This window comes from Bacillus tuaregi, from assembly GCF_900104575.1.
GTDB classification, from domain to species: Bacteria; Bacillota; Bacilli; order Bacillales; family Cytobacillaceae; genus Bacillus_BD; species Bacillus_BD tuaregi.
On the sequence record NZ_LT629731.1, the window covers coordinates 924,481 to 982,151 of the forward strand.

At 39.5% G+C, this 57,671-nt stretch carries 56 protein-coding genes, 1 pseudogene, 1 riboswitch and 1 other annotated feature (1 of these 59 running past the window's edge); of the genes and pseudogenes, 37 read left to right on the top strand and 20 right to left on the bottom strand.

The features are described 5' to 3' along the window. Positions 1-60 precede the first annotated feature (60 nt). Complete coding sequence (locus BQ5321_RS06765; protein ID WP_071393766.1) at positions 61-498, top strand: Dps family protein; 438 nt, start codon at positions 61-63, stop codon at positions 496-498. A 147-nt stretch (positions 499-645) separates the two neighbouring features. Here the strand turns inward: BQ5321_RS06765 and BQ5321_RS06770 are convergent, their stop codons facing one another. Then, positions 646-903: a DUF6154 family protein gene (locus BQ5321_RS06770; protein ID WP_071393767.1), complete on the bottom strand. Its 258-nt coding sequence runs from the start codon at positions 901-903 to the stop codon at positions 646-648. Positions 904-1,067: 164 nt separating this feature from the next. Between BQ5321_RS06770 and BQ5321_RS06775 the strand changes: the two genes are divergently transcribed. Together BQ5321_RS06775 and ytkD are read left to right on the top strand one after the other, a co-directional pair. Beyond that, a complete protein-coding gene (locus tag BQ5321_RS06775; protein ID WP_071393768.1) occupies positions 1,068-1,385 on the top strand; it encodes a hydrolase in 318 nt (105 codons plus the stop codon). Positions 1,386-1,445: 60 nt separating this feature from the next. Continuing rightward, positions 1,446-1,931 carry an RNA deprotection pyrophosphohydrolase gene (gene ytkD / locus BQ5321_RS06780; RefSeq protein ID WP_071393769.1) on the top strand — a complete coding sequence of 162 codons (486 nt, stop codon included), beginning with the start codon at positions 1,446-1,448 and terminating at the stop codon, positions 1,929-1,931. 32 nt (positions 1,932-1,963) lie between these two features. Here ytkD and BQ5321_RS06785 read toward each other — a convergent pair whose 3' ends face one another. From BQ5321_RS06785 to BQ5321_RS06805, 5 genes and pseudogenes are all read right to left on the bottom strand, one after another. Continuing rightward, a complete protein-coding gene (locus tag BQ5321_RS06785; RefSeq protein WP_071393770.1) occupies positions 1,964-2,770 on the bottom strand; it encodes an ABC transporter permease in 807 nt (268 codons plus the stop codon). Next, positions 2,754-3,527 (bottom strand): ABC transporter ATP-binding protein, encoded by a 774-nt coding sequence (locus tag BQ5321_RS06790; RefSeq protein WP_071393771.1) that lies wholly within the window; start codon positions 3,525-3,527, stop codon positions 2,754-2,756. The genes BQ5321_RS06785 and BQ5321_RS06790 overlap by 17 nt, the downstream gene beginning before the upstream one ends. Positions 3,528-3,630: 103 nt before the next feature. After that, positions 3,631-4,647, bottom strand: a complete 1,017-nt coding sequence (locus BQ5321_RS06795) for an ABC transporter substrate-binding protein (protein ID WP_071393772.1) — start codon at positions 4,645-4,647, stop codon at positions 3,631-3,633. A 182-nt stretch (positions 4,648-4,829) separates the two neighbouring features. Then, positions 4,830-5,498, bottom strand: a pseudogene (locus BQ5321_RS25085) (CAP domain-containing protein); the annotation flags it as partial. A gap of 882 nt (positions 5,499-6,380) precedes the next feature. Further along, complete coding sequence (locus BQ5321_RS06805; RefSeq protein WP_071393773.1) at positions 6,381-7,232, bottom strand: MurR/RpiR family transcriptional regulator; 852 nt, start codon at positions 7,230-7,232, stop codon at positions 6,381-6,383. Positions 7,233-7,493: 261 nt separating this feature from the next. On the opposite strand from BQ5321_RS06805, the gene map reads away from it, so the two are divergent. The 3 genes from map (at position 7,494) to BQ5321_RS06820 (ending at position 9,467) form a co-directional block, all read left to right on the top strand. Continuing rightward, positions 7,494-8,237: a type I methionyl aminopeptidase gene (map, locus tag BQ5321_RS06810; RefSeq protein WP_071393774.1), complete on the top strand. Its 744-nt coding sequence runs from the start codon at positions 7,494-7,496 to the stop codon at positions 8,235-8,237. Between the two features lie 134 nt (positions 8,238-8,371). Next, positions 8,372-9,151, top strand: coding sequence for an alpha/beta hydrolase family protein (locus tag BQ5321_RS06815; RefSeq protein WP_071393775.1), 780 nt, complete (start codon positions 8,372-8,374; stop codon positions 9,149-9,151). A gap of 73 nt (positions 9,152-9,224) precedes the next feature. After that, positions 9,225-9,467 (top strand): DUF2584 domain-containing protein, encoded by a 243-nt coding sequence (locus BQ5321_RS06820; RefSeq protein ID WP_071393776.1) that lies wholly within the window; start codon positions 9,225-9,227, stop codon positions 9,465-9,467. Positions 9,468-9,505: 38 nt separating this feature from the next. On the opposite strand, the gene pckA is transcribed toward BQ5321_RS06820, so the two are convergent. After that, positions 9,506-11,092 (bottom strand): phosphoenolpyruvate carboxykinase (ATP), encoded by a 1,587-nt coding sequence (gene pckA / locus BQ5321_RS06825; protein ID WP_071393777.1) that lies wholly within the window; start codon positions 11,090-11,092, stop codon positions 9,506-9,508. A gap of 252 nt (positions 11,093-11,344) precedes the next feature. Next, a riboswitch (SAM riboswitch) is annotated at positions 11,345-11,552 on the top strand. A gap of 217 nt (positions 11,553-11,769) precedes the next feature. Between pckA and metK the strand changes: the two genes are divergently transcribed. Continuing rightward, a complete protein-coding gene (gene metK, locus BQ5321_RS06830; RefSeq protein WP_071393778.1) occupies positions 11,770-12,975 on the top strand; it encodes a methionine adenosyltransferase in 1,206 nt (401 codons plus the stop codon). A 299-nt stretch (positions 12,976-13,274) separates the two neighbouring features. Beyond that, positions 13,275-15,176, top strand: coding sequence for an asparagine synthase (glutamine-hydrolyzing) (gene asnB, locus BQ5321_RS06835; protein WP_071393779.1), 1,902 nt, complete (start codon positions 13,275-13,277; stop codon positions 15,174-15,176). Here the strand turns inward: asnB and BQ5321_RS06840 are convergent. Together BQ5321_RS06840 and BQ5321_RS06845 are read right to left on the bottom strand one after the other, a co-directional pair. Continuing rightward, on the bottom strand, positions 15,173-16,045 hold the full coding sequence (locus BQ5321_RS06840; RefSeq protein WP_071393780.1) for a C39 family peptidase: 873 nt from the start codon (positions 16,043-16,045) through the stop codon (positions 15,173-15,175). The two genes, asnB and BQ5321_RS06840, sit on opposite strands and share 4 nt — an antisense overlap. Positions 16,046-16,144: 99 nt before the next feature. Beyond that, the gene (locus tag BQ5321_RS06845; RefSeq protein ID WP_071393781.1) at positions 16,145-16,669 is read right to left on the bottom strand and encodes a gamma carbonic anhydrase; all 525 of its coding nucleotides are present in this window, start codon (positions 16,667-16,669) and stop codon (positions 16,145-16,147) included. Between the two features lie 275 nt (positions 16,670-16,944). On the opposite strand from BQ5321_RS06845, the gene BQ5321_RS06850 reads away from it, so the two are divergent. After that, entirely contained in the window at positions 16,945-17,748 is an 804-nt protein-coding gene (locus tag BQ5321_RS06850) for an alpha/beta hydrolase (protein ID WP_071393782.1), read from the top strand. Between the two features lie 13 nt (positions 17,749-17,761). After that, the gene (locus BQ5321_RS06855) at positions 17,762-18,868 is read left to right on the top strand and encodes a tetraprenyl-beta-curcumene synthase family protein (protein WP_071393783.1); all 1,107 of its coding nucleotides are present in this window, start codon (positions 17,762-17,764) and stop codon (positions 18,866-18,868) included. A gap of 58 nt (positions 18,869-18,926) precedes the next feature. On the opposite strand, the gene BQ5321_RS06860 is transcribed toward BQ5321_RS06855, so the two are convergent. Both BQ5321_RS06860 and BQ5321_RS06865 read right to left on the bottom strand, forming a co-directional pair. Beyond that, a complete protein-coding gene (locus BQ5321_RS06860) occupies positions 18,927-19,499 on the bottom strand; it encodes a tRNA 5-(aminomethyl)-2-thiouridylate-methyltransferase MnmM (protein ID WP_071393784.1) in 573 nt (190 codons plus the stop codon). Further along, the gene (locus tag BQ5321_RS06865) at positions 19,496-20,452 is read right to left on the bottom strand and encodes a tRNA modification radical SAM protein MnmL/YtqA (protein WP_071393785.1); all 957 of its coding nucleotides are present in this window, start codon (positions 20,450-20,452) and stop codon (positions 19,496-19,498) included. The genes BQ5321_RS06860 and BQ5321_RS06865 overlap by 4 nt, the downstream gene beginning before the upstream one ends. A 233-nt stretch (positions 20,453-20,685) precedes the next feature. On the opposite strand from BQ5321_RS06865, the gene BQ5321_RS06870 reads away from it, so the two are divergent. The 7 genes from BQ5321_RS06870 (at position 20,686) to BQ5321_RS06900 (ending at position 26,903) form a co-directional block, all read left to right on the top strand. Continuing rightward, on the top strand, positions 20,686-20,949 hold the full coding sequence (locus BQ5321_RS06870) for a YtzC family protein (RefSeq protein WP_071393786.1): 264 nt from the start codon (positions 20,686-20,688) through the stop codon (positions 20,947-20,949). Positions 20,950-20,960: 11 nt separating this feature from the next. Further along, a complete protein-coding gene (locus BQ5321_RS06875) occupies positions 20,961-21,125 on the top strand; it encodes a glycogen biosynthesis protein GlgD (RefSeq protein ID WP_071393787.1) in 165 nt (54 codons plus the stop codon). Positions 21,126-21,345: 220 nt separating this feature from the next. Further along, the gene (locus BQ5321_RS06880; RefSeq protein WP_071393788.1) at positions 21,346-21,693 is read left to right on the top strand and encodes a DUF485 domain-containing protein; all 348 of its coding nucleotides are present in this window, start codon (positions 21,346-21,348) and stop codon (positions 21,691-21,693) included. Continuing rightward, positions 21,690-23,216 (top strand): solute symporter family protein, encoded by a 1,527-nt coding sequence (locus BQ5321_RS06885; protein ID WP_071393789.1) that lies wholly within the window; start codon positions 21,690-21,692, stop codon positions 23,214-23,216. Before BQ5321_RS06880 ends, BQ5321_RS06885 begins: the two co-directional genes overlap by 4 nt. A gap of 194 nt (positions 23,217-23,410) precedes the next feature. After that, positions 23,411-23,636 (top strand) — a binding site (T-box leader). Between the two features lie 122 nt (positions 23,637-23,758). Further along, positions 23,759-26,179 carry a leucine--tRNA ligase gene (gene leuS, locus BQ5321_RS06890; protein ID WP_071393790.1) on the top strand — a complete coding sequence of 807 codons (2,421 nt, stop codon included), beginning with the start codon at positions 23,759-23,761 and terminating at the stop codon, positions 26,177-26,179. 99 nt (positions 26,180-26,278) lie between these two features. Then, on the top strand, positions 26,279-26,584 hold the full coding sequence (locus BQ5321_RS06895; protein ID WP_071393791.1) for a rhodanese-like domain-containing protein: 306 nt from the start codon (positions 26,279-26,281) through the stop codon (positions 26,582-26,584). Between the two features lie 133 nt (positions 26,585-26,717). Next, positions 26,718-26,903 carry a sporulation protein Cse60 gene (locus tag BQ5321_RS06900; protein WP_071393792.1) on the top strand — a complete coding sequence of 62 codons (186 nt, stop codon included), beginning with the start codon at positions 26,718-26,720 and terminating at the stop codon, positions 26,901-26,903. Positions 26,904-26,926: 23 nt separating this feature from the next. Here the strand turns inward: BQ5321_RS06900 and BQ5321_RS06905 are convergent, their stop codons facing one another. Next, on the bottom strand, positions 26,927-28,195 hold the full coding sequence (locus BQ5321_RS06905; protein ID WP_071393793.1) for a BaiN/RdsA family NAD(P)/FAD-dependent oxidoreductase: 1,269 nt from the start codon (positions 28,193-28,195) through the stop codon (positions 26,927-26,929). Between the two features lie 183 nt (positions 28,196-28,378). Between BQ5321_RS06905 and BQ5321_RS06910 the strand changes: the two genes are divergently transcribed. After that, positions 28,379-29,995, top strand: coding sequence for a putative polysaccharide biosynthesis protein (locus BQ5321_RS06910; protein ID WP_071393794.1), 1,617 nt, complete (start codon positions 28,379-28,381; stop codon positions 29,993-29,995). Between the two features lie 58 nt (positions 29,996-30,053). On the opposite strand, the gene BQ5321_RS06915 is transcribed toward BQ5321_RS06910, so the two are convergent. Further along, positions 30,054-30,275 (bottom strand): hypothetical protein, encoded by a 222-nt coding sequence (locus BQ5321_RS06915; protein ID WP_071396805.1) that lies wholly within the window; start codon positions 30,273-30,275, stop codon positions 30,054-30,056. Between the two features lie 128 nt (positions 30,276-30,403). On the opposite strand from BQ5321_RS06915, the gene BQ5321_RS06920 reads away from it, so the two are divergent. Beyond that, on the top strand, positions 30,404-31,123 hold the full coding sequence (locus BQ5321_RS06920) for a pseudouridine synthase (protein WP_071393795.1): 720 nt from the start codon (positions 30,404-30,406) through the stop codon (positions 31,121-31,123). Positions 31,124-31,164: 41 nt separating this feature from the next. Here BQ5321_RS06920 and BQ5321_RS23660 read toward each other — a convergent pair whose 3' ends face one another. After that, positions 31,165-31,386: a DeoR family transcriptional regulator gene (locus BQ5321_RS23660; protein ID WP_084786922.1), complete on the bottom strand. Its 222-nt coding sequence runs from the start codon at positions 31,384-31,386 to the stop codon at positions 31,165-31,167. Positions 31,387-31,859: 473 nt separating this feature from the next. Here BQ5321_RS23660 and pepV point away from each other — a divergent pair, with 473 nt between their 5' ends. The 5 genes from pepV (at position 31,860) to BQ5321_RS06945 (ending at position 38,281) form a co-directional block, all read left to right on the top strand. Then, positions 31,860-33,281, top strand: a complete 1,422-nt coding sequence (pepV, locus tag BQ5321_RS06925; RefSeq protein WP_071393796.1) for a dipeptidase PepV — start codon at positions 31,860-31,862, stop codon at positions 33,279-33,281. Between the two features lie 6 nt (positions 33,282-33,287). Further along, positions 33,288-33,944, top strand: coding sequence for an RNA 2',3'-cyclic phosphodiesterase (thpR, locus tag BQ5321_RS06930; RefSeq protein WP_084786676.1), 657 nt, complete (start codon positions 33,288-33,290; stop codon positions 33,942-33,944). A gap of 153 nt (positions 33,945-34,097) precedes the next feature. Beyond that, entirely contained in the window at positions 34,098-35,063 is a 966-nt protein-coding gene (locus BQ5321_RS06935; protein ID WP_071393797.1) for a nuclease-related domain-containing protein, read from the top strand. Positions 35,064-35,131: 68 nt separating this feature from the next. Further along, positions 35,132-37,273, top strand: a complete 2,142-nt coding sequence (pulA, locus tag BQ5321_RS06940) for a type I pullulanase (RefSeq protein ID WP_071393798.1) — start codon at positions 35,132-35,134, stop codon at positions 37,271-37,273. A 228-nt stretch (positions 37,274-37,501) separates the two neighbouring features. Next, a complete protein-coding gene (locus tag BQ5321_RS06945; protein ID WP_071393799.1) occupies positions 37,502-38,281 on the top strand; it encodes a phosphotransferase family protein in 780 nt (259 codons plus the stop codon). Here BQ5321_RS06945 and BQ5321_RS06950 read toward each other — a convergent pair. Beyond that, positions 38,276-38,554, bottom strand: coding sequence for a YtzH-like family protein (locus BQ5321_RS06950; RefSeq protein ID WP_071393800.1), 279 nt, complete (start codon positions 38,552-38,554; stop codon positions 38,276-38,278). The genes BQ5321_RS06945 and BQ5321_RS06950 overlap by 6 nt on opposite strands. A 169-nt stretch (positions 38,555-38,723) precedes the next feature. On the opposite strand from BQ5321_RS06950, the gene trmB reads away from it, so the two are divergent. After that, positions 38,724-39,371, top strand: a complete 648-nt coding sequence (trmB, locus tag BQ5321_RS06955) for a tRNA (guanosine(46)-N7)-methyltransferase TrmB (protein ID WP_071393801.1) — start codon at positions 38,724-38,726, stop codon at positions 39,369-39,371. A gap of 152 nt (positions 39,372-39,523) precedes the next feature. After that, the gene (locus BQ5321_RS06960) at positions 39,524-40,363 is read left to right on the top strand and encodes a YtnP family quorum-quenching lactonase (RefSeq protein ID WP_071393802.1); all 840 of its coding nucleotides are present in this window, start codon (positions 39,524-39,526) and stop codon (positions 40,361-40,363) included. A gap of 42 nt (positions 40,364-40,405) precedes the next feature. Here BQ5321_RS06960 and BQ5321_RS06965 read toward each other — a convergent pair whose 3' ends face one another. Beyond that, positions 40,406-40,720, bottom strand: a complete 315-nt coding sequence (locus tag BQ5321_RS06965) for a PepSY domain-containing protein (RefSeq protein WP_071393803.1) — start codon at positions 40,718-40,720, stop codon at positions 40,406-40,408. 240 nt (positions 40,721-40,960) lie between these two features. Here BQ5321_RS06965 and BQ5321_RS06970 point away from each other — a divergent pair, with 240 nt between their 5' ends. The 8 genes from BQ5321_RS06970 (at position 40,961) to ytxJ (ending at position 49,570) form a co-directional block, all read left to right on the top strand. Next, positions 40,961-42,034 carry a M42 family metallopeptidase gene (locus BQ5321_RS06970; RefSeq protein ID WP_071393804.1) on the top strand — a complete coding sequence of 358 codons (1,074 nt, stop codon included), beginning with the start codon at positions 40,961-40,963 and terminating at the stop codon, positions 42,032-42,034. A 106-nt stretch (positions 42,035-42,140) separates the two neighbouring features. After that, positions 42,141-42,455: a thioredoxin family protein gene (locus BQ5321_RS06975; protein ID WP_071393805.1), complete on the top strand. Its 315-nt coding sequence runs from the start codon at positions 42,141-42,143 to the stop codon at positions 42,453-42,455. 90 nt (positions 42,456-42,545) lie between these two features. Beyond that, positions 42,546-43,352, top strand: coding sequence for a DUF1444 domain-containing protein (locus BQ5321_RS06980; protein ID WP_390622141.1), 807 nt, complete (start codon positions 42,546-42,548; stop codon positions 43,350-43,352). 218 nt (positions 43,353-43,570) lie between these two features. Further along, positions 43,571-46,414, top strand: a complete 2,844-nt coding sequence (locus tag BQ5321_RS23995) for a DNA translocase FtsK (protein WP_139187886.1) — start codon at positions 43,571-43,573, stop codon at positions 46,412-46,414. Positions 46,415-46,684: 270 nt separating this feature from the next. Next, positions 46,685-47,980 carry a UDP-N-acetylmuramate--L-alanine ligase gene (murC, locus tag BQ5321_RS06990; protein ID WP_071393807.1) on the top strand — a complete coding sequence of 432 codons (1,296 nt, stop codon included), beginning with the start codon at positions 46,685-46,687 and terminating at the stop codon, positions 47,978-47,980. A 239-nt stretch (positions 47,981-48,219) separates the two neighbouring features. Next, positions 48,220-48,696: a DUF948 domain-containing protein gene (locus tag BQ5321_RS06995; protein ID WP_071393808.1), complete on the top strand. Its 477-nt coding sequence runs from the start codon at positions 48,220-48,222 to the stop codon at positions 48,694-48,696. 24 nt (positions 48,697-48,720) lie between these two features. Next, positions 48,721-49,191: a YtxH domain-containing protein gene (locus BQ5321_RS07000; RefSeq protein WP_071393809.1), complete on the top strand. Its 471-nt coding sequence runs from the start codon at positions 48,721-48,723 to the stop codon at positions 49,189-49,191. A 58-nt stretch (positions 49,192-49,249) separates the two neighbouring features. Further along, positions 49,250-49,570, top strand: a complete 321-nt coding sequence (ytxJ, locus tag BQ5321_RS07005; RefSeq protein ID WP_071393810.1) for a bacillithiol system redox-active protein YtxJ — start codon at positions 49,250-49,252, stop codon at positions 49,568-49,570. A 52-nt stretch (positions 49,571-49,622) separates the two neighbouring features. Here ytxJ and BQ5321_RS07010 read toward each other — a convergent pair whose 3' ends face one another. Beyond that, positions 49,623-51,785: a cell division protein FtsA gene (locus tag BQ5321_RS07010; RefSeq protein WP_071393811.1), complete on the bottom strand. Its 2,163-nt coding sequence runs from the start codon at positions 51,783-51,785 to the stop codon at positions 49,623-49,625. A gap of 194 nt (positions 51,786-51,979) precedes the next feature. Here BQ5321_RS07010 and BQ5321_RS07015 point away from each other — a divergent pair, with 194 nt between their 5' ends. After that, complete coding sequence (locus BQ5321_RS07015) at positions 51,980-53,056, top strand: bifunctional 3-deoxy-7-phosphoheptulonate synthase/chorismate mutase (protein WP_071393812.1); 1,077 nt, start codon at positions 51,980-51,982, stop codon at positions 53,054-53,056. 294 nt (positions 53,057-53,350) lie between these two features. Next, positions 53,351-54,349, top strand: coding sequence for a catabolite control protein A (ccpA, locus tag BQ5321_RS07020; protein WP_071393813.1), 999 nt, complete (start codon positions 53,351-53,353; stop codon positions 54,347-54,349). A 50-nt stretch (positions 54,350-54,399) separates the two neighbouring features. On the opposite strand, the gene BQ5321_RS07025 is transcribed toward ccpA, so the two are convergent. The 3 genes from BQ5321_RS07025 to BQ5321_RS07035 are packed head-to-tail and all read right to left on the bottom strand — an operon-like array spanning position 54,400 to position 56,871. Then, positions 54,400-55,563 (bottom strand): acetoin utilization protein AcuC, encoded by a 1,164-nt coding sequence (locus BQ5321_RS07025; RefSeq protein WP_071393814.1) that lies wholly within the window; start codon positions 55,561-55,563, stop codon positions 54,400-54,402. Continuing rightward, a complete protein-coding gene (locus BQ5321_RS07030) occupies positions 55,560-56,210 on the bottom strand; it encodes an acetoin utilization AcuB family protein (protein ID WP_071393815.1) in 651 nt (216 codons plus the stop codon). Before BQ5321_RS07030 ends, BQ5321_RS07025 begins: the two co-directional genes overlap by 4 nt. A gap of 28 nt (positions 56,211-56,238) precedes the next feature. Beyond that, on the bottom strand, positions 56,239-56,871 hold the full coding sequence (locus BQ5321_RS07035; protein WP_071393816.1) for a GNAT family N-acetyltransferase: 633 nt from the start codon (positions 56,869-56,871) through the stop codon (positions 56,239-56,241). Positions 56,872-57,163: 292 nt separating this feature from the next. On the opposite strand from BQ5321_RS07035, the gene acsA reads away from it, so the two are divergent. Beyond that, positions 57,164-57,671, top strand: the start of a protein-coding gene (gene acsA / locus BQ5321_RS07040; protein WP_071393817.1) for an acetate--CoA ligase. Its footprint extends 1,211 nt past the window's final position; 508 of the gene's 1,719 nt are visible here — the first part of the coding sequence; it begins with the start codon at positions 57,164-57,166; its stop codon lies beyond the right edge, outside the window.

Here is a 57,671-nt window from a genome sequence, read left to right on the forward strand (position 1 = left end):
CTTTTTTTTGGGATGAACCTGCATTAATTGGTTATGTTAATGAAGGGAGGTAGATAAAACATGAGTCAGGAATTGATTCAAGCTGTGAATAAGCAGGTAGCCAATTGGACTGTTCTGTATGTAAAGCTGCATCATTATCATTGGTTTGTAAAGGGACATCACTTCTTTACTTTACACGAAAAATTTGAGGAATTCTATGATGAAGCAAATGAGCATATCGATGTCTTAGCTGAAAGGCTGCTTTCCATTGGGGCTACACCGGTATCAACGATGAAGGAGTGCCTCGAGTTAGCCTCCGTTAAAGAAGCAACTGGAGGAGAAAATGAAACGGAAATGGTCCGAGAAACCTGCAATGATTTTGAAAAGCTCATCCAGGAGCTTCAAGAGGCTATGAGATTAGCGGATGATGCTGGTGATGAAGGAACAGGAGACGTCCTTCTTTCCATCCATGGCAGCTTACAAAAGCATGTCTGGATGCTGAAGGCATATTTAAGCTAATGGCTGGTTAAGGCGTAATAGAATGGTTCTATGTTCTTTCAGAACAAGAATTCATTCTATTTTTTGTGGAAAGAAAAAATGCAAAAAGAAGAGACTCCCTCATGATGAAGCAGCCTTTTGAATTCTTTAGCCATTATGTATGTAGTTTTAATGAAGGTTTCGCTGGTTTAAGACAGGACTTTGCTGTTGACCATAGTCTTCTTTTGCGAATTTACCTTTTAGACTTTCGATTAAGTAGAGCCCCATTAATGTATAAAGTTCCTGTTCATCCATTTCCTGAATCAAATGCAAGATGTCTTCCCTTGACATCTCCTCAAGAAATGCAAACGCTAACATATCAATGTCCTCTTCATCGCCGGTTAATTTGTTTCGGTACATTTCATAAAGTTCATCTACAAGCTTCATCATCATCACCTCCATCTTTAGTATATAATGACTCAACGATTTTTACATTATATTTAATTTTACCCATTATTATGTGAAAAAATGCTTCCCGGGCTTGTAGGAAGTTTTTCGTATAGTTTTGATTATAACATGGGGACGATAAAGGTAAAAAGGAATGATTCATAATGGACGAAAAAAAAACCTACTATATTGAAATTGCTTCCGAATCCATCTCACAGAGCGCAACGGATTCACCATGGAATTTTAAAATTGAAGCGAATGATGAAGAAATTCGTCAACTACGAGAATACTTTAATCAAAGTGAGTCAACAGAAATCGGTAATTTCATTCGTGCCCATATCCCGTTTCGTGAGTATCACAACGACCCTGACAATGATCGATATGATGAGAACCTAAAATATATTTACCAGACCATTCATAAGCTGGGTGATGCTGAAGCAAAACAGCATATTGAAAATATGGGGTTTTTGGACCATATCTAGTGCCACATTGCTCATTTTCCATATATAATAAGACTATGGAAAACACGAGGTGCGAATTAGATGGATACTTTTATCGATTATAATGGTGGGACCGTTACGGTTTCCTTTCAAAGGGACGCTTTTTTGCAAAGAGCTAAACATGTGCTGGTGATTTGTCGTTTCTCCAATCAATGGCTATTAACGAAACATAAAATCAGGGGCTGGGAATTTCCCGGAGGAAAAAAAGAAGAAAATGAAACGTTGGAAGAAGCCGCAAGAAGAGAGGTCGAGGAGGAAACAGGCGCCCTTATACAATCCCTACAATTTATTGGAGAATATGAAGTAAATACAGGGGAGAATTCCTTCGTCAAAGCGATATACTATGCTGAGGCAGATAGCCTGGAGCCAAAGAAGGATTATCTCGAAACGAACGGACCCGTCCTCATTGGCGGAGATCTATTAAGTCTCCGTTTCCAGGACTCTTATAGCTTTATCATGAAGGACAAGGTCATGGAACTCGCATTAGAAAAAATTATGAGGTGCCAGGCACCCCAAATGAACAATTAAGCTTTTGTTTTTTTGTGGTGTCATGTACCGTTTTAACTGCTTTTGATTATTTTTTTCTCAAGCAATTCAACGAGCTGGTACATGATGGTGGCAAAAATGGCGATCACAAATAGTGACAGAAAAACGAGGGTGAAATTGAATACCTGAAAGCCGTAGATAATCATGTACCCAAGACCTTTAGAAGAAACTAAAAATTCCCCTACGATGACCCCGACCCAGGAAAGACCAACATTCACCTTTAATGTAGAAATAATGGTTGGGAAGGAAGCGGGTAAGACCGCTTCCTTAAACGATTGCGCTCTTGAGGCTCCAAATGTATATAGGACCTTTACATAGTTAGGGTCGACCTCACGAAATGATGTATAGACCACGATGGTAGTGATAATAACCGAGATTAAGGCTCCCATGGCCATAATGGAAGTAAAGTTTGGACCTAGTGCGACGATTAGTATGGGTCCTAAGGCTATTTTGGGCATGGCATTGAGAATTACTAAATAGGGATCAAGGATTTTTGACAAAATGGGTGACCACCACAATAGGGCAGCAAGCAAAGTGCCAAGCAGGGTCCCGAGCAGAAAGCCAAAGATGGTTTCGCCAAGTGTCACACTAATATGCATGAATAGTGATCCGTTCTGCACATTATCAATCAGCAAAAGACCTACTTTTGAAGGGGAGCTGAAAATGAGTGGATCAATCCAGCGGAAGGTACTTGCCAGCTCCCAGCTGCCGAAAAAGGCCAAGAAGATAATGAGCTGATAAAAACGAACCCATCGTTTTTCTTTTTTCAAAGAATTAATATAGTTTTGATGAAGTTGTTGAATCTCAGTTGAGGACTTCAAGGGATTCCAACTCCTTCCAAATTGTTTGAAACAGGATCTGAAATTTTTCATGATTTCTTGCGTGAAAGGGTGTTAGGCTTCGCAATTCCTCGGGGACGATAAATGTCTTATGGAGCTGACCAGGACGGGCGGATAATAGAAAGATCCGATCGCTCATGGCAATGGCTTCACCAATATCGTGTGTGACGAGAATCGCTGTTTTGTGAAAGGATTTAAGCGTTTCAAATATATGATCCTCTAAATGGAGCTTTGTTTGAAAATCAAGGGCTGAAAAAGGTTCATCAAGCATGAGTACCTTTGGCTCTGTTGCTAATGTTCTGACCAGCGCAGCCCGTTGTCTCATCCCCCCGGAAAGCTCCTTTGGATACTGCTTCTCTACTCCTTTTAACCCCATTTTCTCTAGCAGCTGCAGTGTATATTGTTTTCTGTCAGCTCGGAGCTGTTTATTTAGCTTTAGACCAATGAGAATGTTTTGTTCAATCGTCTTCCAAGGAAAAAGATAATCCTGCTGAAGCATATATCCAATATCATTTGATTTATTGCCAATCTTTTTTCCCTCCAACGTGACTAGTCCTTCAGACGGCTGGATTAAGCCAGCGATAATGGAAAGAAGCGTCGTTTTCCCGCACCCACTTGGACCAAGCATGGATACGAACTCCCCTTCGGCGATATCAAGAGAAATGTCAGAGAGGGCAGTCGTAGCCGATGTTTTAGTAAAATACGTATGACTTACGTTTTGAACTGATAAAAAGCCCATGTAAGGCACTTCCTAACCCAATTTGCTACAAGCTACAAGGAGGGGGATTCAAGGAAAGTGTCTATTCCACCTTCCTCGAATAATATAGAGCCTCCGCTGTGTTCTAATCCATCACTTTCTCAGCAAATTCTGTATTGACTAATGTTTCATAATCAATACGTTTTGGTAGCTCACCCGCTTCATCCATAATATTTTGCAGATTATCCCATTCCTCTTCATCTAGAATTGGATTTGTGGCAAAGGAGGTTTGGGTTTTATAACGATCAATAGAGGATTCAATAATATCCAAATCTGTATTCTCGAAATATTTTTGAATTAATTTTGCTGTTTCTGCTGAGCTGTTTTCATATACCCATTGCTGTGCTTTATAAATAGCCCGTGTAAAGGCTTCAACAAGCTCCTCATTCTCTTCTATATAGCTTTGCTTGGTCATGAAGGTTGTGTATGGAACATGCCCTGATTCCGTTCCAAATGATGCTACAATGTAGCCGCGCCCTTCCTTTTCAAACATGCTGGCCTGCGGTTCAAATAATTGAACGAACTCTCCCGTCCCTGAAATAAAGGCATTGGCAATATTGGCGAAATCAATATTCTGAATTAAATTCAAATCATTATGAGGGTCAATTCCATGATTTTTTAACACAAATTCGCCTACCATCTGAGGCATCCCGCCTTTTCTTTGGCCGAGGAAGGTACTGTCCTTCAGCATCTGCCAGTCGAAGTTTTCAATTTTATCACGGGAAACAAGAAAAGTACCGTCTGTCTGCGTCAGCTGAGCAAAGTTAATAACGGGGTCTGTCGAACCTTGGGCAGCTACATAAATCGATGTTTCTGAGCCGACAAGTGCGATATCAGCACCGCCCGATACGAGAGTAGTCATGGTTTTATCGCCGCCAAAGGTTGTGATTAATTCAACATCAAGACCTTCTTCTGCAAAAAATCCTTTTTCAATCGCAACATATTGAGGCGCATAAAAGATTGAACGAGTGACTTCTGCTATCTTGACTTTTTGGAGCTTTTCAGAATCTTCCTTAGATTTCCCAAGGTTACAAGCAACGAGACTGGTCATTAACACAAGGATAACTAGCAGTAATAAACTAGCCTTCCACCATTTTTTCATGATAGAGGACCTCCCTTAGTAAAGAATATGGATTTTTTAAGCCTAACCTATCGTATGAAAGTTGAAAAAATGTGTGAATGCCCAGGTTCTCGCCATTCAGGTGTTTAAACAAAGTAAATTAAAAAAACCTCAATATCTAAGTGGCTGTAAACCATTCCTTAGGTATTGAGGTGTTAGTATTGTTATTTACCAATAAACATTTGTGTCCAGTGATGGCCACTTGCTTCATAGCCGACGCCAATATGGGTGAATTCTCGGCTTAAAATATTTTTACGGTGTCCTTCACTATTCATCCAGGCATTAACCACCTCTTGAGGAGTTCTTTGTCCCTGGGCGATGTTCTCACCTGCAGTTTTATACGATACGCCATGGTCGCGCATCATATCAAATGGTGAGCCATAGGTTGGACTAGTGTGAGAAAAATAACCCTTTTGCTGCATGTCGGTGGATTTTTTCTGTGCGACACTGCTTAATTGAGTGTCAGCCTGTAAAGCTGGTAGACCATTTTTACGACGTTGTTCATTTGTTAAGTCAATCACCTGCTGAACAGCTTGGCTCACATTTGCCGGTGCTTGCTGGGCAGGAGCCTTTTGAGCTGGAGCTGGGGCTGGAGCCTGCTGGGCCGGTGTTTGCTGTTGTGGTGCTTGCTGAGCAGGGGCTTGATTTGCCTGCTGCTGTTTTTGCACTTCTGGTGCCTGTGCTGATTCTTTATTTTGACGAAGTCTTGCCTGTAAGCGATTATCCTGATTAGGATTAACTGGAATGAACTGATATCTCGCTTCTTGAATTAATACCGCTTTTGTGTGCGGGTATTTATTACTTGATTGTGATGTTTTTAAGCTGGAAAGATTTGGACTCTCATTTGTGTTGTCGTAATTTTTATTACGAGCTGTTACATTGTTATGATCATTATTAACTTTGTTCCTTTGGCTTGACCACTTGTTGTCATTGCGATTCGTCACATTGCGGTAATGGATATTTCGATTATTGTCATTGTTATTGCGAACAGTCCGATACGGAGACCGGTTATTGTTAGTGGTTCTATTGTTATCGTTCTCTAAATAATCCTCTGTAAGAGGACCACGGTGGTCAAAGCCATACGCTGAACGGTCATCCACTTCACGATTTCGATTGTTTACCTGATAGGCATTAGTACCGCCTCTGGTAGCTGTATTGAGCTGGTTGCCATTTTGTGTATTACGGCCATTATCTCGCATATTGTTGTTATTGTTATTGCGAACAGTCCAATAGGTAGGCCGATTATTGTTAGCGGCTCTATTGTCGTCGTTATCTAAGTAATCTTCAGTAAGCGGACCGCGATGATCAAAGCCATACGCTGAACGGTCATCTACCTCGCGATTTCGATTGTTTACCTGATATACATTGGTACCTGCTCGGTTGGCCGTATTGATCTGATTGCCATTTCGAGTATCCATCGCATCATTTGTATCATTATTACAAGCCACCAGGCTTAGAATAAGCATAGGGGTCACAAAAACACTGAATTTCCGTTTTCTCAAGTTGATTTCCTCCTTCGATTAGATGGACTACTCTCTTATTATTTTTAGTTCTAAGAAAAGTATTGATGGGAATAACCGACTAATTTGGAGGAGAGACAATAGAATTGGCAACTAAAACAAGATGAATACGATAAATAATGTGCCTGTGGAGGAGTATTGTCCCCCTTGAATAGGCAATTCAAGGGAGCTGTAAATTCTGGAATGTGAATGAAACTACATTCTTGTTTCGGAGATTGTACTTCTTATTTTTTCAAGAGAACGCTGAGCCTTTTCTTTATTTAGAACGACTAAGTTAACATAAAGGGCGTCAATAAGGCTGAGTTGTGCGATTCTCGACGATAAGGCTTCTGAACGATATTCATTGTCCTCGGAGCTTGTATAAAGTGCTACATCAGCATGCTGGGCTATTGGGGATTTTGGATAGCCGGTAATGGCAATCGTTTTCGCTCCATTTCGCTTAGCTGTCTTTAAAATATTTAAGGTATCCTTATTTGTCCCTGTATGAGAAATAATAACAGCTGTATCACTTTCTGTTAGCTGGGAGGCAGATGTAAGCTGAAAGTGGGAATCAATAAATGCAAACGCTTTAATTCCTGTGCGCACAAATTTATGGAACGCATCCATAGCAATGACTGCAGATCCACCCGTGCCATAAAACTCTACTCGGTTGGAATACAGCAAGAGATTGACTGCCTTTTGAATGGCTGTGTGATCTAGAATCTCTACTGTATTTTCAATCGTTCTAATATTTGCTTGGAAGACTTTATCGGCAATGGTCTTAGCATCATCATCATCCGAGATTTCAATATCCTCTTGGATTTGTTGGTTCGGAGTGATGATTTCAGAAGCAAGGGCAATCTTCATTGCCTGGTAGCCCTTAAAGCCGATTCGTTTGCAAAAACGAAAAACAGTTGCATCTGCTATATTTAAATCCTCAGCAACTTCATTGATGGTCCCGTGGATAATTTTATCGGGATCATCCAAAATATAATCGGCTATCTTTTTTTCTTTCTCGCTAAGCCGAGCGTAATTCGAACGAATTTTTCCTATGCAATTTTGTGACATTCCGATTTTCCTCTCTATCGTGTTTACCTTCTTAGTATACCATAACCATTTAGTAAAAAATATTCCTTAATTTATATAGTATTAGTTAAAAAAAATTTATTAGTTTCATAAATATTCTTTAATAAATATTCTACTACAGAAAGTGTGTTTGGAAAGTAACGCGTTTGAGAATTTCGTGAATCCTATGTTAAAATGGGATAATGCAATGATAAAAAATAATAAATGATATGTGGATTTGTTTTAGAGAAAGAAGGAATAAAATTGATTATTAGGTCTGAGGAAGATTTACAGGGTCTGAAGGAAATTGGAAAAATAGTTGGAACGATACGGGATGAAATGATAAAAAAAACAAAACCTGGCATTACAACAAAGGAGCTTGATGACTTTGCCGGGGAGCTGTTTGAAAAATACGGGGCCCTTTCAGCACCGAAGGGCGAATATGATTTTCCTGGCTTTACCTGCATCAGTGTCCAGGAAGAGGTTGCCCATGGAATCCCGGGAAGCCGTGTTATTCAAGATGGTGACTTAGTCAATATTGATGTATCCGGTTCGAAAAACGGCTATTATGCTGACACTGGTCTATCTTTTGTCGTCGGTAACGGGAACCCGGAGCTAGAAAAGCTTTGTGAAGTGGCAAAAAAAGCATTTGAAGCTGGTTTGACGAAATTTAAGGTTGGCGCAAGAAAGAATGCAATTGGTAAAGTGGTCTATCAAACAGCAAGACAAAATGGTTTTACAGTAATTAAAAACCTAACTGGACATGGGGTAGGTTTATCATTACACGAAGCACCCGATCATATTTTGAATTATTATGATTCATGGGATAAAGAAATTCTTCGCGATGGCATGGTGATTGCTTTTGAACCATTCGTTTCAACAGGTGCGGAAGAGGTTTATCAATTAGATGATGGATGGACGTATGTTACAGAGGAGCGAAGCTTTGTTGCTCAAATTGAACATACCGTAATTGTAACGAAGAATGGACCTGTTATTATTACAAACTAATCAAAGTTAATCAGTTACATTCCTGATGGTACAGCTGTCAGGAATTTTTTCTATGCTCCTTTTCTAAATTAGACAATAATTTACTTCTTCATGTGAATAATATAAACGACTAAAAGGAACGAAAGGAGACGAGGATGAATCCTATTATTATCAGTAAACAAAAGTTTCCGTCTCCGAATCCGGAGATTGAATTATCGATTATTACTTATCTGGTTGAAGGTTTAAAGGTGAAGGGATTATTAGCAGAGCCTAGAAATGCTGACATCTATGACGGATTTCTTTATTTAAGAGGCGGCATCAAAAATGTTGGAAAGGTGAGACCGGCCAGGATCGTTCAATTTGCCTCAGAAGGGTTCATTGTATTTGCTCCATTTTATCGCGGCAATCAAGGAGGGGAGGGAAATGAAGATTTTGCCGGAGAGGACAGGGAGGATGCTTTTTCAGGCTTTGAGCTGCTTCGTTCACATCAAAGGGTTAAAAACGTTCATATTTTTGGTTTCTCCCGCGGAGGTGTAATGGCCTTATTAACAGGAATTACATTCCCAGACGCAGCCTCTGTTGTTACTTGGGGAGGTGTTAGTGATATGTCATTAACATATGTGGAGAGAAAGGATTTAAGAAGAATGATGAAGCGAGTCATCGGCGGGACTCCAGCGAAGGTTCCTGAGCAGTATCAATACCGTACGCCCCTATATGATATAGAGAAGCTAAGACCTCCCGTGTTGATTATTCATGGTCGAAGGGATATTAATGTTTCGGTTGAACACGCCTATCGACTAGAGAAGCGCCTAAAGGACCTGAATAAAAAAGTAGAGTGCTGGTATTTTGACCAATATACACATTATTTTCCTCCGGCAATAAACAGGCAAATTGTCGCTGATTTAACGTTGTGGATGAAAAAGCAGGCTGACTAATGGTAAGATATCAGAAAGAAAGGATAGATTTTCATACATGATTAAAATCTATTAAAAAAGGAGAGGGAATAGGATGGGAATGCCTTTAGAATTAAATACGATGATTGTGACAAAGGGTAAGGAACAGAGAATTGGCGAGAATGATTTTACTTTAGTAAAGGATGATTACCGAATCTACCCAATTGAAATCCCGCTCGAAGTTAGAAAGACAAAGGACAGTGAGCCGGGAGCATATGCTGTCATAAAAAGACTAGAATGGGAAAACAGCAAGACTACCATTACATATCAGCTAATATCATTGAATACAACTAACTAACAAAAAACAGCAACTCTAGAGTTGCTGTTTTTGTTTATTTATGCCATTGGTCCGCCTTTTTCGATAATATCTGTTGAAACGTTTTGGAACTTTTTAAAATTGTCGCGGAATTTTGCAGCTAGTTCCTTTGCCTTCACCTCGTACTGCTCCTGATTCGACCAAGTACGATTAGGTTGTAGGACATCATCTGGTACTCCAGGTACATGTAAAGGAATTTCTAAGCCAAAAATTTCATCCTTTTTCGTTTCAGCATTCGCCAGTTCACCTTCAAGTGCTGCTTGAACCATTGCGCGAGTATAGCTTAGCTTCATACGTGAACCAACACCGTATTCTCCGCCAGTCCAGCCTGTATTAACAAGGTATACATTTGCATTATGCTGGCTGATTTTTTCACCAAGCATTTCTGCATAGCGAGTTGCTGGTAATGGTAGGAATGGTGAACCGAAGCATGTTGAGAATGTTGCTTCTGGTGATGTCACACCGCGTTCCGTACCTGCAAGCTTAGACGTGTATCCACTTAAGAAGTGGTACATTGCCTGCTCCTTTGAAAGCTTCGCAATAGGAGGTAAAACGCCAAATGCATCAGCAGTTAAGAAAATAATTGTATTGGGATGACCTGCAACACTTGGGTCAACAATATTTTCAATGGCCTGCAGTGGGTAAGCAGCACGAGTGTTTTCCGTCAATGTGCCGTCATCATAATCGGCAATGCGTGTATCTTGATCAAGCATAACGTTTTCTAATACAGAGCCAAAACGGATGGCATCGAAGATTTGCGGTTCTTTTTCACGAGATAGGTTGATACATTTAGCATAGCAACCGCCTTCAATATTGAATACGCCATTTCCTGACCAGCCGTGCTCATCATCACCAATTAGACGACGGTTTGGATCTGCAGAAAGGGTTGTTTTTCCTGTTCCTGATAAACCGAAGAAAAGGGCCACATCGCCTTCGTTTCCTACGTTAGAAGAGCAATGCATTGGCAGGATGCCATTCTCAGGTAATAAATAATTCATAATGGAGAAGACTGATTTTTTGATCTCTCCTGCATATTCTGTTCCACCAATCAGAACCGTACGCTGTTCAAAGGAAATAATAATAAATGTTTCTGAACAAGTACCATCAATGGCAGGGTCCGCTTTAAAATTAGGGGCTGCAATAACGGTAAAGCCAGGATCATGGGCTGCTAATTCTTCCTTTGTAGGACGAATAAATAACTGATGGGCAAATAGGTTATGCCATGCATATTCATTAATAACCTGGATAGGTAGACGGTGCTTTTCATCAGCTCCAGCGAAGCCTTTAAATACAAACACTTCGTCTTTCTCTTTTAAAAATTCCAACACTTTATTGTATAGACTTGAGAATACCTCTTTCGAGATTGGCTGGTTCACAGAACCCCAGTCAATTTTGTCCTTAACAGACTCTTCTTCCACAATGTATTTATCCTTCGGGGATCTTCCAGTGTACTTTCCAGTTGTAGCGATTACCGCGCCGGTTGAAGTTAATTGCCCTTCCTTCCGTGTTAATACTTTTTCGACAAGTTGTGGTACAGATAATTGAGTAAGAATATTAGTGCCATTAAGAAATTCATTTATTTCTTGTTTCAAACTTACAGAATTCATCCGACGAATACCTTCCTTTAATCAGTTTTATTTAAATTTACATTCGGAGTGATTTAGCTCACAATTAGTATAGCACAATTATTTGAATAGTCTATACTATTGATGAAAGTTTTTGGTCTTTTCCCAAAAATTAAAATGGTTGAATACTTTGATTAAAGACTAGCAAATTTTTATATATATAGTAATTATTTGATGTGTATTCATTGACAGCCTTTCTATCGGTACGATAAGATGTTTCATTGAACGGATACTCTCTTATCCCGAGCTGGTGGAGGGACAGACCCAATGAAACCCAGCAACCTGCTAAGCAGAGCATAATTAGATATAAAACTAGCTAACTAATTATTGTAGAAAATTTTTCGTTTACAAAATATTGAGGTAGAAATGTTTTATATGTATGCGATTCTTTTAGTAAAGGTGCTAATCTGTGGCAAGGATTCATTTCCTTGAACGATAAGAGTGAAAGGCGCGAATTTTTTATTTTCAACCTTTTCACAAGATGAGAAGGTTTTTTTATGCGTCTCCAATAAATAAGGAACTAATTTACTCTGATTTTTAATAAATAGGATAAATTCACCTTATTTTTTCCAAACTACTAGGGGATGAGTTCCGTATCATAAGAGATTGTTAATGCACTGTTTCTTCGCAATCTCTTTATATATAAGGAGGAAATCAGATTGTCAAAACGTCGCTTGTTTACTTCAGAGTCAGTTACTGAAGGCCATCCAGATAAGATTTGTGATCAAATTTCTGATGCCATTTTAGATGAAATTCTTACCCAGGATCCTAATGCACGTGTGGCTGCTGAAACATCAGTTACGACCGGCTTAGTATTAGTTTCAGGTGAAATTACTACATCAACATATGTAGATATTCCCAAAATTGTTCGGAATACCGTAAAGGAAATTGGCTATACACGAGCCAAGTATGGCTTTGACTCTGAAACATGTGCCGTATTAACGTCTATTGATGAGCAGTCTCCGGATATTGCAATGGGTGTTGACCAGGCCTTAGAAGCCCGTGAAGGAAACATGACGGATGAGCAAATTGAGGCTATAGGAGCTGGAGATCAGGGTCTTATGTTCGGATTTGCCTGCAATGAAACAAGTGAGCTGATGCCATTACCGATTTCATTAGCCCATAAGCTTTCCCGCCGTTTAGCAGAGGTACGTAAGGATAATACCTTGGCATATCTTCGTCCTGATGGAAAAACGCAGGTTACAGTAGAATACGATGAAAATGATCAGCCTGTTCGAATTGATACGATAGTCATTTCGACTCAGCATGATCCAGAGATTGGTTTGGAACAAATTCAACGAGATCTTAAGGAGTACGTCATTTCTCCAGTTGTGCCAAAAGAGTTAATTGATGATCAAACAAAGTATTTTATCAACCCAACCGGTCGTTTTGTTATCGGGGGACCACAGGGGGATGCCGGTTTAACAGGTCGAAAAATTATCGTTGATACATATGGCGGCTATGCTCGTCATGGCGGTGGTGCCTTCTCTGGTAAGGATCCGACAAAGGTTGACCGCTCTGCAGCTTATGCTGCCCGTTATGTAGCGAAAAATATTGTTGCCGCTGGATTGGCAGATAAAGTAGAGGTTCAATTTGCCTATGCGATTGGTGTAGCCCGTCCTGTATCGATTTCAATCGACACATTTGGTACAGGTAAAGTAGATGAGGATGTACTCGTAGATGTAGTGAATAAAAACTTTGATTTACGTCCTGCAGGGATTATCAAAATGCTTGACCTTCGCCGCCCAATCTATAAACAAACGGCTGCCTACGGTCATTTCGGTCGTGTGGATGTGGACCTTCCATGGGAGCGTACGGATAAAGCCGAGCTGATACGTGATCAAGCGTTAAACAGTGCTTTATAATCTTATAATTCAAATGAGAAAACAGGAGTCGCATTATCATAGTGCGGCTCCTGTTTCCGTTTAAAAGAACTGCAGCAGATTCAAGTAATCAATATGAATAGGAAAAAAATTGTACAATGTTTTAGAATAAATAGAAAAAGTATAAACTGCTTATAATAGCATGATTTTCCCATTGTTTTTTTTTTCACTTCATGACATTATAAAAAAATTAGTGGTAGTATAAGAGAGTATGTTTTTTTGAGTAATTTAAGAACCTTTATGTGAGGGGCTTTTAAATAAAGAATGGAGTGACGTACATAATGTGTGGTTTTATTGGTTGTGTACATGAAAAGGCACAGAATTTTAATGAAACTGAAAAACAATTATTCCAACAGATGAATAATCTGATAACCCACCGCGGACCTGATGATGATGGATATTATATGGATAACCATATCCAATTTGGCTTCCGTCGATTAAGTATTATTGATATTGAAAGCGGCCACCAGCCCTTAACATATGAAAACGAGCGCTATTGGATCATTTTTAATGGCGAGGTTTATAACTATGTTGAATTACGTGAAGAGCTTATCAAAGAAGGGCTTTCATTTGAAACAAGCTCTGATACAGAGGTTATCATTGCTCTCTATAGTCATGTAAAGGAAAAAGCCATTGAACGTTTACGCGGGATGTTTGCTTTTGTGATTTGGGATAAAGAGGAACAAACTCTTTATGGCGGAAGAGATCCCTTTGGAATCAAACCATTCTTTTATTATGAAGATGATGAAAGAACGTTTTTCGCCTCTGAGAAAAAGAGCATTTTGCTAGCCATGAAAAATGATGTATTAAACTATGAATCCTTACAGCATTACTTAACCTATCAATTCGTACCAGAGCCAGAGACACTGTCACAAGGCATTCACAAGCTTGAACCGGGCCACTATTTTACTAAGAAAATCGGTTCGCCAATGGAAATTAAACGCTACTGGAAAGCGAATTTCCAGCCTGTTCAAAAATCAGAAAGTGATTTTATTAAGGAAATTAAAGATGTACTATTTGATTCTGTCAAAATTCATATGAGAAGTGATGTACCGGTTGGTTCGTTCCTATCTGGCGGAATTGACTCCTCTATTATTGCTTCCATTGCGAAAGAGTTTCATCCGGCGATTAAAACCTTTTCGGTGGGATTTGATCATAACGGCTTCAGTGAAATTGATGTAGCAAAAGAAACAGCTGATAAGCTGGGGTTAGAAAATATCAGCTACGTGATTTCTCCTGAGGAATATATGAACGAAGTGCCAAAAATTATGTGGCATATGGATGATCCGCTCGCAGACCCTGCCTGTGTACCGCTTTATTTCGTTGCTCGTGAAGCGAGAAAGCATGTAACGGTTGTTTTATCAGGTGAGGGAGCTGATGAGCTGTTTGGCGGCTACAATATATACCGAGAGCCGGAATCGCTTAAAATGTTCAATAAGATGCCCCAATTTGGCAAGGTATTCCTAAGTTGGATTGCCAGACTAATGCCAGAGGGAATGAAGGGAAAAAGCTTTATTGAACGTGGTGTGACACCGATGGAGGATCGCTATATCGGGAATGCGAAAATGTTCACAGAGGCAGAAAAACAGCAGCTACTGAACGTTTTCAATTCTAATCTGCATTATACAGATATTACGAAGCCGCTATATCGTGAAAGCCGTGGCTATGACCCGGTCGATCAGATGCAATATATTGATATCCATACTTGGATGCGCGGTGATATTCTTCTTAAAGCAGATCGTGTGACAATGGCACACTCACTGGAGCTCCGCGTCCCATTTTTAGATAAAGAAGTGTTCCGTGTAGCCTCACAAATTCCAACAAGCCTAAAAACTGCGGATGGTACAACGAAATATGTTCTACGTAAGGCGGCTGAGGGCATCGTTCCAGATCATGTCCTAAATCGGAAAAAACTAGGCTTCCCCGTGCCCATCCGTCACTGGTTAAAGAATGAAATGAATGACTGGGCAAAAAAAATAATCCGTGAAAGTGACACGGATCATTTGCTAAATAAAACGTATATTTTGAATCTGCTTGAAGACCACTGTCAGGGAAAAGCCGACAATAGCCGGAAAATCTGGACGGTATTAATGTTTATGGTTTGGCATCAGATCTATGTGGAGAAGAAATATGATTTTGATCAAGAGGCCGTAAAACCAATGAGTCAGGCCGTTAGAGGCTAATAAAGATACGTAATGGCCTGTTTACCCATTTGCACCCAGGAATCCTCGAATTCCGTTATGGGTGCTTTTTTGTTTTTTTCACCTGTTAAAGGGTCATTAAAGTAGACATACTGCTTATCGTAGCCAGTAACTAGCACGGAATGCTCTTTATAGGTGATTTTGACAGGACCGCTTGGTGTCTGCCAGGTTTGAAAGCGGCTGTCTGGAAGCCTGCTGTAGGCTGTATTAATGATGACCCATACAGGACGGTTGTCAGAAAGGTGAACCTTCACCTCATGAAAGTCAGCTCCGGTAAAATCAACGATCTGCCCCGGCAAGTACTGTTCGGCTAGGTTATTTATTGGTTTATGGTAAACTCCTAGTCCAGGATTATGGTAAGAGTACATATCTCCGACAAATCCGTCATTGGGGTGACCGAAATAAATAACCCCGTTTTCCTTGCGATAGGTAGAAGGCTCCTTTTTAATCTGTTCAGCAAGTGTCATTTTATCGACTTGGACACCTGCATGCTGAAGGAGCATTGCCAGACTTGTTACTTCACAGCCGCGTGGGAGCTCTGGCATTTGTTTAATAATCGGTGCATCCACAAGGGCACTGTCTTTTACCGTTATATTGGAGTGGTCAAAGGTTTCCTGGATAAAAGTATTGGTTTTGGCAATGGGTGATTGAAACCAGGTCTTGATCTGCTCTATGGCATTAACCGAATTCCTCTGTCCTATTGAATCCAATGTAAATCCACCTACTAATACAATCAAAACCACACTAAATGTAATAAATGATGTAAACAAGGTCTTTCGCTCGATTAATTTTGCGATTAGCGTAATGAGCAAGATAAATAACACAGCAATGAAAAGATATAATATTATCATAAGTACCACCTGATGTAATTTTTGGTTGATAATACTAGTATAGTTTAATTTCGGTATCTATTTACACGGTTAATATTGGAAATGAAGTTCATACTATGATTAATCATTTCGTTTATTTTGTAATGATTTATAATAGATGCCTTTTTCAACATATTCTCTACGTATTCGTTCCATATCCTTTTTATCTTCATCATTTAATTCACGAATAACCTTTGCTGGTCTTCCAAAGGCAAGTGTATTCGGCGGAATTTTTTTTCCTTGTGGAACTAGGCTGCCAGCTCCAATAAATGCACCTTCACCAATCTCGGCTTGATCAAGGACGATGGAGCCCATACCGATTAATGCGTTTTCTCTTATAACACAGCTGTGAAGAATCACTTGATGTCCAACGGTTACACCATCTTCAAGGATGAGTGGATTGTTAGGACTTTGATGCAAAACAGAATTATCCTGGACGCTGACCCTTTTACCAATTATCGTCGGCGCTACGTCTCCACGGATAGAGGTGTTAAACCAGATGTTTGATTCGTCACCAATTTCTACATCGCCAGATATAGTAACGTAATCGGCGATGAAAGCAGAAGCAGAAATTTTGGGGCTTTTACCTTTGTAGGGATAGATCATTGTTTTATACTCTCCTTTTTCAATCAATATACAATTTGACTTAGCGATATCTACTCTTAATATGTTAGAAAATTATGCTGGTCGTAGCTTAACCAAGTCATATCTGTTCTACTAATTGTATCTAATAAGTGATGAGATTTGTCAAAGGATTTGTATTTGGTCATAATAGTATTATTAATGTCTGGATTTCGTGGACCAGATAAAAAGGACATGCAAAAGAATTAGAATGATAGTAATGAGTCGATTCACTTTTTGATTTTCAGGAGGAAGGTACAATGTGGAAATGGGAAGCGGAAGGAGAAGCAAAAGCGGTAGTGGTAATCGTTCATGGGGCGATGGAGCATCACCGCCGCTATGGCTGGTTAATTGAAATGTGGCGTCTGTCAGGCTTTCATGTTGTCATGGGTGATCTCCCTGGACAGGGCATGACAACACGAGCAGGAAGAGGTCATATCGATGCCTTTGATGAATATCTTTTCGAGGTGAAGGATTGGGTACAGGCTGCCTATCAATTCAATTTGCCGGTTTTTCTCATCGGTCATAGTTTAGGTGGGCTGATTGCAGTCCGTTTATTGCAGGAAGAGCAATTGAATTTGGCAGGTGTTATTTTATCCTCTCCGTGCCTGGGATTAGTCAAACCGCCATCAAAGCTATTGAATTTATTTTCATACGTATTAAACATTATTGCTCCACAATTAAGGTTAGAATCAGGCTTGACGGTTGAGATGGCGACTCGTAACGAAGAAGTAAGGGAAGCAGATTTGAATGATACGCTTTATATCACAAAGGTGTCAATCAGGTGGTATCGTGAATTAATTGAAGGGATTAAAGAAGCCTTTGAGGAGATTAATCAAACTCAGGATGTTCCGCTCTTCCTTATGCAGGGCGGTGATGACAAAATTGTCAATAAACACACAGTTAGAAACTGGTTTAACCTAGTGCCTTTGTCAGAAAAAAGATATAAAGAATGGCCGAATTGCTATCATGAAATTTTTAATGAACCAGAGCGTGAGGAAGTATTTGAATATGCGAAGGATTTCTTTAACAGCCAGCTAAAATCAATCGGCTATAATGTATAAGCGAGGGATTGTTATGTCAGTACCAAGTATGCCGTTTAGTTTAATGTCCCAATCCTATTGGAAGATTTTCCCTAGTGTTAATAAGGAGCTCTCTTATTGGAAGGAGCGAGCACTGAATATTCCCAATCAAGAACTGCGAAAGCAAGCATTGGCAAGCATTAAAGATAAGACCTTTCATTGCGAGGGAGGTGCCATCATGGCCCTCATGGCTAAGGAACAATATGCTGAAGTCATTCGCTTTATCGTTGCCTATCAGACGATTAGTGATTATTTAGATAATCTTTGTGATCGAAGTACGTCACTCGATCCAGCGGATTTTAGTGCATTACATGAAGCGATGCGAGATGCCCTGACATTGAAGCAAACGGAAGGCCGTTATTACCGATTCCGCACGGAACAGGATGATGGAAACTACCTATCAGACCTTGTTGCAACCTGCAGGCAGGTGCTGTCAAACTGTAACCATTATGAAAAGATAAAAGACTATTTATTAGAGCTTTGCGGTTATTATTGTGATTTACAGGTTCATAAGCATGTGATACCGGATGAAAGGGTGCCTCGATTAAAAAGGTGGTTTCTTGAAAATAAAGAGTCGATTCCGAAAATGGAGTGGTATGAGTTTTCTGCTTGTTCTGGGTCAACCTTAGGTGTCTTTTGTCTGGTAGCTTACGCTTATAGCGATGATTTCCAAGGTCAGTATGCGGATGATATTCGCAAGGGTTATTTTCCATATATTCAAGGCCTACATATCCTATTGGATTATCTAATAGACCAGGAAGAGGATAAAATAGAGGGAGATTTAAACTTTTGCTTTTATTATGAAACAGAAGAGCAGCTCTTTACGCGCTTAAAGCATTTTATAAAGGAAGCGGACCGTCATACTAATAGTCTCCCACATAGAAGGTTTCATCGTTTAATAAACCGAGGACTCTTAGGACTTTATTTATCTGATGAAAAGGTAAGAAAGCAGCGGGATGTCCGCAAACTCTCAAAAGGGATTTTAAAGACAGGCGGGGGTGTTAGCCTTTTCTTTTTTGTAAATGCGATGATTTACAGGACGATACAGAAACACAGCCGGGATTTGAAGCATGAAAAGCGAAGACTAGAGCGTTTTGTATAGGTTCATTTAGTGTAAAAAGAGAAGTGCCTCCTCGATGTGCTGCGAGAAGGCACTTCTCTTATCTTTTTTCAATCGCGATAATAAATGGAGGATGGTTTGCTTGGTTAAGATAGCGATATTGCAGGACATGTGCTTTTTTCTGATCAATCGATTGGACAAATTCCATGAGCCTGTCACGTTCAATTGCCCCCTCTGGATGTCCGTGGTAAATGACTAACACAATAATGCCTTCAGGCTTCATAATGGAGAGCAGCTGTTCAATGGCCGAAATGGTTGTATCCGGCTTTGTGACAATCGATTTATCTCCTCCTGGTAAATAACCAAGATTAAAAATGGCTGCCGTTACTTTGCCATGCTGTTCATTTGGAAGGCAATTAGAAATATGTTCATGTCCCTTGTTAAAAAAGGTAACTTGACTCAGTAAATCCTGCTCTTCCAATCGCTTTCTGCTATTGATTACAGCCTCCTCCTGAATGTCAAAGCCATAGACATGCCCGTATTCGCCAACCAGCTTGGCAAGAAACAGGGTATCATGTCCGTTACCGAGCGTTGCATCAACGGCAATATCTCCTGGGGTAATGGCAGTTTCCAACAGGGTTCTGGCAAAGGGTAAAATTTGTATTAGCTTCATACCTTCACACCGCTCCATTTCTTGCCTTGCCAGCTATCGCGGCGGACCAGTTCCTCATCAATTCTATTGAGAACCTCCCATTTATTGACACTCCACATAGGGCCAATCATTAAATCAATCGGTCCATCCCCGGTAATTCGGTGAACAATCATTTCCGGCGGTAAGATTTCTAATTGATCGCATACTAGCTTTACATAATCATCGAGTGATAAAAATTGAAGCATACCTTTTTCATACTGTTTAACCATTGGTGTTCCCTTTAATAAATGGAGCAGATGGATTTTAATTCCTTGTACATCAAGCTTTGCCACGGCACGGGCGGTTTCCATCATCATGTCTGTCGTTTCCATTGGAAGCCCGTTTATGATGTGAGAACAAACACGAATCCCGCGCTTGCGGAGCTTATCGACACCCTCAGCATAGGTTTCAAAGTCATGCGCTCGATTGATAAGCACAGCGGTCTGTTCGTGTACGGTCTGCAGTCCAAGCTCGACCCATAAATAGGTTCGTTCATTGAGCTCTGCTAGGTAGTCGACAACATCATCAGGCAGACAATCTGGTCTAGTTGCAATAGAAAGTCCGACGACACCGTCGAGATTTAATACCGCTTCATATTTTTCCTTTAACACAGATAGTGGTGCATGTGTGTTGGTAAAGGCCTGAAAATAGGCCATGTATTTGCCGTCTTTCCACTTTGTATGCATTTTTTCTTTAATATCATTGAACTGCTTGATAAGTCCGTCACTACGGCTGCCTGCATAATCTCCAGAGCCTGATGCGCTGCAAAATGTACAGCCGCCATAGGCTACGGTGCCATCGCGATTGGGACAATCAAAACCTCCATCTAAGGCGACTTTAAACACTTTATGGCCAAATGTATGTCGTAAATGGTAATTCCATGTATGATATCGTTTATGGTCGCTTGCATATGGAAATGGATTATGTGGATGCATAGCGAAAAAACCTCCCTTAAAAACTCGAATCAACTTTAAACAGTGAATTTGATTATTTTACCACGAAATTTGCTCCGTTCCAATTAGTTCTAGCCCTCTGTCTAGAAATGGCAGACGACACTTGTGTAGAAATAGAAGATTTGCACAAGATAATTGTGTAAAGCTCTAATCATCCATCATTTATGCGATTGATAGAACGAGCTTTGCTTTTCGAATTTTTAAGGAGGGGTTTTATGGCAACTCGAGAATCAATGGAAGCTTTGCTTTCAAAATGTGAAGATGCACTGAGGTTTGCCACCGATCAATACCAGGAAAGCAGCCTCCAGGAGCATTATAATGGTGAAAATTATACGCAGGCATTGCAGCAATTAGAAAGCTCTTATAATGAGCTTGCCAAAATGGCTCAATCTGCAAATGGTCAGCAACGTGAACAGCTTCATCGTATGAGGCTGCAGCTACAACAGGCACAAAATCAAATGATTTTACATGATCACTAGGGGGAACAACCGTGAAAAAGCGTTCAAAGCAACAAAACCCGGAGCAGAAAACACGCAATGGGGCAAATAGTAATGATCTTGAGCTTGGCCAGGACTATGATCTGGTCAAGCAGGCTAAAAAGAAATATGAACAAAGCGGTGGCCAGCCGGTAAAGTCGAAATTTCACCCAGAGTAAGTAGAAATGCTGAGCTGCTTTGTTAGCAATAGGCTATTGTTTGCTTCAAATAAAAGCAGAAGGTTGTCATAAAAGAGCTGATTCGCAGAAATCAGCTCTTTTTGTCGAACCTTTTTATTAGTAGATTTTACCTATTTTTACAAAAATAGATTGAAATTTACCTTGGAAATTTTTAGAATATACATATATTTCTGAATATTTTAAAAAAGGAGGAAGATGAATGGATAATTTAGCAAAAGAAGGCGTTACACAGCAGAATAAGTATGATTTTGAAAAAATTGCTAGCACCCCAGAATTTAAAGACTTAATGAAAGCAAAGAAAAAGTTCTTGGTGCCTGTCTCGATTGTCTTTTTAGCCCTTTACTTCACACTGCCAATCCTTACATCCTATTCGACGATATTAAATCGTCCGGCTATCGGGTCAATCTCTTGGACATGGGTCTACAGCTTTGGATTATTCGTCATGACCTGGGTATTATGTATGGTTTATGTGAAAAGAGCAGCCCGTTATGACAAAATGGCCCAAAATATTATTGAAAAATATAGCCAAGGAGATCAAAGCCTATGAGTGGATTTGGATTAGCATTATTTGTTCTTATCGTTGGATTGACACTCGTCATTACGTACTGGGCTGCAAAACGAACGAAGACAGCGAGTGAATTTTACACTGCCGGTGGAGGCTTAACTGGCTGGCAAAATGGACTGGCTATCGCCGGGGATTATTTATCTGCTGCATCCTTCCTCGGTATTGCTGGTGCGATTGCCCTAAATGGTTTTGATGGGTTTTTCTATTCAATCGGCTATTTAGTGGCCTATCTTGTTGTCTTGTATATTGTTGCTGAACCATTAAGAAATCTTGGGAAATATACGATTGCCGATATGATCACGGCACGCTTCGACCAAAAAAAGGTACGAGCTGTTGCAGCGTTAAGCACGCTTACCATTGTTATTTTTTATATGATTGCCCAATTAGTTGGTGCAGGCGCTCTTATTCAGCTCTTATTAGGTATTGATTATTGGATAGCGGTTCTTATCGTTGGTGTCATGATGACCACCTATGTATTATTTGGCGGAATGACGGCAACAAGCTGGGTACAAATTACTAAAGCGGTATTATTAATGATTGGAACAGTTGTTATTTCATTTTTAGTATTAGCTAAATTTAATTTCAACATTTTCACGATGTTTAGTGAAATGAAAACGTTAACACCGCTTGGGGAGAGCTATTTAAACCCAGGTGTGAAATATACCGTTCCAATTGATACACTTTCGATGATGGCAGCTCTTGTTCTTGGTACAGCTGGTCTGCCTCATATCCTCATGCGTTTCTTTACTGTTAAAGATGCGAAAACAGCCCGTAGCTCTGTTGTGACAGCTACATGGGTGGTTGGTATCTTCTATATTTTAACGATTTTCCTTGGCTTTGGAGCAGCTGCCTTTGTTGGTTCAACAGATATTGTCGCTGCGAATGCTGCTGGAAATATGGCAGCACCACTTTTAGCAAAGGCACTTGGTGGAGATATGCTCATGTCCTTTGTATCTGCTGTTGCCTTTGCGACGATTCTAGCCGTTGTAGCAGGCCTTGTTTTATCAGGTGCATCAGCATTTGCCCATGATATTTATGGTCAAATCATTAAAAAAGGTCAAATGACAGAAAAGCAACAAATGCTTGCGGCACGATATGCTTCTATCGGAGTTTCTATTTTCTCTATTATCCTTGCCTTGTTTGCTCAAACAATGAACGTTGCTTTCCTTGTATCCTTGGCCTTCTGTGTGGCTGCAAGTGCGAACCTTCCAGTCATCATTTATACGATCTACTGGAAGAAGTTCAACACAGCAGGAGCTGTTACAGGGATGCTGACAGGATTAATAACGGCGCTTGTATTAGTGGCTATCAGTCCAAACGTCTTAAATCCGGTTGCGGGTGCGGCTATCTTTGTTGGAGATCCAATCTTCCCACTAACAAATCCGGCGATAGTATCCATACCGGCAGGTTTCATTGGAGCGTTTATCGGGACAGTTGTTGCCAATAGACGTGATGAGAAGAAATATGCCGAGGTGCTTGTCAAAGCCAATACAGGTGTGAAGTAAAGAAGTACAAGCCATCACGTTAAAGGTGATGGCTTGTTTTATTGCAGTAGCTTCCACAGGCATTTGAGGTATAAGTTCTTTTTTATATGGTAACAATTGTTAATATTCTAGAATATATTGTGTAGTACCTTTTCTGTTGACTTGCATATTGACGTAAAATTATATACAATATCACTATAAATTTTTCTATAATTAGAACGACATTGACAAGGAATAGTAGTGATGCTTTAAACCCGTATTAGAGAGCTGACGGTTGGTGTAAGTCAGTCGGGATCATCATGAACTCGCCTTGGAGTTGCAGATGTGAACACTTAGTAATGTCTGCCGTATTCCGCGTTAAGGATAAATGAAGCGAGTGACTTTTTCACTAATGTGGGTGGTACCGCGGGAGTAATCATACATAATCCTCTCGTCCCAATTTTGGGATGAGGGGTTTTTTATATTCTTTTCTAAGTTATAGAGAAAATGCTTCATAACCATTTGTAATGATAATCAAAAAGGCTGATTTATTAGCTAGTTATTAAATGTAGGAGGAAATTAAGATGAGCTTCAATCATCATGAAATTGAAAAGAAATGGCAGACGTATTGGGGGGAAAATAAAACCTTTAAAACAAGTGAAGATAAAGGGAAACGAAAGTTCTATGCCCTTGATATGTTTCCATATCCATCAGGTGCCGGTCTTCACGTTGGACATCCAGAGGGCTATACAGCAACCGATATTCTTTCCAGAATGAAAAGAATGCAGGGCTACAATGTCCTTCACCCAATGGGCTGGGATGCATTTGGATTACCGGCAGAACAATATGCATTAGATACCGGAAATGACCCTGCTGAATTTACTGAGCATAATATTAATAATTTCCGCCGCCAAATTAAAGCATTAGGTTTCTCCTATGATTGGGATCGTGAAATCAATACAACCGATCCAAAATACTATAAATGGACGCAATGGATCTTTTTAAAGCTTTATGAAAAAGGTCTTGCCTATATTAGTGAAGCACCTGTGAATTGGTGTCCTGCTCTTGGAACAGTGCTCGCTAATGAAGAAGTAATCGATGGAAAGAGTGAGCGTGGCGGACACCCAGTAGAGCGCCGCCCAATGAAACAGTGGAATTTAAAAATAACGGCCTACGCTGACCGTTTATTAGAGGACCTTGAAGACTTAGATTGGCCGGAAAGTATAAAGGATATGCAACGTAACTGGATTGGGCGTTCAGAGGGTGCAGAGGTTCATTTCCAAATTGATGGATATGATGCGGCCTTTACCGTTTTCACTACACGTCCTGATACATTATTTGGTGCTACTTATGCGGTGCTTGCGCCTGAGCATGAATTGGTGCAAAAAATTACCACTGCCGAACAAAAGCAGGCAGTCGATACCTATATTGAACAAATTAAGAGTAAGAGTGATCTAGAAAGAACAGATTTAGCAAAGGATAAAACAGGTGTCTTTACCGGAGCCTATGCGATTAATCCGGCGAACAATGTGAAAATTCCAATTTGGATTGCTGATTATGTATTAGCAAGCTACGGAACAGGTGCGATTATGGCGGTACCTGGACATGATGAACGTGATTATGAATTTGCCAAGAAGTTTAATTTGGAAATCAAAGAGGTTGTGGCAGGCGGAGAGATTGAGAAGGAAGCTTATACCGGTGATGGCCTTCATGTGAACTCTGATTTTCTAAATGGATTAAATAAAGTAGAAGCGATTAGCAAAATGGTTGCTTGGCTTGAAGAAAAAGGAATTGGGTCGAAAAAAGTAACATACCGACTACGTGATTGGTTGTTCAGTCGTCAGCGTTATTGGGGCGAGCCGATTCCAATTATTCACTGGGAGGACGGGACGATGACTGCTGTTCCGGAGGAGGAGCTGCCGCTCGTACTACCGGTTACAAAAGAAATTAAACCCTCTGGTACAGGGGAATCTCCATTAGCGAATGTGGAGGATTGGGTCAATGTCGTTGATCCGGTTACTGGTAAGAAAGGACGCCGGGAGACCAATACAATGCCGCAATGGGGCGGAAGCTGCTGGTACTTCTTACGTTTTATCGACCCACATAATAATGAAGTATTAGCTGATCCTGAAAAATTGAAAGAGTGGCTTCCTGTTGACATTTATATTGGAGGAGCAGAGCATGCAGTATTACATTTGCTATATGCTCGCTTCTGGCACAAGTTTTTATATGATATCGGTGTTGTGCCAACAAAGGAACCTTTCCAAAAGCTATTTAACCAAGGAATGATTCTTGGCGAAAATAATGAAAAAATGAGTAAATCAAAAGGGAATGTTGTGAACCCTGATGAGATTGTCAATAGCCATGGTGCTGATACATTGCGTCTATATGAAATGTTCATGGGACCACTTGATGGTTCGATCGCTTGGTCTGCCAATGGTGTTGATGGTTCACGACGCTTCTTAGATAGAATTTGGCGCTTGTTTATTGATGATAACGGTAATGTAAATCCGAAGATTAAGGATAATGAAACAGAAAGTAATCTTGAAAAAGTCTATCATCAAACGGTTAAAAAAGTGACGGAGGATTATGAGGGCTTACGTTTTAATACGGCCATTTCACAGCTGATGGTCTTTATCAATGAAGCAAATAAAGCAGAGGTGCTGCCAATTCATTATATGGAGGGCTTTGTGAAATTACTGTCTCCAATTTGCCCGCATATTTCTGAGGAATTATGGGAAAAGCTTGGCCACACTGCTTCTAGTATTGCCTATGAAGCATGGCCAGCTTATGATGAAGCAAAGTTAAAGGATAATGAAATAGAAATCGTTATTCAAATTAACGGGAAGGTCAAAGCAAAGCTAGTCGTACCAGCAAACACAAACAAGGATGCGCTGGAGCAAATTGCGATGGATGACGACAAGGTAAAAGCGCAAATCGACGGCAAGACCGTCCGTAAAGTCATTGCGGTTCCTGGAAAACTCGTTAATATTGTTGCGAATTAAATAATAATGTAGTATGGATTAAGGGTCATAACGGTATTTCTTCCTTGTAAGAGGAATGCCGTTATTTTATATGAACAAAGAACATTAGGGGTGTAATACATGAGTCAAATAGCAGTCATAACAACAAATGAATTAATGGAAAAGCTCGAAGCAGGGGAGAAGCTGGAGCTTGTAGATGTAAGAGAACATGATGAAGTGGCCATGGGGATGATACCAGGGGCCAAGCATATTCCAATGGGAGATATCCCGGCAAGCTTAGGTTCTTTTGACAAAGACAAAGAATACATTATGGTTTGCCGTTCAGGCTCAAGAAGTGCCTATGTTTGCGAATTTATGCAGGCACAAGGCTATAAAGTCCGCAATATGACAGGCGGAATGCTTGATTGGAGAGGTAAAACAGAATAAGCCTAGTTCAGGACCACAGATTACATTCTTTCTGTGGTCCTTTTTATGTAGGTATTTTTCGAATAATATAAAGATTAAAAAATGAAAATAATGGGAAAAATAGGGGTGATTTCGTTGGAAGGGAGGAAGCAGAATGATTCAAGTGAAGGTATTTGATCAGGAGCACGAGAAGAATTTAGAATCAGAGATGAATGATTTCTTAAAGGATTTAGATGAGAAAAAATTGCTAGATATTAAATATAACGTAGCAGCAATGCCTGATGAGGAGGATGAGGAACAAATTTATTGCTTTTCAGCTATGATTATCTATCGAGCCTGACAGAGCAGGCTCGATCACTTTTTTTACTTCAGCATTTTGCTGTATTGGGCAGCACTTTGACCTGCAAGCCTTCCTGTTACGAAAGCAGCTGTAATATTAAAGCCACCGGTATAGCCATGGATATCAAGGATTTCTCCGCAAAAATACAAGCCTGGCATTTTTTTTGAGGCCATTGTTTTCGGTTCAATTTCTTTCGTGGATATACCTCCGCCGGTTATAAATGCTTTTTCGAGAGACAGCGTACCGTTTACTGTAAATCGGAATCTTTTACAGCTTTCAACAAAGTCTCGTAGCTTATCATTTGATAAAGTGGCAGTCTGTGCCATTGGATCGATTTGATTGTACTCTAAGAGGAAAAGCAGATAACGCTCTGGCAGTAAATTTTTTAACACATTCTTTACATTCTTTTTCGGCTCTGATTTTATCAGCTGCATAAGCTCCTGAAATAGTGCCTCCTCTTTTTTCTCAGGAAAGACGTCTAGATTAACAAGCACCTTCTGCTGAGGTGATTTTTTTAATTCTTTTACAATAAATTGGCTGCAACGAAGGACAGCTGGGCCGCTTATGCCGAAATGGGTGAAAATCATATCCATCTTATGTGAAACAACAGCCTTGCCCTTTTGATTTAACACACTTAAGGCAACTCCACGTAAGGATAGTCCCTGTAATGTTTTTTCTTTAATAAAGGGCTCGTTCGAGGTTACTGGTACTTCGGTAGGAAACAGCTCTGTAATTGTATGACCTGCTTTTTGAGCCCAGGCATAGCCATCCCCTGTCGAACCAGTGTGTGGAACTGATTTACCGCCGACAGCAATGACAACTGCTTTTGTATCATATTTCTTCCCACTTTTTAAAAGAATGGATTTCATTTCGTTTTCACCATATACAATTGTTTCGACTGGACAATTGGTTTTAATTTCAACATGCAGGCTTGAAAGCTTACGTAGTAAGGCATCTACCACAGACTGTGCTTTGTCAGTGACAGGAAACATCCGTCCATGATCCTCTTCCTTTAATTCAATTCCTAATTTCTTGAAAAAGATAATAATATCCTCGTTGTTAAAAATAGAAAATGCGCTATGTAAAAATCGTCCATTTCCAGGGATGTGTTTAATTAATTCATCAGTTGGCAGTCGGTTCGTTACATTACAACGACCTCCGCCTGAAATAGCCAGCTTTCTCCCAAGCTTGTCGCCTTTATCAAGGAGTAGTACCCTTGCTCCTGATTCACCAGCTGTAATAGCTGCCATCAATCCAGAAGGACCCCCACCAATTACAATAACATCATACATATCTTAATTCCCTTCCTATTAAGTACTAGAATTCTTTATGAAAGAAGAGTAAACTACAAATAGTGTGTTTTCAAGTCAAAATGTTAATGATTAGGAAGAAAGGAATAAAATTAATCATTATTATGCTTTTTTCTATGAGAAGGATCAATTATATATTCCTACGTTGAGAAGGAGAAGGAATTAATGTCGTCTAAGCTTTTAAGAGGTACGTTTATTTTAACTCTCGGAACTATTATTTCTAAAGTGCTTGGTTTATTTTATGTCATTCCTTTTGATGCTATTGTTGGAAAAGAGGGGACAACACTCTATCAATATTCGTATGTACCTTATACCATATTTATTAGTATTGCCACTGCTGGTATTCCTCTAGCCATTTCTAAATTTATTTCGAAATATAACGCGCTCGAGGAATACGCGGTAGGAAGAAAACTATTTAAATCTGGTTTAGTAGTGATGTTGATTACGGGGGTTGTTTCTTTTTTAATTTTATATTTCTCTGCCCCTATTTTAGGTGAGATGGTGATTCGGGATGACGATCAGGAGACAAAAATAGAGGATGTCATCACCGTTATTCGTGCAGTCAGCTTTGCTCTGATTGTGGTCCCTTTTATGAGCTTGATCAGAGGCTTTTTCCAGGGACATCAATCGATGGGCCCATCAGCCGTATCACAGGTAGTAGAGCAAATTGTTCGGATTGTTTTTCTTTTAGCAGGTGCTTTTATTGTCCTATATGTCATGAATGGCAAAATGGCAACAGCAGTCAGCGTGGCTACGTTTGCAGCTTTTATTGGAGCCATTGGCAGCCTAGCTGTTCTATTTTGGTATTGGTATAAACGCAAGCCACATCTCGATGAGTTGCTTTTACAGGATAAAGGGACAGTTGATATTTCCTTAAAGTCTATGTATAAAGAAATTGTTTTCTATGCAGCGCCCTTTGTATTTGTCGGCATTGCGAATCCATTATTTCAATTTATTGACCAAATGACGTTTAATAGAGCAATGGTTGAAATCGGGCTGGCCTCGGAAGCTGACTTTGCCTTTACAACCTTAAATTTTTATTCTCATAAATTGGTGATTATCCCTGTTTCCCTAGCAACCGCTTTTTCATTAACGCTAGTACCGAATATCACCCAGACCTATGTTGAAAATGATAGAAAAGGGTTGAACCGTCAGTTGAATCAATCGTTCCAGGTTTTATTATTCCTGACGTTACCGGCGGTAGTGGGAATGTCACTATTGGCAGAGCCGATTTTTACGGCATTTTATGGACATGATGTGCTTGGCACGGAGGTATTGCGGGCATATGCACCGGTTGCGATTCTTTTTGCTCTCTATTCTGTCACGGCTGCCATTATGCAGGGAATTGATGAACAGCGTTTTACGATTCTAAGTCTATTAGTCGGGCTGCTTATTAAACTTAGTTTAAATATTCCATTGATTAAGCTTATGCAAACGGAAGGGGCTATCCTAGCAACAGCGCTTGGTTACGGAGCTGCCATTATGATAAACCTGTTTGTCATAAAAACCTATACGCAGTACTCGTTTCAACTTGTATTTCGGAGAATTCTCTTAATCATTATTCTTTCTGTGTTAATGTTCGCCGGTGCAGGGGGCACATATTGGCTACTTACGCTTTTCTTATCTCCAGAATCGGTATGGCAGTCACTTATTATCATCCTTGTTTGTGCTGCAATTGGTGCAGGTATTTATTTAATCCTTGGTTTGAAGTCTAAATTAGTAAATCGTTTGTTTGGAGCAAAAGTGGACAGAGTCATGGAAAAGCTACATCTGAAAGGATAGAATAAGGGTCTCCGAAATGGAGACCCTTATCCTTTTGCAAAATAAACAACACGGTACTTTAATAATATTGTTCTTCCTGACGAATACCAAGTCTTCTTTCAATTCTGTCTAGACGGCGATCAACTTGGTCCATTCGACGGTCTAATCTTTCAATCTGACGCTCTAAGCGTTCAATCCGTTGATTTACGTTTCCACCAGGAAATCCAGGGAAAAATTGAGCTCCCTGCTGGCGATAATCAATAAGTGGATATACTTGATCAAATGGTCGGTAATTCATCATCATTGACACATCTCCTCGCTTTTTTTTATGTGTAAATGCACTAAAAGTAGCTGCACGATTACATACTATGGTTTTTTTATGAATTGGAAATGGATAATAGCCTATAATGGGATAGAAGGAGTGATATTGTGCGTATTGATAAAATGTTAGCGAATATGGGATATGGCAGTCGAAAGGAAGTAAAGGACCTGCTCAAGAGCGGAGTTGTCCAAATAAATGATGTTATCGTGAAGAATGGGAAGGAACAAGTTAATCCAAATAAGGATACAGTAACACTACAGGGTGAAGTCATTGAGTATAAAGAGTATATTTATCTTATGATGAATAAGCCACAGGGGGTGATTTCTGCTACAGAGGATAACCATGATGAAACAGTCATTGATTTACTTGAATTGGAGGATGCCGTTTATTCGCCCTTTCCAGTCGGAAGGCTTGATAAAGATACAGAGGGCTTGCTGCTTCTGACAAATGATGGTCAGCTGGCCCATCAGCTCTTGTCACCGAAAAAACATGTTCCCAAAACGTATTTTGCTGTGATCGATCAAGAGGTGTCTGAAGAGGATGTGATGGCCTTTGCGGCGGGTGTCACATTAGATGATGGCTATGTAACAAAGCCAGGTAAGCTAAAAATATTAAAATCAGGGATTCGTTCTGATATTGAGTTAACGATTACAGAAGGTAAATTCCATCAAGTTAAAAGAATGTTTGAAGCGGTGGGGAAAAAGGTTGTTTACCTGCAAAGAATTTCAATGGGGCCTATACAATTGGATGAAAGTCTTGAACTCGGAGAGTACCGTGAGCTAACTGATGATGAAATGGCGGCATTGAGGGAAGCAACCGCAAAATAAGCTGCCCTCTTATAGAAGGCAGCTTATTTTGCGGTTATTTGTTACGATGTTAATTTTACTTTCTTTTTAGTTGTTGTCCATTTTCCTCGACTTGGGCTCTTGACTAAATCGTTGTACGCTAAGACATTTAAGTCTCTTTGTATCGTTCGAGGTGTAATTCCGAATTCCTCTACAAGTTCTTGGGTTGTAACGGTTCCTCGATTATTAATAAACATATAGACGGATTTGATACGGTTTAACATCCGGTTAGTTGACGGTTTCAATAAACCACTCCCTATCCTAATTTCAAACCTAGGACAAATTCCAGCATCCAACACTTTAGTGAAGATCGTAATCTCCGAGAATATTCGCTTCTTTTCCCCAGACAACCCCTTTTCTACTACATATAGTAAGTACTTGTTGCTTTACCTCTACCTATATAATATCCATATTATCATAAGATTTCCACTATGTAGGACTGATTTTACAAAAGTTTAACGACATTTGAAATTTATGTCAGAATAAATAGCGGGATAATATGAATATCTAAAACTACACTATGCAGAACATTCAATTAATATTAAAAGATTTCAAACATTATTGAGTACTTTTTTGCATAATCAATGCTGGTATGGTAATGATTTTAAGAGTAGGATGAAATAGAAAGCATACTTATTATATATTAAGATTATGATATGCTTTAGTTAGGTGCTGAGAAATTTCAGCAGCCAAGTTCTTGTTGTAATGGGGGTTTCAAATGGTACATATAAATTGGTCTGATGAAGTATTAAAAAGAAAAGATGCACTGCTTAAGGATACGCAAAGTATTTTACGGATTAAGAGTGTTTTAGATGAGGAAAATGCTACAAAGGATGCTCCACTTGGGAAAGGTGTAAAAGAAGCTTTGATGTTCATGCTTGAACTAGGTGAGAAGGATGGCTTCCAGACAAAGAATACGGGGAATTTAGCCGGTCATATTGAGTTTGGACAGGGGGATGATTGTGTAGGGATTCTCTGTCATGTGGATGTAGTTCCTGAAGGTGACGGATGGACAAGTGATCCGTACGGAGCGGAAATTCGGGATGGAAGGATTTTTGCTAGAGGGGCGCTTGATGATAAAGGTCCAACTGTGGCTGCCTATTATGCCATGAAAATAGTTAAAGAATTAAAACTACCTTTAACTAAACGTGTCCGTATGATTATTGGGACAGACGAGGAAAGTGATTGGAGATGTGTGGACCATTATTTTGAACATGAGGAAATGCCAACGGTCGGTTTTGCACCAGATGCCGACTTCCCTATTATATTTGCTGAAAAAGGGATTTGTGATTTTGATCTTGTCCAAACCATGAGGAAAGAAACGAATATAGATCAGGATGTGAAATTAGAAATAATCAGCTTTGAGTCTGGTAAACGATATAATATGGTCCCGGATTTTGCGAAAGCGGTTATGCATGTTCAAAAAGAGAAGACAGATGTCATTCAGAGATTTAAAGACTTCCAACAGGAGCATGGGTTAAAGGGGAAATGTTATGTTGATAACGGCAGTTTAATCATCGAGCTTGAGGGAGTTTCAGCACATGGGATGGAGCCGAATTTAGGTAAAAATGCCGGTCTTTATTTAGCTCAGTTTATTTGTGAAAACAAGCCGGATCAACAGGCTGCTCCTTACTTTGAGTTTGCTTCCCGCTACTTGTTCAGGGATTCTAGGGGCAAGCAATTGGGCTTGGCATACTCGGATAATCTTTCCGGTGAACTGACTATTAATGTAGGGAAAATGACGTACCAGAGTGAAAGGGGAGGCATGTTTGGATTGAACCTGCGCTATCCCGTCACAACTGAAATTGAGAAAACGAAGGAGCTGCTTGAACTATTAGGCAGTCAAAAAGGCTTTAAGATCGAGAATTTATCAGATTCAAAGCCGCATCATGTTGATGAAAATCATGAATTGATACAAACGCTAAAAAAAGTATATGAAGAACAAACTGGTGAGACAGCGGAGCTGTTAGCGATTGGAGGAGGCACCTATGCACGCTCGTTAACATCCGGTGTTGCTTTCGGCCCTCTTTTCCCAGGTAGAGAGGATATCGCCCATCAAAAGGACGAGTACATGTATATCGATGACTTACTGAAGGCTACCTCCATTTATGCGCAAGCCATATACGAGCTTGCGAAGTAACAGGTTTTGAAAGAAAAAGCACCCGTCATCATACGGGTGCTTCTATCAGCTTTATCGAAGAATGCCATATTTAGGCTAACAAAAAGTGAGGTAAAAGCGGTGAATACACATTACTTTTGGGCTCTTTCGATTCCACAGGCAGCAAAAAATGCCATCGCTCATCAGCTTGAAGAGGTAAGGGGGCATTTCCCGTTTAAACGGTGGGTGGATAAGGATGATTACCATATAACCTTTGCATTCCTTGGTTCTGCTGAGAAAGACTTACTACAAAGATCGATTGATTTAATAGGGGAAAGCATAAAAAGTGAAAAAACCTTTCCTTTACAGGTTCAAGGACTTGGTGTATTTGGAAATAAAAAATCCCCGCGTATCTTCTGGGCATCAATCAAACAGGAAAATATGCTTGAGAGTGTGCAATCACTTGTTTTTACAGCATGTTTAAAGACAGGCTTCACACTCGAGAAACGTCCGTTTACTCCGCATATTACATTGGCACGGAATTGGCAGGGGACTGAATTTAATCATGCCTGGTTGGTTTCCGAAAATCCATTTCAGCAGGACCCTATTACCTTTACAGCTAATGAAGTGACCTTGTATAAAACAAATCTAGAAAAAAGACCGAAGTATGAACCCATTGCCACCTTTTCCTTGGCTACTGAATAGAATATAAGAAAAAATAAGCATTAAGCTTAAGGTTGCAGGTCAAGAGTAGGCACTTGTGCATCTTACAGTACAAAGATAAACTAATAAGGAGAATGCTGATAATAGAGCAGACGGACGTTAACAAGCAATGAGAAGTAAAAGAGGAAGAAAATAATGGGACAGTTAATAAAGCTACAAGATTATGCATCACGTTATGAACAAAATATTTTTCACTATCCTTCCCGCTTTGTCACTTTAAAAAAGCAGCAATGGGAAAAGCTGCGTTACAACTGGGAAACACCGAATCATCCAATTACTATAGCTCAACCAACGGAATGGAAAATGGAAGAGAAACAGCCTTTTCTCACTAAAATAAAAACAATGTTTAATCGAAGAAATGATAGAGAAGCGACTGAACAATTGGAGGTTAATCGTGTTTTTGAAGAGCAGGAAGATATCGATCAATTCTCTGCCATGGTTCACCATGCAGACAATCTAGAGGAATTGAAGCAGCAATTTCTTAATCAGCTTTTTGATTTTCAATTGAAATGGGCAACCTCGACCCTTGCTGAAAAATCTATTATGAATAAGAAATTCTTTTTTGATGAACATTTGCGCTATTTCCTTCAGCGCTTTCCAGATACGTATCTCGTTCTATATCGACCGATATTTCTGTTAAAAAAGGCGAAAATTGAAGTAGAGCCGATATTGATAAGCCCGACAGAGGTTTGGTGTATAACCTTTCTTGAAGAGCAGGATTTATCCGTGTTTGTCGGGTCCAATCAAAAGTTTTGGGAAGTAAGAGATAAGCAGGGTGAGAAAAAAATCGTTAATCCCATAATTCCTGCTAATAGAACTGAGAAAATAGTGAAAAATATCTTTCAATTATATGATATTGAACTACCTGTTCACAAAGTCATCCTGTCAAGGAACGGTTATATTGATTATCCATTACCTCCCTATGATGTGACCCTAATTGATAAGCGAAATTACGAGGAGTGGTTTTCTAGCTTACGTGGGCTTCGTTCGCCATTAAAATCAACACAGCTTAAAGGAGCCAAGGCATTATTGGATTATTGTCAGACAACATCTATTAGGCGTATGGAGTGGGAGACAAATAGTGGAAATGACGAATGCTAGTGTTTTTTCTATTTCTTGCCTTGACTACAAGATTTTCAACAAAGAGGAAGTGAAGGGAATGAAGAAACATGATCGCGATTGAAAGGGACTATCAAGCCTATTTAGATGAGATGAAAGTGATTACCATCATTATTCCTCATCCTTTTCACCACGACGATGAATATTCCTTTTCATTGGTATGTGATGGAGGTGAATATCCTCTCACGATTGTTGAGCGTGTACAACTGAATGATTTTATGAAATACATTTGCCACGTACAGGCAGAGCTCGAAATTGGCAGTCAATATTGGATTCAAGATCAGCGGAATAGGAAGACTGATTTGCAGATTGGAGCAGTGACAAGAACAAGGGCATTTGATGAAGCCTTTTATTATGACGGGACGTTAGGTGCAGCGTATCATTCGGAATACACCGTTTTTAAGCTATGGGCACCTACGGCTACAGGAGTAAAGATAAAATTAAACACAGCTGATAAATCCAGTCAGGAAATGATGGATTTGCAAAGGGAAGATAAAGGAGTTTGGACAATAACCGTTCATCAGAATCTTGAGAATTACCTTTATACGTATTTAGTCTGTGTCAATCTCCAATGGAAGGAAGCAGTTGACCCTTATGCTGTTGCTGTTACAGCTAACGGAGAAGAAGGAGTTATCATAGATATAAATAAAACAAATATGTCAAAACACGTGCTGCCTCCAATTGAGAATGCTGTTGATTGTATCATTTATGAAACTCATATGAGAGACTTGACGATTCATCCTAACAGTGGTGTTGTGAATAAAGGTCTTTATTTGGGTGCTGCTGAAATCGGCACTAAAACCAGTAAAGGAAGCTCAACAGCCCTTAGCTATATAAAGGAGCTTGGTGTAACGCACATCGAGTTTCTACCACTCAATGATTTTTCGGGTGTAGATGAGCTCGGACAGAAAAAGGAATACAATTGGGGCTATAACCCCCTTCACTACAATGTTCCTGACGGAAGCTATAGTACGGACCCGCGGGATCCTTATCGCAGGATAAATGAGTTAAAAACACTAATTGATACGATTCATCAAAATGGACTTCGTGTGATTTTTGACGTTGTTTACAATCATGTTTTTGATAGGGAAGCCTCGAGCTTTGAAAAGATAGTTCCCGGCTACTATTTTCGCCATGATCAACACGGGATGCCCTCGAATGGAACAGGCGTAGGGAATGATATCGCTTCTGAGCGAAAAATGGTAAGGAAATTTATCCTCGATTCTGTATTATTTTGGCTTAATGAATATCAGGCTGACGGTTTTCGCTTTGATTTGATGGGAATTCTTGATACCGACACGATGAAGGAAATTAGGGCTGCTATAAATCAAGTGGATTCCTCTATCCTAATCATTGGTGAAGGCTGGGATTTGAATACGCCACTTCCACTAGAAAGAAAAGCGAATATTCGAAATCAAAATAGCTTACCCCGTATTGGACAATTTAATGATTGGTTTCGTGATTCCATTAAAGGAAGCACCTTTAATATGTACGATTTGGGCTATGTGTGTGGAAATGACCATTATTATGAAATGGCAAGGCAGGTTCTTGCCGGCAGTATTGGCATTGAAAATAAAGAAGGCCTATTTTTAGAACCGGATCAAAGTGTTAATTATGTGGAATCCCATGACAACCATACATTGTGGGATAAATTGATCGTGTGCTTACAAACTGAAAAGCAGGAAGAGCTTGAAAGGGTTCATCGATTAGCAACCGTGATGGTCCTTCTTGCACAGGGTGTCCCCTTTCTCCATAGCGGACAGGAATTTTTCCGGACGAAGCGGGGAGAAGGTAATAGCTATAAATCAAGCAATGAAACGAATTGGCTTGATTGGAATCTGCGTGAACAGTTTTGTCAACATGTCGAGTATGTAAAAGGAATCATTAAGATTCGTAAATCACATCGTGGCTTTCGCTTACCCACTGCGGCTCTAATTCGAAAGCATATGCATTTTTTGCCCCTCCAAAAACCACTGATTGGATGGGCTCTACAGGATGTTAAAGCGTATGGACCCAGTCAATCCATTGTTGTGCTCCTCAATCCTACCAAAAAAGAAGAAGGTGTTGAATTGCCTGAAGGAAACTGGGTTATTTTGGCTGACGCAGACCAAAGTGGTACACTTCCTATTAGCAGAGTGAGTCATAAAATAAGTTTAAAACCAATTAGCTCATATGTATTATATAAGGACTGAATTTCAAATTGACTGATGAAAAGACAAGGATAGTCTTGACGGCGTATAGATGTGAGGATAAAATTTAAAAGATGGCTATTGTAAAATACTTTTATATCACAATAGCCTTCTTTTTCAAAAATTCGACTATGAAATATCAGCGCAAGCTCCTGGCGTCTAGGCTTCCTCCTATCGGAAAACAGACGCTTAAAGCTATTTTAGGCAGTAATTAGAAGCAGGTGAACAGCATTGGAACACTTTTTTGGACATGATTGGGAGATTGTTCCCGCAGGCGGAGCAACTGGGGAAGCCTTTTATGCACAACATGAAGAAAATCAATATTTTCTAAAACGAAATACTTCTCCATTTTTGGCGAGCCTATCAGCGGAGGGCATTGTTCCTAAGCTTGTATGGACCAAAAGATTGGAAACCGGTGATGTGTTTACTGCGCAGCAATGGTTAAACGGACGGGAACTACAGCCCTCAGAAATGAACCAGGCAAGTGTAGCGAAGCTTCTAAGGAAAATCCATAAATCTAAGCCACTGCTAAGCATGTTGAAGCGTCTCGGGAAAACTCCTTTGCAGCCTGTGAAAATTTTACAAGCGATAAAGCAGGAGCTGGATGAAGAAATAGGTCAGCTTGATTCTGTAAAAGCTGCGCTTGTCTTTCTTGGGAAGAATGTAAATCGAATTCACTATGAAAACAAAGTGGTATGTCATTGTGATGTAAATCATAATAATTGGCTGCTTGATGAAAATAACCAGCTCTATTTAATCGACTGGGATGGGGCTGTTGTTGCAGACCCAGCCATCGATATCGGGACATTGCTGTACTGGTATATCCCGCGCAATGAATGGGAGAAATGGCTGAGTCTATATGGATTATCACTAGATGATCATTTGCTGATAAGAATGAAATGGTATGTTATAGCACAGACGCTCTCTTCTATTCAATGGCATAAGGATAAGACACGTCTGCCTGAAATGAAAAAAGAAATTGACAGGCTACATCAATACCTGTCATTATGAAAACTGGTCTATATCATCAACCCATTGCGATAGCTGCTCTTGATGTGATTCAATATGAGCATCTAAGTTGGAAGCATTAATTCCGCTTTGACTATAAGAATAAACTTCATTGAGCACCTGCATGCTATTATGATCGATATGGCCATTAACCATTAACGATTTAATTAAGCGCTCTAATTGCTGGCACTCAGCTACAGAGCCGCAGCAGTCTGTTTGATGATTAGATAAAATATCCTTTAGTAAAGTAACTTGATCATGATATTCAAGTGGCATGGTCAAACATCCTTTCTGTCAGTCTCCTATGTGAAAATATAAAGGAGAATTCACAATTATTTTGTGAGTTCTTTTTTAATTTATTCCTATCGAATGGAATTATTTTGGGCTGTGGATATATGCTAACAAGTAAAGAAATGTACGAAAAATTCTCTATAGGGGTGTCACCATGCGGTTAAGAAACAAACCTTGGGCAAAGGAAAAAATTGAGCAGTACCCACAATATGTCGTAGCTGCTCCTGATGAATTAAAAGGGAAGTGGGATACGGTTTATGAAAATAACCAACCTCTTCATATTGAGATTGGTACTGGAAAAGGCCGTTTTATTACGGAGATGGCAAAAGCCAATCCTTCTATTAATTATTTAGGAATTGAGCTGCAGGAAAGTGTAATTGTATCAGCGCTTGACCGTTTAATAGAAGCGGAGCTACCAAACGTAAAGCTTTTGAATGCTAATGCAGTCGATTTACCACTATATTTTGCAAAGGGTGAGGTCTCAAGAGTTTATTTAAACTTCTCGGACCCTTGGCCGAAAAGCCGTCATGAAAAGCGACGCTTGACCTATAGGTCGTTTTTAAAGATATATGAGGAAATTCTCCCTGTGAATGGTGAAATACACTTTAAAACCGATAATCAGGGCTTGTTTGAATACTCCCTTATGAGCTTTTCAGCTTATGGTATGCTGCTTAAATATCTCAGCCTTGATTTGCATAACAGTACCTATGAAGGCAATATTATGACTGAGTACGAGGAGAAATTCTCTGAAAGAGGCAATCGAATTTATCGCTGTGAGGTACAATTCCAAAATGAAGGTTGATCCATGGGTCAGCCTTTTCTTATTTTTATGATGTAGGTACTTTGAGCTTAAAATTTGCAATTTTGGAAAAATTATACTATATTTCTCGCATAAAAGATTATAGTTTCTGGACTGTTTTTTAAAAGGAGTGCGAAAGGATAAGGAGGGCTTTGATGGAAACATTACAGTTACGTAACAGCAGGCTGACGTGGTTAAATGGCGGTGTTAATTATCTAGATGGTGGTGCAATGTTCGGCGTTGTTCCAAAGCCGCTATGGGCTAAGAAATATCCTTGTAACGATAAAAACCAAATTGAACTTAGGACAGACCCCATTCTTATCCAAATGAATGGCATCAATCTGTTAATTGACTCAGGTATCGGGAATGATAAATTAACGGAAAAGCAAAAGCGAAATTACGGTGCAGAAGAGGAAGCAAAGCTGGAGACATCACTTGAAATACTTGGATTATCGCTCCAAGACATTCACTATGTATTAATGACACATTTGCATTTTGACCATGCCTGTGGTCTTACAAAACCGAATGGTAGTCATTATGAGCCAGTTTTTCCAAATGCAAAAATTATCGTTAATACAATTGAATGGAATGAAATGCGTCAACCTAATATTCGCTCGAAAAGCACTTACTGGAAAGAAAACTGGGAAGCGATTGCCGGGCAGGTAGAATTATTTGAGAAGGAGTGGTCATTCGGAGATGTGAAGCTAATACATACAGGAGGGCATAGTGACGGCCACTCCATTGTTGTCATTGAGGATGATGGAGAGACTGTTGTCCACATGGCAGATATCATGCCAACACATGCTCATCAGAATGTGTTATGGGTAATGGCATATGATGATTATCCTATGAATTCGATTGCTGCAAAGCAGAAATGGCTTCAATTTGGCCTTGATCGGAATGCCTGGTTTACCTTTTATCATGATTCGTTCTACCGAGCTGTCAAATGGAATCACGAAGGAAGATTGACAGAAACGGTTAAAAGAGAACGATAAAGTGTTTTACTATAAAATAAAAAACCCCGAGATCGGGGTTTTTTAGCTTAGCGGATAAGCATCAAGGATGGCTCCTGTGCTAGTATCCACAATAAATTCATATTGTTCATTTTGACCGTCAACATTTCGAGAAATACCGCCGATATAGACTTCGTACTCCAAAAATGACTTCGAATAAGGCTGTTTTTCCATTTGAATCCATGAGCCTGTTATGGGACCATGCTTTTTAAAGGCAGCTTTTGCATTTGCCAGTGCTTTTTCGGCTGAAATGGTTTTATTTTTATCTATTGCTTGATTAAGAATAATACCGATTGCAACACCGGAACCTACACCGGTTAGAAAGGTTTTCCAATTCACGAAAGAACCTCCTTATAGTTTTTGACTGCTCGTCACATAATTCTCTTCCCTATCTTATCAAAAATCTGGACAATACATAACTGTTTTCATTCATTTACATCAATTGTTGAAAAATAGTTGAAACATGGAATGGGAAGACTATGATGTGAAAATGGTGGAGAAGCAATATTTTAGGTACAATAAGGAAGAAAGACTATCATACATAATAGAATGAGTAAAATTTGAGGAGTGTGAGCCGGGTTGAACGAAAAAACTTTACAATTATTTAAAACCTTAACAGAGCTACCGGGAACAGCAGGAAATGAACATGCTGTTCGCAGCTTTATGCGAGAGCAAATAAGTCAGTACACAGATGAGATTGTTCAAGATAAACTAGGGGGCATTTTTGGTGTTAAAAGAGGCGACGATAGCGGTCCAACCGTAATGGTTGCTGGTCATATGGATGAAGTTGGCTTTATGGTCACTTCGATTACTGAAAATGGAATGATTCGCTTCCAAACCCTCGGAGGCTGGTGGAATCAAGTAATGCTGGCAACAACGGTCGAAATTATCACCAAAACTGGACCTGTCCCTGGAGTAATCGGTTCGATTCCTCCACATCTTTTAAGTGAGGAACAGCGAAAAAAACCAATGGAAATAAATAATATGCTGATTGATATTGGGGCAGACGATAAAGAAGATGCCATTAGAATTGGTATCAAGCCAGGTCAGCAGATTGTTCCAGTTTGTCCTTTTACTCCGATGGCCAATGGCAAAAAAATTATGGCTAAGGCATGGGATAATCGGTATGGTTGTGGTTTAGCGATTGAACTTCTTGAGGCACTTCAGAATGAAACGCTTCCGAATATACTCTATTCAGGTGCAACTGTTCAGGAGGAGGTTGGTCTCCGCGGAGCACAGACAGCAGCAAATATGATCAAGCCAGATTTGTTCTATGCACTAGACGCAAGTCCTGCTAATGATATGTCAGGTAAGAAGGATGAATTTGGTCAGCTTGGAAAAGGTGCTCTGCTGCGAATACTAGACCGGACGATGGTGACACATAAAGGCATGAGAGAATTTGTTCTAGATACTGCTGAATCACATAAAATTCCATACCAATACTTTGTTTCACAAGGCGGTACGGATGCAGGTCGAGTTCATGTTTCGAATGAAGGAGTACCGAGTGCGGTTATTGGTATCTGTTCACGCTATATTCACACACCAGCAAGCATTATTCATATTGATGATTATGCAGCGGCAAAGGAATTAGTAACCAGACTGGTCAAAGCATCTGACCGTACAACCTTAAATACAATTTTACAGAATAGCTAACTGACTTGAGTCAAGCATATCAATGGTTAGCTTGGAACAATTTTGTTATGATCATCATAATCATAATAGAATTCCGCTTAATGATAATAAAATGGAGGAAATAAAATTGAAGCATTTAGAGTCAGTTGAACAATTTACAGAATTACGTGATAATGGGAAACACATCTTTTTATTTTCTGCAGACTGGTGTAAGGACTGTCGTTTTATCGAACCATTTATGCCTGAAGTTGAGGCGAAATACAGTCAATTTTCCTTCATCCATGTTGATCGTAATCAATTTATCGATTTGTGTATTGAACAGGATGTTTTTGGGATACCAAGCTTTATTGCCTACGAGGATGGCCAAGAACTAGGTCGATTTGTCAGCAAAGACCAAAAGACCCAGGAAGAAATTGAGAAATTTATTGAAAACTTATCATAAATATGCACTCTTGGATAATCCCCTTCTCTTTGAGATAAGGGGATTTATCATGTAGAATGAAAAAAGAAGGCTAAATAAGGAGATTGCATAATGAAAATGGATAGTATCAAAATGAAAAACGAGTTGCAAAAACGACTTGCTCATCCTGACCGCAAGTTTGATTTTGATCGAAAAAATGATCAGCTTCGTATTGAACATAAACAAACTGGAAAAGGTATAACCATTTCATTGCCAGGAATTATTGCGAAATGGCAGGAACAAAAGGAAAAGGCTATTGCTGAAATTGTTTATTACGTAGAAGAAGGTCTGAAGGCAATGGAGACAGATGCCGAAATCTCAGGGAAGGAAAAGCATATCTTTCCCGTTATCCGATCTACTTCTTTTCCAGTAGAGACAAATGAGGGAAATTCATTTATCTATGATGACCATACGGCAGAAACAAGAATTTATTATGCGCTTGACCTGGGGAATACATATAGATTGATTGATAGAGCACTTCTTGTGAAGGAAGAATGGAATGAAAAGCACGTAAAAGAAACGGCCTTATTTAATGTTCGTTCCTTATCAACCGAAATGAAAATGGATGCTGTGGCAGGAAACACCTTTTATTTCCTTAATAAGAATGACGGCTATGATGCCAGTCGGATTCTCAATGATTCCTTTTTGAAAGAGATGGAGCAGAAAATAAAAGGTACAATGGCAGTTGCGGTTCCGCATCAGGATGTGTTAATTATTGCTGATATTGAGAATGATACAGGCTATGACATCCTTGCTCAAATGACGATGAGTTTCTTTGCAGCTGGAAGAGTGCCCATCACCGCTTTATCCTTTTTATATGAGAATGGAGAGCTAGAACCCATTTTTATATTAGGGAAAAATAAAAAAAGTGATAAATGAATGAAAAGGACCATTAAAGGTTCTTTTTTTGTACTGTATAATGACATATAAGTGTTAATATCACATACCCCGTCAGCTCAGTTTTGAGTTTTTCATAATTTTCCATTTCGTCTTACCATAGCATCATTCTTTTATTTTAACTCGTATTTTTAGGAATTACTGATAAAATAAGAATGGTAGAATGAGAGAATAAGAAAGAGTGATAAAGTTTGAATTGGATGAAAAGGTTATTACGCCTGTTTAAGGAAGACGTTGAACACATAGATGAAGACAGTGAACACACCCATGATAGTACAGAGAACAAATTAGAAATGAAACAAAAACGAGAGATAGGAAAAGAAGTAGACGCTAAAATTGTCTACCAATATCCAAAAGGTGCCTTTCGATTTCCGTTGGTGCCGGATGATGACAAACAAATGAAAAATCGTTCCAATCGTCCTGTCCGCCCTGACAGAAAACAGGAGCAGGAATTGAGCCATGAACCACCTCGCCAGGAGAGGAAGAGACGACACAGTCCGCCAGTAAAGCAGGAGCCTGTTACTCGAAAGAGAGTGCCTGAACCTGAACAGGAGCATAGAAATTCTAGGCCCTTTAAACCAACTGATATTCCCTCCCCAGTATTTGGTTATAAGGAGCGTCCGGAAATACGAAAAGGCTCTTTACAGTATGGAGTGGAGAAGATAGAAAATAAAGTTGATGATAAAAAGGACCCAATCAATAGAGAGCTTTATCATCGCTATTCACAGACCTGGGGCGGTGCACCTGTCATTGTCAAACCGAGTGATAAGAGGTTTAATCCACTTGATCTAAGTGTAGCGAAGAGACAGGTTCAAAAGGAGGAACTGAGTCCACCGGTTGTAGAGCCAGAAGAAATAAAGGCTGAATGGACAGGAGAGCCTGAAATAGTAAACGATGAAGTTGTAGCAGACCGAATAACAGGTCAAGAGGTACAGCAAATCGATGTTTCACAGACGGAAATATCTGTGGAAGAGCCAATTGACTTAAACGACTTCAAGGAAGAAAATAATGAACAACTAGTTTTAACTAGAGAAGACAGTGATGCGAGTCTAATTTCAGATGAAGAACAAGAAATGGTTAAAGAAGAACAAGTGTTGGAGGAACTAGAGTCACCCATTATCGAGGAGTCAGAGCCATTAGAATTGGAATTAACGGAATCGTGTGTAGACGAACCTGAACGAATCATTGATGAAGAATTTGTAAATGAACTCCCTTCCGTGGATGAAAATCAAGTTGTAGATGAAGAATCTAGGAGCCAAACTGAAGCTGATGAGGGGATAAAAAGCGCAGAGGCAGAGCCAATCCGTTCTGCGATTCCTTTTAATGTCATAATGCTCAATCAGGATAAGCTAAGACTAATGGAAAAAGAGCTCAATAAAACAACGAGCAGGGCAGAAATGGACGAGTCTGTGGAAGCAGATGTTAGCGGTAGTAAAATGGACCAGGAAGTGAACTCACTAAAAGCGGATAGCAATGAAGATAAAACCGTCGTCATTGCAGACCAATCCTTTCAGGTAATGGCCAATATGGCTGAAACAGCAGCCTCTGCCCAACGAACTCAGGATGATTCTAGCCATGAGGTTAAGCTGCAAGTAACGGAACAAAAAGATCAAGAGACGTCTTTTTCATTCCCATCGATTGACCTGTTAACACCTCCTGTCATTGTAGAGGATAACAATCAATGGATTGATGACCAGAAAGAGCTACTTAATACAACCTTAAAGAATTTTAATGTAGGTGCTACGGTTGTGAATGTCACACAAGGGCCTTCTGTAACACGTTTTGAAGTCCAGCCAGAACCTGGAGTAAAGGTAAATAAAATTACGAATCTATCTGATGATATAAAGCTGAGTCTAGCAGCCAGAGACATTCGGATAGAAGCTCCCATCCCAGGTAAGCACACAATCGGTATAGAGGTACCTAATAATAAAAGCAGGCCGGTTTATTTAAGTGAAATTGTTAGCAATCCTGAATTTTTACGACAGGATTCACCGCTCACCGCGGCATTGGGATTAGATATTTCCGGAAAACCAATTGTGTCTGATTTGAGGAAAATGCCGCATGGATTGATTGCTGGGGCGACAGGCTCAGGGAAAAGTGTTTGTATCAATACCATTCTTGTCAGCTTCCTTTATAAAGCGAAGCCGGAGGATTTGAAGTTGTTACTAATCGATCCAAAAATGGTGGAATTAGCACCGTATAATCATATTCCACATCTTGTCAGTCCTGTCATTACCGACGTAAAGGCTGCAACAGCTGCGTTGAAATGGGCAGTTGAGGAAATGGAACGGCGTTATGAATTATTTGCACATACGGGTGTCAGGGATATTGGACGCTTTAATGAGCTGGCTGTGAAGCATAAACAATATAGCGATAAATTACCCTATATTGTTATTATCATTGATGAGCTGGCAGATTTGATGATGATGTCGCCGGCTGATGTAGAGGAAGCGATTTGTCGCATCGCCCAGAAGGCGCGCGCCTGTGGCATTCATCTAATCATTGCGACACAAAGACCTTCAGTAGATGTTATTACGGGCTTAATAAAGGCTAATATTCCGACCAGAATTGCCTTCTCTGTTTCCTCACAGGTTGATTCACGAACCATTATCGATGTGAGCGGTGCAGAAAAGCTACTTGGTAGAGGTGATATGCTGTTTTTAGAAAATGGCTCATCAAAGCCAATCCGTCTGCAGGGGACCTTTGTTTCGGATGAAGAAATTGATGAAGTGGTTGCCCATGCGAGAGAGCAGGGAGAGCCTGATTACTTATTTGAACAAGAGGAATTACTCAAAAAGGCAGAAATCAATGAAGCAGAGGATGAACTCTTTTTTGAAGCCTGTGAGTTTGTTATTGAAAATGGGGGAGCATCCTCTTCCATGCTGCAAAGACGGTTTAAAATTGGCTATAACCGAGCTGCTAGATTAATTGATATGATGGAAAGCCATGGCTATATCTCTGAATCACGTGGTAGCAAACCGAGAGATGTATTCATTACTGATGCAGAATTAGAATCATTACAAATGACGAATAAAACCCTATAGATGTATTGATTGAAGAGAGAGGGTCAAGAACCGATTGATTGTTTTTTTCCTTCTCTTTACATACGTAACCTTTCATTTATCCTTTTTGGGTAAAAAAAATATGAAGTTTTCTTTAGAAGTTAATGGTGATATAATGTTTGAATATGATTAGACATACGTTAAAGGATGTCCATTCTGACAGGATATCGATATCATGAAGCATAATGAGCAAAAATAAATTAATAATCATATACTGTTTTTACAGTTAGACGATGGTTGGAGGTTCTTTATATGACTAATTACCATTTCGTAGGTATAAAGGGGTCCGGGATGAGTGCGCTCGCACAAATTCTTCACGATATGAACTTTCAAGTTCAAGGCTCCGATGTAGATAAACGATTTTTTACGCAGGTTGCACTAGAGCAATCAGGAATAAAGATCCTTCCTTTTCAAAAAGAAAATATAAAGCCTGGAATGACAATTGTAGCCGGAAATGCTTTTCCAGATACACATGAGGAAATTCAAGAAGCGATGAAGCTAGGGCTGCCCGTTATCCGTTATCACCGGTTTTTAGGTGATTTCATGAAACGTTTTTCAAGTATTGCCGTTACAGGTGCCCATGGTAAAACATCAACAACTGGTTTACTAGCTCACGTTATCTCAGGGGATAAACCAACTTCATATTTGATTGGTGATGGTACAGGTAAAGGGGAGGCAGATGCGGAATATTTCGTGTTTGAGGCATGTGAGTATCGCAGACATTTCTTATCCTATTTTCCTGACTATGCCATTATGACGAATATTGACTTTGATCACCCTGATTATTTCGCGAATATCGATGATGTATGTGCAGCCTTCCAGGAGATGGCCTTACAGGTGAACAAGGGGATTTTTGCCTGTGGTGATGACGAGCATTTACAAAAAATACAGGCAAAGGTTCCTGTCTTGTTTTATGGGTTTGGGGAAGAGAATGATTTTCAGGCGCGGAATGTGATAAAAACAACGGAAGGAACAACCTTTGATGTTTTTATTCGCAATACGTTATTTGATACGTTTACCATTCGCAGCTTTGGTGACCACAACATTTTAAACTCCTTAGCGGTAATTGCTTTATGCCATTATGAAGGACTAGACACTGAGGTTGTCCGTAAACAGCTATTAAATTTTGAAGGGGTAAAAAGACGCTTTTCAGAAAAAAGAGTTGGCACACAAATATTAATCGATGATTATGCCCACCATCCAACAGAGATAAAGGCAACCATCGATGCTGCCAGACAAAAATACCCTGAAAAAGAAATTGTTGCAGTATTCCAACCACATACGTTTTCAAGGACGCAGGCATTCCTTGGGGAGTTTGCTGCGAGCTTAAATCTGGCTGATAAGACGTATTTATGCGAAATATTTGGTTCAGCTCGTGAAAATCATGGGAAATTGTCTATTGAGGACTTACAGGCAAAAATTCCTGAATCGGAGATTATCACGGAAGAGGATATGTCTTCTCTTAAGAGTCACGATAATAGCGTGATTATTTTTATGGGAGCTGGAGATATCCAGAAGTTTCAAGCTGCGTATGAAATAACTCTATAGCTGTATAAGAGAACGAAAGTATTTAATAGACAACTTGTCGACGAGTACTTTCGTTTTTTGTTCGAAAAAATGTCGGGATAATATTTTTACGAGGAATAAGCTGTAATGAATTACAGTTCTCTTGTAGTATGGTAAGATTTTAGGTAGGCTGTAGATAGGCTTTGAAGTAAAGCTTCTTTCATGTTTATATCCTTTCATTAGCGGATATAGATAAAATAGACAGGGAGGTGTCAGTTGTTTTGATTATCATTTTATATTTAAGTGCAGCATTGATTGCTATTGCCTTTTTTATTTTAGTAATTTATCTCTCCAAAACATTAAAGTCCGTACAGGGCACACTCGACAATGTCTCAAAGACTTTATCGGGTTTAGAGCAGCAATTAGATGGAGTTACAAAGGAAACAACTATACTTTTACATAAAACAAATGAACTGGCTAGTGATGTGCAGAAAAAAGCAGAAGATTTGAACAGTGTTGTGGATGCAGTTAAGGATGTGGGTGAGTCCGTCAAGAAATTCAGTGGTTCTATCCAGTCCATTACCCATTCAATGAACCATCAGCTTGAAGAAAATAAGGATAAAATGGCACAGGTCGTTCAGTGGAGTAATATAATTTTAGAATTAAAGGATAAATGGCAGGAAAGAAAGCATAAGAAAAATACAGAGCGGAAGCTTGAGGAAGGCTATGATTTTAAAAAAGAGAGGGCAAGGTATTAAGGAAAGATATGAGGAGGCATACAAATGGCAGGTAACGAAAGAATGAATTATGAAAAAAAGGATAAGACTGATTCTCGAATAAGTACAAAGGATTTTATCATCGGTTCTCTTATTGGCGCAGCAGTCGGCTCACTAACAGCATTACTATTAGCACCAAAATCTGGTAGGGAAATACGGGATGATTTAAATCATCAAGCCTATCGATTAAGAGAAAAAACCGATCATATTCGCGAGTCTGTTACGATTAAAGGAACAGAATTAACGTCATCAGTCAAGGATAAGACAAGTGCTATTTCTAAAAAAGTGTCAGAGCAGTCAGTTGACCTTGTAAAAAAAGTAAAAGGACAAAAGACTGATGAGGAGGCAGATGCTTCTACAAATCCAGTTGATGAATTATTTGCCCAAAATAATCATTCGGAGTCTGATATTCAGAAAAAGCTCGAGGAAACCAAGCGGGCATTTGATGAGACAGAGAGTAAGTTCAACCCACAATAAACAGAATTAATTCAAGTCGTGTGAGGTTGTCTAGTTAGAGGAAAGCAGAGGAGAAGAAATGATAAAACTACATTCGATCGATGAATTCGAGCGTGTTCTCGAGAAAGAGAATGCTCTCCTAGTCTTGAAGCATAGCATCACATGTCCAATCAGCCTGGCTGCCTATGATGAATATGAAGCATTCACAAAAGAACAACAAGAAGTACCTACATATTATTTAACTGTACAAGAATCACGGCCATTATCCAATTATATTGCCGAGACATTTCAAATCAAGCATGAGTCACCACAGGCGATACTCTTTTCCAATAAGGAACCAGTTTGGCATGCTTCGCATCGGAAGATTACAGTTACAACCTTAACAGAATCAATAAATTAGAAAACAGTAAAAGAGGGTGTCCTATTAAGGAATCCCTCTTTTTGTTTTGAATTTAGTTTTGCGATAGAGGCCAAACAATTTTTAAATCATCGCCGGGCTCTATTTTTCCATAAAAAGTGGTCTGTTGATTATTTCTTAATAAAGTAAAGCGCCCGCTAGCTTTTTGCGGTATATTGACTTGAACATGATTAAATAAATCCTGAAAAATAAAGGGCTCCATTTTTTTTTGTTTGTACACAATCTGGTCCCCGTCTGCAATCACTTCATTTTCTGATAATACCTCTTGATTTCTTGTAAACTCGGTGATTCTTTTCGTCATCGTAAGCGGTTTTCCATTATACGAAACAGGGATGCTTTGTGAAAGAAGAATTTGCTTTACCTCTGCTAGCTCTCTTACTGTTGGCTGTTTTTTATCTTCGATGATTAGGACATCCAAGTGCTCAAAGCTGCTTCCTGGTTTTACCTCTATACCATTTCGAAAAAGCTTGCCGGAAAAAGGAGGAATAAAGGTTTCCTTACCATTAAGATTAAGATGAAACGGACGTAATTTATCAAGCTCAGCTTGGAGATCCAAAGCGGTAAGTAATTGTTCGATGGTTTCTGGAAGCCTGCATTCAATCTGGTCACGATCTGAGATTAATTGTTCACTATTAGCATGAAGTCCATTACAGATAATTTGTGCATGAACCGTGTAGGAAGTTCCATTTATCATGACCGTTTTATGTGGGATACCATCTAGTAGATCTTTAATATAGATAACTGGCTTTTTTCCATCCCGACCGGGAATGACGGTTAACTGATCCTCATGTTCAATGGGATCATCAAGGCTCGATAGGATTCCATTTTTATATAGTAATGGAGCTTCCCCATGCTCGCCTGGAAACGTAATGCTTTGCCCATTGAGGGAAATAATCATGGCCATCCCTGGTTTACCATATAGCTTATTTAATTTTATTCCACTCGCAAGCAGACTGTCGCCGATGGTTAATTGCTTGACTTCAAAAAGTCGGACGGGCTGCTCGTTAACATAGACGGTTCGATAATGGACAGGTGATTTTTGCGCTGTAATGGCAATCCCGATTGGTGTGACTAGCTCTGGTCCTTTGTCAATATGGTCGGCAATGGAAACAGCAGGTATAGCGTTTAAGTCTCTAATGGCGACTCGATTTTCCGGAAGCTGCATTGTTTGTGCGAGCATTGCCGTTATATTGGGGGTTAGGCTGCCACCGCCGACAAGCATAATCGCTTTAGGTGTCTTTTGATTATTTAGACGCAAAATTTCTTCGCAAATGGATTGAGCTAATTTTGCAATCACAGGTGTAATGGTCGTAACCACGTCTTCTCTGGTCATTTCAGTCTCAAAACCGAGTATATCTGTTACGGTAAGGACACCCTCTTTGAGTAATGCTCTTTTGGCTTGTTCTGCTATAGGGAAGTCCAGCAGATATTGATCACTGATCGCTTCGGTCACTTCATCACCGGCAATCGGAACCATTCCATAAGCAATGACGGTTCCCATATCAGTGATCGCAATATCAGAGGTGCCGGCACCAATATCAACAAGGGCAACGTTTAATCTGCGCATGGAAGGCGGGATTAGAACATTGATAGCAGCAATTGGCTCAAGTGTCAAAGCCTCCATTTCTAAATCAGCTCTATGAAGAGCGGCAATTAAGGATTCGACGACAACCCGTGGCAGAAAAGTTGCGATAATTTCAACTGAGGCTTCTGTTCCCTGTTGGTCAATTAAATTGCCAATCTCTTCATGATCAAGCCTATAATGAAGAACAGAATAACCAACACAATAATAATACTGATGGTTTTCAGCATTATGCTGCTTCTCGGCAACAATCGCTTGAGCCTCTTGAACAGCACTTAACTCTAAATGGAGAATGTCTTCTTTTTGAATCATAGGTTTTCCAGCAATCGGAACAGTTACACCAGCGCGCTCAGTTTTTAAGGCTCTCCCGGCAGCTGCTACGTTTACTTTTTTAAGCGGTCCATGTGTTCTTTCAAGCTCCGCTTTAATGTCAGAAATAATCCTAGAAACCGCGACCACATCATGGATTTGTCCATCCAGCATGGCACGGTTTGTATGCTCTTTTATGAGAATATCGATAACCTGGTAGCTTTCTTCGCTAACTTCCTCCAATATAATACCAACAACAGAGCGAGTTCCGATATCTAAGGCAAATAGTTTCTTTTGTTCTTCCAAGAGGATGCACCTTCTTATTGATTTATACAAATTTACTTTAGTGCTTAAAAGCGTCTAAGCAGAAAAGAAATAGTTCGTGACATTGACTGATAATTCATATATAATAACCGTAATCATAAAAAATGTATCACATTTTAGTTAGTCGATAAAGAAGTGTTATTATTTTGTTATCGACAGAGAAGGGGCGGGCACACATGAGTAATAATCAGTTAGATGAATTAAGACAAAAAGTGGAAGAACAAAACCTTCAAATTTTACAATTAATTAATGAGCGGGCTAAAACAGTTCAGGAAATCGGACGTGTAAAGGAAACACAAGGGGTAAACCGTTACGATCCTGTACGCGAACGTCAAATGCTCGACCAAATTATTGAAAATAACCATGGTCCTTTTGAGGATTCAACTATTTTACATTTATTTAAACAAATTTTTAAAGCGGGACTAGAGCTACAGCAGGATGATCATCGTAAAGCACTGCTCGTTTCACGTAAGAAAAAATCAGAAGACACCGTCATCGATCTAAAAGGTGAATTGGTTGGAGCGGGAACCCCTTCCTTTGTTTTCGGACCTTGCTCTGTTGAATCATACGATCAGGTAGCAGCGGTTGCAGCCTCGGTAAAAGCAAAAGGACTTAAGCTTCTTCGTGGCGGGGCTTATAAACCAAGAACTTCTCCGTATGACTTTCAGGGTCTTGGGGTTGAAGGCCTAAAGATATTAAAACGTGTGGCTGATGAATATGATTTGGCTGTGATCAGTGAGATTGTCACACCAACCGACATTGAAACGGCACTTGATTATATCGATGTTATTCAAATCGGGGCCCGTAATATGCAAAACTTCGAATTACTCAAGGCAGCAGGGGCAGTTAACAAACCAGTCCTCTTGAAACGTGGTCTGTCGGCAACGATTGAAGAATTCATTAACGCTGCAGAATACATTATGTCACAGGGAAATGGTCAAATTATTCTTTGTGAACGTGGTATTCGGACATATGAAAAAGCAACAAGAAATACATTAGATATTTCAGCTGTACCTATCTTAAAGCAAGAAACCCATTTACCAGTTATGGTGGATGTGACCCATTCAACGGGCCGCAGAGATTTATTGCTTCCATGTGCAAAAGCAGCTCTAGCAATTGGTGCAGATGGTGTTATGGCTGAAGTTCATCCAGATCCAGCCGTCGCACTTTCTGACTCTGCACAACAAATGGACCTAAAGCAATTTGATGAGTTTTATAATGAAATTCAGAAATCTGTTTTTATAAAAGCATAGCAAGCTAGGTCAAGAAAGCTTTCCACAATAACGTGGAAAGTTTTTCTTTGTGAGACTTGATGGTCAAGAAGAATTCAAAAATGATGAAATGTGAGATAAAAAAACAATTGACATTGCGAGATGTGGCTCTCTATCGTATGATTAATAACAGAAGTAATATTATTGAATTCTTATCATTAATTGGATTAAATTTATTCATTTGACAATTCGTTCGTGAATTTTAGAACAAAGTAATATAATAGAATAAACATCCGAAAAATTGATTATGATTAAGAGCATAAAGGAGTGTTACATATGAATATTACGATATATGATGTTGCTCGAGAAGCTAATGTTTCGATGGCGACTGTATCACGGGTAGTAAATGGCAACCCAAATGTCAAGCCAACAACAAGGAAAAAGGTTTTAGAGGTTATCGATCGTTTAGGTTATCGACCGAATGCGGTGGCAAGAGGGTTGGCAAGTAAGAAAACTACAACGGTTGGGGTGATTATCCCTGATATTTCGAATGTCTTCTTCGCTGAGCTGGCAAGGGGAATTGAAGATATTGCAACCATGTATAAATACAACATTATCTTAAGTAATTCAGACCAAAATAAAGATAAGGAGCTACACCTGTTAAATACAATGCTAGGCAAGCAGGTTGACGGTCTCGTCTTTATGAGTGGAAATGTTACGAAGGAACATGTGGAAGAATTTGAAAAATCACCTGTGCCGATTGTATTGGCGGGTTCTATTGAGGAAACAGAGAAAATACCTTCGGTTAATATTGACCATGAACAGGCGGTATTTGATGCGGTGAGCACATTTATTGAAAAGGGACACAAATCTATTGGGCTGGCAATCGGTCCTTTACATGATCCGATAAATGTTCATAAAAAGCTCGCAGGCTATAAAAGAGCGTTAGCTCATGCTGGTATTGAATATAATGAAGAACTAGTAGCTGAAGGGGACTATACATATGATTCTGGGATTGAGGCTTTTGAAAAGCTTCTTGAAGCAGGTAATCGCCCTACAGCCATAATGGTTGGTTCAGACGAAATGGCCTTGGGTGTTGTTCATGGTGCCCAAGATAAAGGCTTTAGTATCCCTGAGGACTTTGAAGTCATCACCTCAGATAATACAAGATTATCGATGATGGTGCGGCCGCAGCTTACGACGATTGTACAGCCGTTATATGATATTGGCGCTGTAGCGATGCGTTTATTAACAAAGCTAATGAACAAAGAGGAAGTAGACGATTTAATCGTTGTTCTGCCACATCGGATTGAGGTGCGGGATTCAACAAAATAGGCTATAAATTAAAAATAACGGGGGAGTTCAAGCTAGAACTCCCTGTTATTTTATGCTTTTTTTTCTTTTCGAATCGAATATAATGCTTTTTCAAGTGTTTGTTTGTTTTTCTCAGTAATTTCTTCTTTTCTTGGAATGGCTTCATACAAATGCTCATTATCCTCCCAGTTAGTTGGGAGAATCACATCCGATTTTTCCTGCCAACGTGTCACCCATTCCTCTGGAAGAATTCCTGTGTTGGTTTGGTTTTCCGTCATTTCAAACCAAATAGAGGCCCAGGCCCTTGGAACAACTCTCCATATATCGTAGCCTCCGCCACCCACAGCAATCCATCTTCCATCACAAAACTGATGGCTAAGTTCATGGGCAAGCTTTGGAATTTCCTTAAAGGTAGCCATAGTTGAATATAAGTGAGTTAAGGGGTCCAGATAATGAGCATCGACGCCGTTTTGTGTAATAATGATATCTGGTTTGAAAAACTCTGTTACCTCAAAGGCCGCATTTCGATAACAATCCAAAAACGATTCATCCTCAGTGAACGCATCGATTGGAATATTAAAGGAAAAACCATAGCCTGCACCCTGTCCTCTTTCGCTGATATTACCAGTTCCGGGAAATAAATAGCGGCCCGTTTCATGGATCGAAAGTGTACATACATTTGGATCATCATAAAAGGCCCATTGTACCCCATCACCATGGTGTGCATCTGTATCAATATAAAGGACACGGGCTTGATATTTTTCCTGAATATATTTAATCATGACAGAAATATCATTGTACACACAAAAACCGGATGCCTTCCCACGAAAACCATGATGAAGGCCGCCGCTAAGATGCAGAGCATGCCTTGCTTTTCCGCTCATCACATAATCCGCAGCCGTAAGGGCTCCTCCGACTATTAAGGAAGTAACCTCATGCATATTTGGAAAAATTGGCGTATCCTCGGTACCGAAGCCATAGCTTTCAGCAAGTTGGGAGGAAAGCTTCCCATCTCCTGCTAGCTGTACTGCATCGACAAATTGTGGATCGTGAATCAGAATTAATTCCTCTCTTGTTGCTGGTCTTGGTGGTACTATTTGTTTACTATTAATCGCATTACATTTATCTAATAGGTCTAACGTTAATTTCAAGCGCAGTGGACTAAAAGGATGATGTGCATTAAATCGATAGTTTAATAGCTCAGGTGAATAGATAAAGATTGAATCATCATTCATCTTACAATACCCGGTAAATTTGGCCAAAGAACTTGATATCCAGCCTTTTTGATATGCTCTATTAAACTAATAGGGTTAATGGTCTGTGCTCTAATCACAATGATTTTATAGCCTTCATCCTTTTTGTCCTGGTAAATAAGTACGCTTAATATATTAACCTTTAATTCACGAAAGACAGCAGTTATTTCATTCAGAACACCGGCACGATTCGGAGCTTTAATTTCAATTTGCGATGCAGGCTGATTGGCCCCGGTAAGTTCTATCAATGTATGTAATAAATCGGTCTCCGTGATAATTCCAACTAATTTCTTATCCTTTACAATTGGTAGACAGCTTATATGATGTTCATAGAAGATAGCGCCAATTTCCTCCACAAAATCGAGCGGGTGTCCTGTAATCAGGTTGGTTTTCATGATAGTTTTAATCGGTTTCTGAAGGACATCCTTTTGTTCCTCTGGATCGGTTAGAATGGAAGGTGTTGCATCACGGATATCTCGGTCAGATACTAATCCGATTAAATATTGGTCATCTGTGACAATTGGAAGATGTCTGACTTTATGCTGTAGCATGAGTTTCGTTGCTTCTAGGATAGGTTGATCTTGAGTTAGCGTAATAATCCTCGTTTTCATAATTTCTTCGACGATCATGTTAATTTCCCCCTTTTCTACCTATATTTTAATACATAAAACGATTCATGAAACGTAAACTATCAAATTTTTGTATAGATTCTGAATTTACTCGCTTCCCGATTCGTACCATGAGACAGTTGGCAGGATGTGAGCAAATTTCAGGGTCATCTGTGGCGTACCATTCCAGATTTCCAACGTTCATCATTTTCCCCATAATATTACGGTATTCCCAAACATTTAGCCCTGTCCCTTTTAAATCCCAATGCCAATAATATTCAGTTGTAAAAATAATATAGTCCTCCATAGCATCATCCATCATGGAGACGGTTAACAATGCTTCGCCAACCCCAAGACTACGATAATGGGAGCTCACTTCAATTGCCCCTAATTCAATCAGGTTTTCCATTTTTATTTCTGACCAGCGCTCAAGTGGATCAGGGTACAGGAAGGTCACATAGCCGACAATGGTTTTTTCTAATCTTGCAATGATAATTCTTCCTTCTGGTAAACTAGCAATCTCAATGACTGCTTCATGCTGTTTGTTAGGAGGGCGAAAGGCAACAAGACCGGTATCGAATTCAAGTTCTGACAATTGCTCTGGAGACATCGGTCCTTCAACAATTAAAGTGCCAACAGGGGTTGTTAATTCTTTTGAATAGTAAGTTTTTTTATGTTCCATAAATTTTTATTCACCGCCATAAATATTCTTTACCCCTTAATACTCTTCAATAAAAATCGGTGGATAAATCTTTATAAGCTGGGATTAAAAGGAATTAAGGATGTACTAACACCATTATACAATATTTTTAACTAATAAATGTTACCTTAGTCTATTTACATAATTAATTATTTTTGAACATAATAGATAAATATATTTAAAAATTTTTTTAATAAATAATATTTTAAAAATTGAGAAAATTTTAAATTTGTTATATAATAGATTTGAAATTACAAAAAGGAGGAAAAGATAGATGAAATTGGAAGTTTTGCCATCTCTAAAAGGGGACTATAATCTTACTAGTTATGAGGAAGTGTATAATAGTTTTGATTGGCAGGAAACAGAGAAGATGTTTTCTTGGTATGAGACTGGAAAAGTAAATATTGCTTATGAAGCAATCGACAAGCATGCAGAAAGTGTCAGAAAAAACAAGATAGCCTTATATTATCATGAAGGATTAAGAAAAGAGAAATATACGTTTAAGGAAATGAAGGAGCTTTCCAATAAGGCTGGTAATGTTTTCAAACAGTATGCACAAGTTGAAAAGGGAGACCGTGTTTTCATTTTCATGCCAAGATCTCCAGAGTTATATTTCGCTGTTTTAGGAGCGATTAAGCTTGGTGCGATTGTTGGTCCATTATTTGAAGCATTCATGGAAGGTGCTGTACGTGACCGTCTAGAAGACAGTGATGCAAAAGTGATTGTGACTACAAAGGAACTTTTAGCGCGTATACCTGTTGAAGAATTGCCATCATTAAAAC

Coding starts and splice junctions, on each gene's coding strand:
- BQ5321_RS06765 (WP_071393766.1), top strand. CDS start 61: ATGAGTCAGGAATTGATTCAAGCTGTGAATAAGCAGGTAGCCAATTGG.
- BQ5321_RS06770 (WP_071393767.1), bottom strand. CDS start 903: ATGAAGCTTGTAGATGAACTTTATGAAATGTACCGAAACAAATTAACC.
- BQ5321_RS06775 (WP_071393768.1), top strand. CDS start 1,068: ATGGACGAAAAAAAAACCTACTATATTGAAATTGCTTCCGAATCCATC.
- ytkD (WP_071393769.1), top strand. CDS start 1,446: ATGGATACTTTTATCGATTATAATGGTGGGACCGTTACGGTTTCCTTT.
- BQ5321_RS06790 (WP_071393771.1), bottom strand. CDS start 3,527: ATGGGCTTTTTATCAGTTCAAAACGTAAGTCATACGTATTTTACTAAA.
- BQ5321_RS06795 (WP_071393772.1), bottom strand. CDS start 4,647: ATGAAAAAATGGTGGAAGGCTAGTTTATTACTGCTAGTTATCCTTGTG.
- BQ5321_RS06805 (WP_071393773.1), bottom strand. CDS start 7,232: ATGTCACAAAATTGCATAGGAAAAATTCGTTCGAATTACGCTCGGCTT.
- BQ5321_RS06815 (WP_071393775.1), top strand. CDS start 8,372: ATGAATCCTATTATTATCAGTAAACAAAAGTTTCCGTCTCCGAATCCG.
- BQ5321_RS06820 (WP_071393776.1), top strand. CDS start 9,225: ATGGGAATGCCTTTAGAATTAAATACGATGATTGTGACAAAGGGTAAG.
- pckA (WP_071393777.1), bottom strand. CDS start 11,092: ATGAATTCTGTAAGTTTGAAACAAGAAATAAATGAATTTCTTAATGGC.
- asnB (WP_071393779.1), top strand. CDS start 13,275: ATGTGTGGTTTTATTGGTTGTGTACATGAAAAGGCACAGAATTTTAAT.
- BQ5321_RS06840 (WP_071393780.1), bottom strand. CDS start 16,045: ATGATAATATTATATCTTTTCATTGCTGTGTTATTTATCTTGCTCATT.
- BQ5321_RS06845 (WP_071393781.1), bottom strand. CDS start 16,669: ATGATCTATCCCTACAAAGGTAAAAGCCCCAAAATTTCTGCTTCTGCT.
- BQ5321_RS06850 (WP_071393782.1), top strand. CDS start 16,945: ATGTGGAAATGGGAAGCGGAAGGAGAAGCAAAAGCGGTAGTGGTAATC.
- BQ5321_RS06855 (WP_071393783.1), top strand. CDS start 17,762: ATGTCAGTACCAAGTATGCCGTTTAGTTTAATGTCCCAATCCTATTGG.
- BQ5321_RS06860 (WP_071393784.1), bottom strand. CDS start 19,499: ATGAAGCTAATACAAATTTTACCCTTTGCCAGAACCCTGTTGGAAACT.
- BQ5321_RS06865 (WP_071393785.1), bottom strand. CDS start 20,452: ATGCATCCACATAATCCATTTCCATATGCAAGCGACCATAAACGATAT.
- BQ5321_RS06870 (WP_071393786.1), top strand. CDS start 20,686: ATGGCAACTCGAGAATCAATGGAAGCTTTGCTTTCAAAATGTGAAGAT.
- BQ5321_RS06880 (WP_071393788.1), top strand. CDS start 21,346: ATGGATAATTTAGCAAAAGAAGGCGTTACACAGCAGAATAAGTATGAT.
- BQ5321_RS06885 (WP_071393789.1), top strand. CDS start 21,690: ATGAGTGGATTTGGATTAGCATTATTTGTTCTTATCGTTGGATTGACA.
- leuS (WP_071393790.1), top strand. CDS start 23,759: ATGAGCTTCAATCATCATGAAATTGAAAAGAAATGGCAGACGTATTGG.
- BQ5321_RS06895 (WP_071393791.1), top strand. CDS start 26,279: ATGAGTCAAATAGCAGTCATAACAACAAATGAATTAATGGAAAAGCTC.
- BQ5321_RS06900 (WP_071393792.1), top strand. CDS start 26,718: ATGATTCAAGTGAAGGTATTTGATCAGGAGCACGAGAAGAATTTAGAA.
- BQ5321_RS06905 (WP_071393793.1), bottom strand. CDS start 28,195: ATGTATGATGTTATTGTAATTGGTGGGGGTCCTTCTGGATTGATGGCA.
- BQ5321_RS06910 (WP_071393794.1), top strand. CDS start 28,379: ATGTCGTCTAAGCTTTTAAGAGGTACGTTTATTTTAACTCTCGGAACT.
- BQ5321_RS06915 (WP_071396805.1), bottom strand. CDS start 30,275: ATGATGAATTACCGACCATTTGATCAAGTATATCCACTTATTGATTAT.
- pepV (WP_071393796.1), top strand. CDS start 31,860: ATGGTACATATAAATTGGTCTGATGAAGTATTAAAAAGAAAAGATGCA.
- BQ5321_RS06935 (WP_071393797.1), top strand. CDS start 34,098: ATGGGACAGTTAATAAAGCTACAAGATTATGCATCACGTTATGAACAA.
- pulA (WP_071393798.1), top strand. CDS start 35,132: ATGATCGCGATTGAAAGGGACTATCAAGCCTATTTAGATGAGATGAAA.
- BQ5321_RS06950 (WP_071393800.1), bottom strand. CDS start 38,554: ATGCCACTTGAATATCATGATCAAGTTACTTTACTAAAGGATATTTTA.
- trmB (WP_071393801.1), top strand. CDS start 38,724: ATGCGGTTAAGAAACAAACCTTGGGCAAAGGAAAAAATTGAGCAGTAC.
- BQ5321_RS06960 (WP_071393802.1), top strand. CDS start 39,524: ATGGAAACATTACAGTTACGTAACAGCAGGCTGACGTGGTTAAATGGC.
- BQ5321_RS06980 (WP_390622141.1), top strand. CDS start 42,546: ATGAAAATGGATAGTATCAAAATGAAAAACGAGTTGCAAAAACGACTT.
- BQ5321_RS23995 (WP_139187886.1), top strand. CDS start 43,571: ATGAAAAGGTTATTACGCCTGTTTAAGGAAGACGTTGAACACATAGAT.
- murC (WP_071393807.1), top strand. CDS start 46,685: ATGACTAATTACCATTTCGTAGGTATAAAGGGGTCCGGGATGAGTGCG.
- BQ5321_RS07000 (WP_071393809.1), top strand. CDS start 48,721: ATGGCAGGTAACGAAAGAATGAATTATGAAAAAAAGGATAAGACTGAT.
- ytxJ (WP_071393810.1), top strand. CDS start 49,250: ATGATAAAACTACATTCGATCGATGAATTCGAGCGTGTTCTCGAGAAA.
- BQ5321_RS07015 (WP_071393812.1), top strand. CDS start 51,980: ATGAGTAATAATCAGTTAGATGAATTAAGACAAAAAGTGGAAGAACAA.
- ccpA (WP_071393813.1), top strand. CDS start 53,351: ATGAATATTACGATATATGATGTTGCTCGAGAAGCTAATGTTTCGATG.
- BQ5321_RS07025 (WP_071393814.1), bottom strand. CDS start 55,563: ATGAATGATGATTCAATCTTTATCTATTCACCTGAGCTATTAAACTAT.
- BQ5321_RS07030 (WP_071393815.1), bottom strand. CDS start 56,210: ATGATCGTCGAAGAAATTATGAAAACGAGGATTATTACGCTAACTCAA.
- BQ5321_RS07035 (WP_071393816.1), bottom strand. CDS start 56,871: ATGGAACATAAAAAAACTTACTATTCAAAAGAATTAACAACCCCTGTT.